Here is a 57671-nt window from a genome sequence, read left to right on the forward strand (position 1 = left end):
GTTTGAATTTTCTGCTTCCTGTACAGGATAATAGTTATGATCGATGATTTTGTTCAGGTTTAAAGTAGCCTGATAAGTTACATCGTATAATTTTTGGTGATCGAAAGCACCGTTGATTACAAAACGAGGCAAAGCCAAAGAAGCTAAGTTACAAACAGCAACTTCATCTTTAGAAGTGTACTCGATAATTTCGGTACATAGGTTAGAACTTTTAATGGTTCCTAAATTCTGCTGATTAGATTTACTGTTTGCAGCATCTTTAAACAACATGTAAGGGGTACCGGTTTCGATCTGCGAATCTAAGATTGCAAACCAAAGTTCCTGAGCTTTAATGGTTTTACGACCACGGTTTTCAGCTTCATATTTAGTATATAAATCTTCGAATTCCTTACCGAAACAATCTGCTAAACCTGGTGCTTCGTGCGGGCAGAATAACGTCCATTCGCCATTATCTTTAACACGTTGCATAAACAAATCGTTAATCCAAAGGGCATAGAACAAATCGCGCGCACGCATTTCTTCTTTACCGTGGTTTTTACGTAAGTCTAAGAATTCGAAAACATCAGCATGCCAAGGCTCTAGATAGATTGCGAAAGCACCTTTACGTTTACCTCCACCCTGATCTACATAACGGGCAGTATCGTTAAATACACGTAACATTGGGATGATACCGTTACTTGTACCGTTTGTACCACCAATGTACGAACCTGTTGCACGGATATTGTGGATGCTTAAACCAATACCACCAGCACTTTGCGAAATTTTAGCGGTTTGTTTTAATGTATCGTAGATACCTTCAATACTGTCATCCTGCATGGTTAACAAGAAACATGAAGACATTTGAGGTTTTGGTGTAGCGGCATTGAACAAAGTTGGTGTAGCATGTGTAAACCAACGCTCGCTCATTAAGTTATAGGTTTTGATAGCACTTTCGATATCTTCTTTGTGGATACCAACGGAAACACGCATAAACAAATGTTGCGGGCGCTCTACAATCTGACCGTTAACTTTTAAAAGGTAAGATTTTTCTAACGTTTTGAAACCGAAATAATCGAAACCGAAATCGCGATCGTAAATGATGGAACTATCTAAAATATCCTTGTTTTTTTCTATAATCTCAAAAACATCATCAGCAATAAGCGGAGCCGCTTTCTGTGCTTTCGGGTCGAAATATTCGTACAACATTTTCATCGTACCCGAGAATGATTTAGTGGTGTTTTTATGCAGGTTCGAAACCGCTATACGCGATGCCAGCAGCGCATAATCAGGGTGCTTTGTAGTTAACGATGCAGCCGTTTCTGCAGCAAGGTTATCAAGCTCTGATGTAGTAACCCCATCATATAAACCTTCGATTACCTTTTTGGCCACATCGATCGGGTCTACAAGGTCTGAATTTAAACTATAGCACAACTTTTGAATGCGGGCTGTGATTTTGTCAAATTGCACCGCTTCTTTGCGGCCATCTCTTTTTAGTACGAACATATTTTATGAGATTTTTTAGTTAATATTTACTAGCGAGTCTTAAGTATCAAGACTTAATGATCACTTTATATTTTGTTATTATTAGTATCAAGTAATGAGTATCAGGTATCAAGATTAAAACCTTCCGCCTTCTACCTTTAACCCTCTACCTTAAAAGTCTTCGTCTAATGAAAACGCTTGTTTATTATTATCAGCAGAGGTTAATACACCACTTTTCTGATAATCGCCTACACGTTTTTCGAAGAAGTTGGTTTTACCCTGTAATGAAATCATTTCCATAAAATCGAATGGATTAGTTGCATGGTAGATTTTTTTGTAACCAAGCTCCTGTAACCATCTGTCGGCTACAAATTCGATATACTGGCTCATTAATTTTGCATTCATACCAATCAAAGCAACCGGTAAGGCATCAGTAATAAATTCTTTTTCAATTTCTACCGCATCGCTGATGATGCCATGCACCTGTTCTTCGCTGAGCTTATTGCTCAACATGCTGTATAATAAACACGCAAATTCGCAGTGTGAACCTTCGTCTCTTGAGATCAGCTCATTACTGAAAGTTAATCCAGGCATTAAGCCACGTTTCTTTAACCAAAAAATAGAGCAGAAACTTCCGCTGAAGAAAATACCTTCAACTGCAGCAAATGCCACTAAACGTTCGGCAAAAGTTCCGTTTTCGATCCAGCGTAAAGCCCATTCTGCTTTTCTTTTTACCGCAGGTACGGTATCAATAGCATGGAACAAACGGTCTTTTTCTTCAGGATCTTTAATATAAGTATCGATTAACAGGGCATAGGTTTCAGCATGGATGTTTTCCATCATAATCTGGAAACCGTAAAAACAACGTGCTTCCGGCAATTGAACCTCACTCATGAAGTTTACAGCAAGATTTTCGTTTACGATACCATCACTAGCAGAAAAGAAAGCAAGGATGTGCGAAATGAAATGTCTTTCGCCATCATTTAAATTGTCCCAGTGTTTCTGGTCGTCAGAAAGATCAATCTCTTCTGCTGTCCAAAAACTAGCTTCGGTCTTTTTATACATTTCCCAGATTGCCGGATACTTAATAGGCAAAAGCACAAATCTGTCTTTGTTTTCTTGTAGTAATAATTCCTGTTCCATACGCTGATATTTTTAATTCTATTTTAACAGAGCCGACGAAGACACGCATTCATCAATTTTATATGATGATTGTAAAGTCTTTTATCAAAACGCTGTTGTGAAAGTGCTAACCCTATTACCTGACAAACAACTGAGATTTTAGTTAGGAAAATTTAAAATTGTAACCAGAGCGATGTACGTCTAAATTACTAAAAACTAAGCTTTTATATTTGTTTTCAAGCGCAAGAAGTTAAAGAACTTTGTTATAACAAATATATATACCGTGGCCCTTTTTTGTGAACCAAAGTTGTTAACACCTCACCCAATTGATGGGGAAAAACGATCAGTCAAATATCATTTTCAAGCGAAAAAAAAGCTAATCGTTTCTTTTCAAGGGTTTAGCAAACCAAAATGAGTGTTAATAACTTAAATTTGAGGAGTATTTTAAGCCTTAAAAAGAGCTAAAAGGAGTATTATTCAACTGTATAACTGAGGCTTACTTTCGCTATACCTTTGCTATAGATACCAATCTGTTTGGCAGCACGTTCAGACAAATCTATGGCCAATCTTTTCGAGAAAGGACCACGGTCATTTACCTTTACTACTACCGATTTTCCATTATCAGGATTGGTTACTGTAATCATGGTACCGAATGGAAGCGTGCGGTGGGCAGCCGTTAGCTTTTTTGCCCGGTATTTGGCGCCACTGGTGGTGCGGCGGCCTTCAAATTTTCTGTGATAATAAGTAGCGAGAACTGTTTTTTTGATACTATCAGGTTCGTTTGATGAACCAGAATCTTGTGCTTTACCTTGTAAAAACAGGAAACAAAAACTTAATAACAGCAGATACTTCATAGGCTAAATTTTCTTTATCGAGCCTGCAAATATAAGCATTTAGTTTATAATCAATAATTTGTGGAAAAACAGCCTGGTTTTGTGCATCAAAAAAGGCGTACAGCTTGTCGCCGTACGCCTCTACCTAACCCTTCTACATCCACCTTATTTTTGATCCGGCACAAAATTCGGGTTAATGGACTATAATCAATTTAATACATTCCAATGCTATTTTCATATTGACTACCTGTTCCACTACTGATATTGACATTGGTAAAACTTGCATAAGTCCCTTCAATAGCACTTCTACTACCTATGTATATTCTACGTGAATTAGGTGCATTTATAACGCTGATATAGACGCTATAAATCCCTCCAGGCAATACCAATGAGGAAGAGCCAGGGTTGCATTGAAAAGATTTTTGGTATCCGTCGCTTCTTGAAAAACTCACCCCGAAACTATCCGAGGTCGAATTGCTGAACGTAACCGTTACGTTGGGGGCACAAAGACCATTAGCATTTGCATACGCCTGTCCGTTAGCGTCAGCATATGCTTGAGCTTGGGCATCAGCATCTTCCTGAGAGATAATTGAACTGACTGTTTTAGCCGGAACTCGGTAATTTACCCCGTATGTAGTTGTATTTGCCGGGCAATTATTCCTTGTAAACCATTTATTAAAATCAGTATTGTAATATACCTTATTACATGTACCATTTGCATTGGCATAAGTTTGCCCATTACCTCCATGCACATCACTCCAAGCTTGTGCATCGGCATCTTCCTGAGAGATTATAGAGCTATACTTACCAGCAGGAATGGTATAAGTTACAGGGGGACCAGGTGTGTAAGGACCTTCCCCAGGAATAACTGGACAAGTATTTATAAAACTACCAGACTGTGAAATGCTTAAAAAAGGAGGTTTAAATTGATAAGCATAATTTTTTACGCCATTTCCATTCTGATCTTTAATATTTATAAGACGGGAAAACTCATCATATTCAAAATAGCTGGCGTTCCCCTTAACATCTACAGTATTTTCTATATTATTCGTCTTGTTATAATTGGCAACTGTCATTTGCACACCTTGCGGGCTAAGGGCTACCTGATCAATTAAATTATTGTTGGTATTAATACTTACTGAACTAATACCGTTTAAATCCCACTTGTATAAACTCCAATTACTATTAATGGGTGTACTTATGTTATTTACGGTTATCGTACCATTTCCTTTTGCCCATAAACTCACAATGTAATTTCCTAATAATAAATTATCCTTACTTATAGATCCGTTATAACTTTTTGACCCCGATTTACTTGATGAGGATGAAACGCCACTTGAGACATAAGTCCAATTACCTAAATCATCGGTCTCAAATCCAGTATAGGCAATTGAGCTAAACAATGCATTATCTGCTTTTGCTAAAACATTCCCTGATTTATCTAAAATAACAGCTGTTTTTATACCTCCCTGGTTTTCAAACTCGACAAGCCTACTCTTATCATCATAAATGTTAAATGTTAAAACCCGTTTAAAATTATAATTGGGAGGTAATAAAACAGAATTTGAAAATGTAGTGCCTGCCGCTCCCAATAAGGGTAGTGCAAGACGAGCTGTATAAGCTTTTAAAGGCCTAACCGTACCAACATTTAGTATTTGATATTCTATTAAATCTGCTTGTGTTAAATAATTACTAGAAGCTTTATTTAACCATGTTTCAGTTAGTATGGGCTTATTAATTATATTATTGTCAATCAGTTTAGTTGTAAATGAGGAAGCACCAAGATTATAGTCAAAAGGATAATAAAAATATTTTTTTACCATATCACCATTGGAGTTTGGCTTCGAGGATGTTCTAAGAAGAAAATAATTTGCATCATATGTATTGTATGTTGACTGTAATTGAGGAACGGTTGAGCCTGCAATAGATGGGTAATTATACTCATGAGTGGTCTTTAATTCCGCTCTTCCTATAATTGGATAATAATTTCTAAATTTATAAATGTACCTAAGTAAATTTGGGTCAGGACTTCCATTTTGTAACCAAACATGTACTTCTCCAACCGAAGATATGGCTAATGATCTATAATTATCATCAATCTTTTGCTGCTGGAATATATCATATTCATTTATAGTTTGCTTCACAATGGCACCTAACGAAGAAAAATAAGTTGTTTTTAAAGGCAATCCAATAGCCCAATAGGGTCTATCAACTGGACGATAAGGATGGTAATCTTGCGGAGACCAAAGCGTTGTATAACTCAAATCAGAATATTCGTAAACAATTTTACCATTACTTTTATTACCATTCTGAAGTAGTTCTTCTACCCTACGGTAGCCTGCAAAACTGCCGTTAATGCTGGATAAGGGATTAACTGGATAGGCATAAGAAGTTGTAGTGGTATAATATACATGTGGATTAGAAGGCCACCCGCCGTCATCGTAATAAGTATTTTGAACAAAAGTAAATTCTGGTTGTTCGCCCAAAAAACCCGAAGATAATCCATCGGTTTCTATATACCGATATTCTTTTATCATATCGTTTTGTGCATTTATTCCATCGTGCAGTATCCGTTTTTTTATGCGTAACCCGGCTACAATAATTTTATTGTTTGTACCTTGTTTATCATTTAGCTCATATTCAAATTCTTCAGATCCCCCAGTTGGGTAGACAATTTTCTTTATTAATCCTAATTTTGCATAATTTAAATCTGGATTTCTATCGGCTGGTGGTCCAAATACGGTTGAGACCAGATAAGGATGGGCATTATTTTTACCATTATAATAACCCCAAAAATCATATCCATTCGGCACAGATTCCTCATTTAAGTTTTGATCTAAAAAATAATCAAACGCATACATGGTTTGGCTATGGTTAGCCCCAATAAGATTAATATGATTTAAATAATTATTTGCATTTGCAGAAAATATATTATCATTTTTTGTTTCGCGCACAGTATTGGTATAATAAGATTTATTGCTTCTCCAAGTCTTATACGTCATATTATATGACCTAACCATTGTTTGCTCAGAATTAATGATTTCAATTGACTTCAAAAGGGGAACATTAGTCGGATAAGGATCGCTATCATCCAAGAAATATTTGAAATTGATCTTGCTCTGATCTGAAAAAACAATACGCTTAATATTCGCCCCCAATACTCCTACTCCACCAACACTTGGATAATCATCTAATGGTATATCAGATCTTCTTACATATACGCTATTTAACGGTGCGCCAGCAACAAGTCCCCCTCGCCTTATATATTCGTATGTTATACTTTCTTCGCCAAAAGGGGCTTCCATTTTAGTGAGTAGCCACGATGTTGGATATTGCTTATTTTGAGCCTCCCACTCCATGTTTGAAGAATTAGGGCTTGTTACTTCAGTCTGGTTAAAAGAATACTTAATACCTGCTTCATCAATGATCAGGAACGAACCCAATTTAAATTCAGGTATTGCACTATTGGTAAAATCAGGAATAATTTTCACTTTACTATCAGTTACTATAATTACCTGCTTGTCTTTGCCAATATAAAATTTGCCCGATTTTCCGGGAATATTAAACTCAAACACATCATGTTCCGAATCTCCATACCCTAAGGCCTGATTAGATACTGGGTCATTTAAGGGTATTCTTGTAACTCCATCAGGCTTATAACTTACACTATTATATAATAGACCATTAAATTTCGTGTTTACTGATCCATTATATGGTGTATTAGATTGGAAATCGTCCGGAACGCCCCTTGTATGCCTAATAATAGTCCCACCTGTATGAAGTAACCATCCTTTACCCATTGTTGAACTTCCTGTACCTGCTTTTAATCCACCACCTCCTGTATAAGTAAGCGCCATATTAAAATTCAAAACAGACATCTTTTTCTCATACAAAGGCAAATTAATACTTGCCATGCCCGTAAAATTATTCATCGGGATATTATCAATTTTGCTAAACGCAAAAGCCGTGGGGGATTGTATACTTAAATTACGGGTGTACTCTTCTTTCTTGTCTTGAGCATTAAGATTCCCCTTTATCAATATGATGAAAAATAATGCTAGTATTAAACGATAGCAGATATTTGTTTTTAAAGTAGGCGAGAGAGTCTTTATCATGGTTAAAATATTGTGGTTATTCTGTTATAATCGTTATTATTTTTTTATTGATATATCCTTAAGCTTAATCGAGCATCTTTAACATTGGATGAAAATTAATACTTTAAATACATCATCCAAATTATTCTGATGATTTTTCTATGCTTACGCTAAAACCGGTATGAGCCATTCCTCACATCTCACAATGAGAATAATGGCTCAGGAAGACTTATATCTTCAATATCAGGAATTATTGAAAACTCTATTCTATCTACCCTACTCTTCAGCATTCCGGCCAATTCTAGACTAGGATCATTATCAAAAGGAAAACATTTCTCAATACCCTCTCCCTTTTCGATCGCGTCAATCCAATCTCTGGATAAATTAACATACACCTCCAAAACCTCTCGGGTGGATTTTGGCCCATAAACATCCATATACATAGATGGTACGTCTCCTACAACAACCCATATAAAGTTATCTTCAGGGCTACTTGCATTTTCAATTTCAAAAAGAAAAATGCATAGAATTTTACCGAAATTGAGGTATAAATTACAGTCTATAATTCGTTCACACCATCGAAATTTATTCAAATAGTTACTAGCATATTCCTTTTGCTGAAGAACTTCATCAATAAACTCTAACTTCTTACCTAACCGATTTATATTGATTGGATATTTCATAATCTATTTCTTTTTTTTACCCATTTTACCCCATTTTGCGAAATCTCCATTTTCTCTGTGGTGATTTCTATGATCTGCTGCAGGCAAAGGGACTATGTTGGGATAACCATCAAGCCCTCCTTCAGATAATGGTATCGGATGGTGTGCATGCTGATTCTTTGTCGAATCTCCAGGCTCTTTAGGCCAAGGTTTACCTTCCCCTTCTTCCCAATCTTTTCTGTGCTGCTTAGCTTTCTTTTTTCGTGGTGTAGCAGCATTATCTACTGTATAATTATCAGCTGTGTTATACTGGTTTGGTATATGAATATCTTCACCATGAAGTGGGTATTCTTTAAAATACTCAAATGCGAACCAGGTTACTAATGCAGCACCTGCTGGTGCTATCAGTTCACCTAATTCTGGATTTGAACTTAATGTCAATACCCCTGCAGCCAGTCCGGCCTTAGCATTCTCCTCTCCCCTCGCTTTTGCGGCAGTTCCACTACTATTGTAAAATACTTGAACCAATAACTTTTCTCCACCACTCATCATACGGAAAGCTTCATTGTCGCTCCCATCACCATCTTGATATCTGACCGTCCCCCCATTTTCCATAGCTCTCTGTAATGCTATAAAATAATCTTTAGCTTCTTGGTCATTATCGGAAGTCCATCCTGTTGTCGTTTGCGTCCACATCCCATTGGGATCAATGTTCACTATCGGATTGTTTAATCCATAATTATATGGAGACAAATTATCATAATGGCTCGCGTATGGATCCACAACGTTCCATCTTCCAATAACTGGATCATAGAACCTTGCTCCATAATCATACTGCTCTAGCTCCTCTTGTAGTTCCTTTCCATTGTAAAGATATTTATTTGTATTCGAATTTGGAGATCCTGTTTTCCTTAATCCAAAGGCATAGTAATCATCTCGCTGAATTACTTCCAGTCCATATGGTGGCAAAGGACTTAGCTTAAAAGTAGCCCTTACATTGCCCAAATGGTCGCCCAGATTATATTCATAACTGTATGTACCGCCACTATTCCTTGCAATGCCTTCTTCGGTATGGATAATATCAATAGTGGTGCCATCTGGCTTGTATTCTATCCCGTTAATATAATTCCTTACCGTACCATTGCTATTTTTAGCCAGTTTGTTACCTGTAGCATCGTAAGTGTATGATAGGTTAACAGCTGTACTTGTGGTACGCACTGCCGTTGCCGGGAGGTTAAGGTAATTATAGGTCAAACTGATTCCGCTCAATCCATCCTTGGTTGCATTACCGTTGGCATCGTACTCATAATTTTGTGTGGTTAAACCACTTACGCTCTGCAACCTGTTGCTGTTCCCTGAATTGTAATAATTATATACTTTGGCACCGGCACCATCACGGTTAAGGCTCACGATATTGCCCATTACATCATAGGTTAATGCTTCACTCATAGATACCCCGGCCACCGTGGCCGCTGTTCCCAATCGGTTCAGTTTGTCGTAACCATAGTTAAAGATGTTCGCCGTTGGGTTGGCCGTATTATTCCAGGCCCAGTATTGTTTGGTAATATTACCGTTATAGCCCTGTGCAGCACCGTCTTCATAATCAAGCTTCATACTGAACTGATCGGATATACTGTTTTTCATCCAGCCACGCTCGTTATAGGCAAAAGTAGTAGCCTGGGTATCGTTATGCAGGTTCTTTTTGGCCAGTTGCCCGATCTCGTTATATTCCAGATGGTTCAATGCCACCTCGCCCTGGTTGTTGATGTTCTCAAAACTGGCAATTTTACGGCCCATGTGGTCGTATTCGAAACGGTTGGCTATCGTTGTAGTTGAACTACCTGCCGTATGCGTACGGGTACTCGCAGTAAGCTCACCGCTAAAGTTGTAGGTATTGTCCACTACATCGGTACCGTTCAGGTGGTGATTGCTCCTGCTCTGTACCACACGCCCTTCAAGGTCGTAATAGTTTACCGTAAGCAGCATCGTTCCGCTACCCAGGTTCTTTACCTTGCTACCTGTTAGCAGATCTTTGGTGCGTTCTTTAAGTGCCTGCCCCCCTGTAGGCGGGCCAAAGCTATTGCCTGGAAAATCGTAATCATCGTAATAATTCAGCACATAATAGTCGCTGATACCTCCCTGTGGGATCGCATCATTACTATAACCGGTCTGTATATTTGCAACATCACGCTTTTCGTAGGCAGCAGTTGCGTCTGCGATCCCCTGAAAAATAGATCTATAATTGGTGACTGACTGTCCATTATGCAGATCGTCAATATATCGCCCATTCATCACAGGCCTTCCAAAGGCATCATATTTGGTAAAATTCCATTCCTGTGGGCTTTTGCCACGCTGGTTGGCATCCTGGCTCATTACCACCTGATCGAGTTTATTGTATACCATAAACTCCCAGCCCTTCCCGGGAATCTTTTTCTCTACCAGTCTTTTGTTGCTATCATAATGGTAGCCATAGATAAACTGATCGAACACCGGCTGTGTTTCATCAAAACTGTTTAATGTTGCCTGTCCGTTCTCGTTCACCGCAGGGGGAAGCACATAACGCAGGTTGCCAAGGTCATCATAAACATAGTAGGTAGACAGGCTTTTGGTATTGGTTTCCCAGATCCGTTTCAGCACTACCCGCCCTTCAAAGTCCTTGAACTCATCTGTAGTACCGGCTTTCAGGTCTCCTGGAATCCAGTTTTCGTCCCTGCTAGTGGTTTTGTACAGTTTCACCGGCTGGTAAACACTTGCTTCCGCACCATTATTGGTACTGTTAATTGCCCACAGCTTCACCTCATTTTCAAGGTTTGAGCTATATTCTTCCTTAACGGTATGTCCACCACTAATCTGCCATGCTTCACCGGGTGCGCCCTGTTGTTGTACACGGTTAAGGGGTGAGGCTTCAAACACGGTTTCTGCAAATGGAAAGGCTGTGGCCTTTATTCCGGCTGTTGGAGCATTATAAAAACTGGCCTGTTCGCTAATTGCTGCATCACGAAAACTCCCTATAGTGCCTGTCTGCGCTGCATAAGGTTGATACCTGAATTTTTCACGTCCAAAAACATCGTAGGTAATGGGTTGTACAATATCCTTAAATCCAGGACTACCCTGTACCTGAATGGTCTGTAATGGCCTGCCCAAACCATCAAAATACTGGATGGTTTGGTTTTCATCGCATACGTTACGGTTGTTGTTAATGGTAGCTTCTGTAACTCCGGGCTGTTTAAAAGTACGGGTAAGAATAAAGTTCAGGTTGGTACTTGGCGTTGAGGCCAGGGGCTGACAGTTGATATAGCTTAGTCCTGTGGTGAAAATACGTACAGGCCCGGTGGTATGGAAACCGTCGGTCAGCGTTACGCTCAACGGTGCGCTGATCTCGCTTTCCCCGTTATAAACCGAGACAACCTTTTGGGCAGAAGAGCGGTTGCAGAGCAATAACAGTGCTGCAGCACAGAAATATATTAGATGTTGTTTCATGGAGGCGTTAATTTTTTATATGGTAATCTGTCTGTTTTTAATATTGCTGTTCTAATCTTTTACTTCTTTCAGCCTTTGGAAACTGTTATATTTATAGTAAGCGGCCTGCCCTATTGCATCGGCCTGACTCATTATCCCAATTAACAGTTTATGCTGTAAGTAGCGGTCTGTACATAATTTAATAATTCAACTTCATAGAATATTACAATTTTTAATATTTTTTTATATTATATTAATTTTCACTATTGAGGCGCTAATTTTTTTCCACATACAGAAAAGCAGTCCCATTTTCACATTTTAATTTCACCAGAAATAAAAATGTGACGGTTAAATATAAACATTTTCGTTCAGCCAATATTCAAACAAATAATATATTTTTCTTTTGAGATGCTAATTCTACCGATTAGCGCCAAAATGGAACCTAAACTACTATTATATAAAATTTTCTGACATAAACACAATTGAAAAAATTAATCAACCTTGAACATTGGATAAAAAAAGGCGTACAGCTTGTCGCCGTACGCCTCTACCTAACCCTTCTACATCCACCTTATTTTTGATCCGGCACAAAATTCATTGAGATGGAATTTACACAATGACGGGTGTCTTTATTGGTAAATCCTTCTCCTAAAAATACGTGACCAAGATGCGCGCCGCAATTGGCACAAACTATTTCTGTACGGGAACCATCTGCATCAGGAATACGCTTTACCGCTCCTTTAATTTCGTCATCAAAAGCAGGCCATCCGCAATGTGCATCAAACTTACTTTCTGAACGGTATAAGGCCGCGTTACAACGTTTACAGGTATAAGTTCCTTTATCTGTTGTGTGTTCGTATTTGCCTGTGCCAGGGTATTCTGTACCTTTATTTACAATTACTCTTTCTTCTTCGGGTGTTAATGGATTCCAGTTCATTTTCTTCTTTGGTATGATTTGTTCTGTTTCCTTCGATTGTTTTACCTCTTTCTTATCTTGCTTTTGGGCGCAAGCTGAAAGACCTGTTATTAAAACAACAGCAGAAAGCAAAAATAGTTTATTTAACATCGTTTTCATATCTCAATATACGCTATAGATTCTGTTTTGGTTTGCTGGTTTGAGAGAATCACATTCTATTTACAGAATAATGATAAATGTGTCTTTCTAGTTTGGAGTTGACAGTTGGGAGTTTTCAGTTTTAGGTGCAGAAACCCAATCATTGACCAAGTTTTGATAGCATGTTCTTTCTCTGCAGAGGAAAAAGAGAGGCTAGTAGTTTTAACTCTATAATTAGGGCTCAGCCAAGGCATTAAGATTCCCGCATGCGCGGGAATGACGGCATAAGTGGGAAATGGTAACACACTAACTTGGTGTGCTTTGCGCCTTAGTGGTCGAACGTATTCTTCGCAAACTTTGCGGTAAAAAGAACAAAAAAAAGCGTTCCGAACTTAATCGAAACGCTTTTCTATAAAGAGATTTTTAAATCTTATTTTGCTAATTCTTCTGCCATTGCAGCGCCGATTTCAGCAGGACTTTCTACTACACGAATACCACACTCACGCATGATTTTCATTTTAGCCGCTGCAGTATCATCGGCACCACCAACAATAGCACCAGCGTGGCCCATTCTACGTCCTGGAGGCGCAGTTTGACCAGCGATGAAACCAACAACTGGTTTAGTACCATGTTCTTTGATCCAACGGGCAGCTTCTGCTTCCATTCCACCACCAATTTCACCAATCATGATGATACCATGAGTTTCAGGATCGTTCATTAATAATTTAACTGCTTCTACAGTTGGTGTTCCGATAATTGGGTCACCACCGATACCGATAGCTGTTGTAATACCTAAACCAGCTTTAACAACCTGATCTACCGCCTCATAAGTTAAAGTTCCCGATTTAGAAACCACACCTACATGACCTTTTTTGAAGATAAAACCTGGCATGATACCAATTTTAGCTTCATCAGCAGTAATTACACCCGGGCAGTTAGGGCCGATAAGCGTAACATCGCGATCAGCAATATATTCTTTAACCTGAATCATATCCTTAGTTGGGATACCTTCAGTAATACAAACAATAACTTTAATACCACCTTCGGCAGCTTCCATAATTGCATCAGCAGCAAAAGCTGGTGGCACAAAAATAATAGATACATTTGCACCCGTTTGATCAACGGCATCTTTAACAGTATTAAAAACAGGCTTATCTAAATGCAATTGCCCACCTTTGCCAGGCGTTACACCACCAACTACGTTTGTACCATAGGCCAGCATCTGCTCAGCGTGGTAAGTTCCTTCGTTTCCGGTAAAACCCTGAACGATAACCTTAGAATCTTTATTTACTAAAACGCTCATGTATCAATATTTTTTTTGTGCAAAGCTAATATTATTGAACTGGAATTCAAATCTAAAACCATATTATTTAGTCCGTTTTTTCAGGAAAATGTAAGGAAACGTTACTTTGGTGAAGAAAGACCAAAGCGGAAAGACTAAAGACTAAAGCGGAGAGACTAAAGTTAAAAGTACGAGGCGAGAATTAACCACTGTCATGCTGAGGTACGAAGCATCTGCAGCCGATGAAACAGATGCTTCGTACCTCAGCATGACAGCAAATTCAGGGTTGCTGCGACTAAAAGCATTCCATCTCCATTAACTGCTTGCTAGCAAGGGTTTAGATTTAAGCAATCAATACCTTTTAGCGCTATACCAAGAGCAAGCCTTTCGGTATAAACCCGACAGGAACGGCAGCCTCCGATTTTTTCTATCGGAGCTACAGTGGATGGCGGGGCAGAACCTGACCTAAGCACTATAAAACGTTCGTTTTCAAATTAAAATATCGACATTTAGGATTAGGAAATGAGCAGTTCTGCGCTTTTGGAGAGCTGCACTCCCGCTCTTCGTTCTTTCCGATGAAGAATCGGAACCACTTCGATCAGGTTTAAGAACAAAGTGCTGGTTCCTGTGGCAACATCCATGCAAAACGCCTAAATTTACTTTTGAAGCGGAAAGACTAAAGACCGAAGCAAAAAGCTAAATAATATAAAGATGAGAAAATCCATATTAATTTTAATCGTTATTACTGCAACCTTCATTTCAATTAAGGCCAGCGCTCAAAGCACCGATACCAGTAAATACATCCTTCAAAACGATATTGAAGTAGCCAAAGAAGAACCAGGAACACATAATGGTGGAGGTAAAACCATCGGCTTTAACTTTTTCGGGGAGGCGAAAAGCCTCAAAACAGCATTCCGCAAAAGGATTCTGAAGCCAGGCTCTTCCATTGGTTACCATTTGCAGAAGGAAGATGAGATTTATTATGTGATCAGTGGAAACGGAACCATGCAGATGAACGGAAAAACCTTTGCGGTTAAACCTGGTGATGCCATTTTAACCCGTCCGGGCAGTTCGCATGGTATTGCCCCAAATGCAGGTAATGATTTGACTATTCTGATTGTTTATGAAAAGAAATGATGATATTCGGTAAAAGCAGGATTAAGAGAAGATTGGTTTACAATTCTCAGTTGGCAGAGTTCTATACCAGGTCGTTTTATAGTTCCAGTAGGTAGTTGCTTATTGTGTGTATGTTTACTAAATCTGTCCTCAAAACACAGCAATTGCTGGCTCATTTTATCTAAAGGATTGCAAATCCTTAGCTCTTGAATCGGGATTACAAATCCCGACTAACGAAGTAGCCAAAAAAAAGATACAAACTAAAAGCCGGACCAACTTTAATCATTAATCCGGCTTGCTTTACTATTTATCAAACTAAAGACTTTTGCCTTCAGCTTTGGGCTTATCTGTTTTTGGTTTAGTTTCAGTTTTCCATCCTTTTACCCACTCCGCCTGTGCAGCTTCATCATGGAAAGTCCAGGCTACAAAGCGGCTGATTTTTTGTCCCTGGCTCATTTGAACAGTGGTTACTTCAAAAGCATTTGCTTTAACCAATGTGCTATAGATACTTTTCAAATTGGCACTTTTTGATACCAATGATGTAAACCATAACACCTGATTTTTGATCTGCTCGCTCTGAATAATCATCTGCTCTACAAAAGCGCGCTCGCCACCAGGGCACCAAAGTTCGGCCTTATTCCCACCAAAGTTTAACACATGTTTTACTTCTTTTTCGTTACCACCCAGGTTACGCCATTTCTGACGGGTGCCCTGCTCGGCTTCTTTTAGTGAAGAATGAAATGGTGGATTGCAAACCACGGCATCGAAACGCTCTGTTCTACCCACAATCCCTCGGAAAATACCCAGTTTTGATGATTGCTGACGAATTTCTACAGCTCCCTGCAGGGGTTTATTGGCTTCGATAATACGTCTTGCCGAATCAACTGAAAGTGGATCTATTTCTGAACCTACAAAGCTCCAGCCATATTCCTGGTGACCGATAATCGGGTAAATACAGTTGGCACCGACGCCGATATCGAGTACATTAATTTTAGCGCCTTTTGGATTTTTTCCTTTATTACTCGATCCCAAAAGATCGGCTACATAATGGATATAATCTGCCCTGCCCGGAATAGGCGGACAAAGGAAATCCTGAGGAATATCCCATTGCTGGATATCATAAAAATATTTCAACAAAGCCTTATTTAGTGCTTTAACGGCATTTTGATCTGCAAAATCGATAGAATCGTCGTTATGTTCGTTTTTAAAAACGAAACGTCTTAATTCTTTTGAAGTTGCAATAAGTTGTTTGAAATTGTAACGCGAACGGTGTTTGTTGCGTGGGTGTAACTCGCTTTTTTCTTTGCGGTTATTTTGTTCTTCTTGAGCCAATGTGCTATGGATTAATTAAACAAGCTGTGTGCATGTTTCTACTGCAAAGATACATAAAAAAGGTTGAAGGCGTGAAGGTTGAGGGTAGAAGGGTTTCTAATGCACCTAAAAACATGGCTTTAATTACAACAGATCAAGAGAATCGTCATGCTGAATTTAGTTCAGCATCTTTCCTGCTATTAAGACCCTGAAATGAATCCGATAACTATCGGATCAGGAGAGACTTCGAGAGGATTACTCCAAACTAACCATTTGCTTTCGACTCCCTGAACGCCTTACGCCAAACGCTCGCCCCCAAACTAAACTTCCTCTTCTTTTTCTATCGTCACAGGTTGAATAGCCTTTAAATACTTCTGCTCATCAAACTGCTTTTCACTTTTAGCAATTACGATGGTAGCTACTCCGTTTCCGATTACGTTGGTAATGGCTCTGGCCTCGCTCATAAAACGATCTACACCGATTAATATGGAAATATGTTCAATCGGCATAATTTTCAAAGCAGTTAAAGTTGATACCAAAACGATAAAACCACTTCCGGTTACGCCCGCGGCACCTTTCGAAGTAACCATGAGCACGCCTAAAACCGTAATCTGCTGACCTAAGGATAAATCGACATGAAAGACCTGACAAAGAAATATAACGGCCATAGCGAGGTAAATTGCCGTTCCATCAAGATTAAAGGAATAACCTGTGGGAATAACCAAACCAACAACCGATTTATCGCAACCGATGGCTTCCATTTTCTGCATCATGCTTGGCAGGGCCGACTCAGAAGAAGAGGTACCGAGCACAATTAAAATTTCCTGTCGGATATACTTCAGGTATTGCCAAAGGCTAAATTTATAGTACCTGCAAATTCCATTTAAGACAATAAAAATGAACAGGATACAGGTTAAATAAACTGAGCCCATTAGTTTAGCCATACCCAATATGCTTTCTAAACCATGCGTACCAATGCTGAAGGCCATCCCTCCGAAAGCGCCAATCGGCGCTAAACGCATAATTACCTTCATGATTTTGAAGAGTACTTTCGATATTTTATCGAAGGCATTTAAAACGCTTGTTCCCTCTCCGCCCAATTTATTTAAACCATAACCGAAAAGGATTGCAAACAGCAAAATCTGTAAAATGTTTCCTTCAGCAAAAGCAGCAATCACATTATGCGGAATAATATGCAGAAAGAACTCTGTCCAGTTCATATCTTTAGCCTGCTCGGCATAGCCGGTAATTTTTGTGGCATCACCAGCTTTGGCTACCATTCCGGCACCGGGCTTTAAAACATTGGCGACCAATAAACCAATTGCAATAGCTACTGTGCTTACAACTTCGAAATATAACAGTGCTTTGCCACCTACCCGGCCTACCTTTTTCATATCGCCCATGTGTGCGATTCCTAAAACGATGGTAAAGAATATAATCGGGGCAATTAACATGCTGATCAGATTAATGAATCCCTGACTGATTAACTTAGCGGTTGGTGCAAAACCAGGAAAATAAGTACCAACACTAATCCCAATGATGATGGCAATTAAAACCTGAAAGGTTAAATTGGAGAATATTTTCTTTACAAATTCTATAAATGTCATCTTTATTTTTTTAGGTGTTTTGGCTTGCTATTGAATATTGAACAGCGTAATTTTAAAATAATTTTATTTATAAATACTGACTTCAATTTTCCCGTCGGCAGTAATTGCGCCTCTGTACATTCCCTCGGTATTAAAGGGCATAGTCATATTTCCTTTTTTATCTAATGCAATTAAACCACCGTCGCCACCCATTTTACCTACTTTATCTAAAGCAATTTTCGATGCCTCTGCAACAGATAATCCCTTATATTCCATTAAATCGGAAATCGTCTTGGCCACCACATTGCGGATATAAAACTCGCCCCAACCTGTACAGGAAATACCTGCTGTTTCATTATTGCAGTAAGTACCTGCCCCAATGATCGGTGCATCGCCCACCCGTCCGTATTTTTTGTTTGTCATACCTCCAGTTGAAGTTCCGGCAGCTAAGTTGCCTGCTTTATCTAACGCTACACAACCCACTGTACCAAATTTATAATCGTGATTTTTGATACCAAACAATTCTGATTTTTTACTTCCATGGTCTAACACCGCTTTGGTAGAGTCTTCTTTAATGGCATCTTGTAAACCATCCCAGCGTTCCTTAGTCCAGAAATATTTAGGATCAACGATTTCCAATCCGGCTTCTTTTGCAAATTGATCGGCACCTGCGCCAACCATCATTACGTGTTCTGATTTTTCCATCACGGCTCTGGCAGCAGAAATTGGATTTTTTATGGTAGTTACTCCTGCAACCGAGCCTGCCATTAAGGTTTTTCCATCCATTATGGCAGCATCAAGTTCATTTCTGCCATCATGCGTAAAAACAGCACCTTTACCGGCATTAAAACGAGGATCGTTTTCTAAAACATGAATGGTTGCTTCAACAGCATCAAGGCTTGATTTGCCTGCTTTAATTTCTGCATAACCCACATTTAATGCTTTTGTTAAGGCAGCAATATAAGCAGCCTCTTTTTCGGGACTCATATTTCTTTTGAGAATAGTGCCAGCACCACCATGAACCACCATTACGTATTTTTTCTGCTGTGCAGAAACCTGCAAAGCTAAAGCCGAAAACAAGAATAAGGCAAGTAATTTTAACCGTTTCATCTTCCTATTGGGTTTAAGAAGTTGTTAAATTAAGAAAATCCTTGAAAATAAATACGTTTAAACTTTAGCTATCCCTTTGGATGAGAACTGCAGATCGTAAAGCTTTTTATAGTAACCATTTAATTTTAACAGCTGCTGATGCGTGCCTTTTTCTTTAATCTCACCTTTATCGAGCACAATAATCTGATCGGCTTTTTGAATGGTGGATAAACGGTGGGCGATTACGATAGAAGTTCTACCTTCCATTAAATTATCAATGGCTTTCTGGATCAATAATTCGGTTTCGGTATCAACTGAAGAGGTAGCCTCATCTAAAACCAAAATAGCAGGATTGTGCACCAATGCACGGATAAAAGAAATCAACTGCGCCTGACCAGCCGAGAGCGTTGCCCCTCTTTCCATTACATTATACTGATAACCACCGGGTAAACGTTCGATAAAATCATGTGCACCAACTTTTTTGGCAGCATTTACTACTTCAGCGAGCGTAATTCCGGGATTATTGAGTGTGATGTTGTTTAAGATCGTATCAGAGAACAGGAAAACATCCTGAAGTACGGTTGCGATGTTACTTCTAAGGTAATCAAGGTCAAAATCTTCAATATGAATGCCATCAACAGTAATATCTCCCTTTTTCACCTCGTAAAAACGGTTCAGGATATTAATGGTAGAAGATTTACCTGCCCCGGTTGCACCAACTAAAGCAACGGTTTCGCCGGCCTTCACTTCGAATGTAAGGTCTTTCAATACATAGTTCTCGTCGTTATAGGCAAACCAAACTTTTTCGAACTTGATATTTCCATCTAATTTAGCTGGCTTTTGCGTTCCGGTATTTGGCGTGGTTTCATCAGTGTCTAAAACTTTAAAAACACGTTCGGCGCCCACCATTCCCATCTGCAGCGTATTAAACTTATCTGCCAATTGGCGGATTGGTGTAAATACCATACCCAGGTAAATAATAAACTGTGTAATGGTTCCAGGCGTTACATCCAGTGGTTTGGAAAGAATGCTTTTAGCGCCATACCATACCAACAAACCTAAAGACATAGCCGAAATTAACTCAACAACCGGAAAAAAGATAGAGTAATACCAGTTAGAACGGATATTGGCATCGCGGTAACGCTTATTAATGGCGTAAAATTTTCTGTACTCCTGTTTCTCTCTAGCAAAATATTGCACAATAGAAACACCTGTAATGTGTTCCTGCAAAAAGGTATTCAGGTTCGATACCTCATTCCTGATTTCCTGAAAGGCTACTTTAATCGCTTTCTGGAATTTCCGGGTAGCCATGATTAGCAACGGGATGGGCAATAGCACCACTAAACTCAACTCCCAGTCTGTGTATAACATTACGCATACAATTACCACCACCTGCAAACTGTCGCCGATCATGGAAATTAAACCTTCAGAAAAGATATCTGCAATGGTTTCCAGGTCTGAAACTGTTCTGGTGATTAATTGTCCGATAGGTGTTTTATCGAAGAATTTTAGGCGGAGTTTGGTAATGTGATTAAAAACATTGATCCGAAGATCGCGGATAACCGACTGGCCTAGTGTATTGGTTAAAAGCGTATGGTTATACTGGATCAAAGTCTGTAAAAGCAACATAAAGATCATCAGCATGGTCATATTTACCAAACCAGAATAATTGCCAGCTAAAATATAATGATCGAGGGTATACTTAATTAAAAACGGACGTACCGGAGAAATGGCCGCAAGCAGAATGGTTAAAATAACCGACCATACAAAAACGGCACGATAAGGCTTTACGTATTGAAAAATACGTTTCAGTAATCCGGTGTTATATACGTCGCCTGTAACTGCCATTTTGTTTAATTTTGAATGAGAGAATTTCGAATGATTGATTGCTAGAGATACTTTTTTTCATTCTCTCACTGAATCCTTCTCTCATTCAATCATTTTATATAATCGTATTCTATCTTCACTAAGTACAAACCGCATGCAGGTACCGATTGACCGGCCTTACTGCGGTTTTTACTTTCTATAATTGCTTTAAACTCCGTTAAATTTATTTCTTTTTTACCGATCTGCACTAAAGTACCCATAATTGCCCTTACCATATTGCGTAAGAAACGATCGGCCTGAATGGTAAAAACCAGTCCATCATCCTGTTGTTCGAAAACAGCTTTGGTTATTTTACAGTTATTGGTGAAAGTTTGCGTGTTAGACTTACTAAAACACGAAAAATCGGTATAATTTAATAAAAGTACCGCCGCCTCATTCATCGCGTCAACATCCAGTTTATCTTTAACCAACCATGACCGGTTAAGTTTGAAAGGATTTTTTTCAAAGTGAATGTAATACTTGTAAGCACGGGCGGTTGCATCAAAACGGGCATGGGCATCATCATGCACCGGAATAATTTGTTTTGCTGCAATTTGATAAGGCAGCATGGCATTGATTCCTGTAATGGCATTCAAGACCTTAAGCTCTTCTACATTTTCAACATCAAAATGGGCATAAAAATCAGTCGCATGTACCCCAGCGTCGGTTCTACCGCAACCCAAAGTTTCGATAGGCTGCCTAAAGAAAACAGACATCGCCTTATCTAACAATTCCTGAACGGTGATTGCATTAGGTTGTGTTTGCCAGCCATGGTACAAGCTGCCATCGTAAGCGATTTGGATGAAATACCTTTTTTTACTCAAAGCGATGCAAAAGTACAGTTTAACAGGCAAAGGGCAAAGTGCTATGACGGGAGTTTTGAGTTTGGAGTTCGGAGCAAACTTCGATCATAAACAGCAATTAATGCTTCTTATAAATCCCCGCTATTATTCTGAACTTTAATCTTTCTTTCTTTTCTCAAAAAAGGCTAGATTTGTTGCTATACATTTTACATTCATGATACAAAGAATACAATCGATCTGGTTTTTTTTAGCGGCTTTAACCTTAATTTTAATGTTATTTTTACCCATTGCAAGCAAAGAAATAGCGGGAACAGAATCAGCAGTATATTCGAGCGGTTTATTTCAGATTATTGCAGGAAAAGCAGGATCACCTTTTAAAATACTCTCCTTTTTACCCCTGTTAATTACCAATATTGCCATTGCTATTATCTGTTTTGTAAATATTTTCAACTTCAGAAAACGTAGCTTTCAGAAGCGTTTCGCAATTGTTTCGATTATATTAATTATCGGTTTTGCTTTCTGGTGCAGTGTTTATGCCCAAAAATTACCTGGTGGTATTGAAGGTGCAAGTTTTGGTGTTGGCGCCTATTTGCCTGCTCTAGCTATCTTATTTGTAGTATTGGGCATTTTCGGCATCAATAAAGATGAAAGATTAATCCGCTCGGCAGAAAGGCTGCGATAATTCTTTAATTTCAGCAAAAAAATCAGCTACCGAAGATGCAAATTAAGTTAAATCATGCCGTTTATGTTTTTTCGTTGGTTTTGATTTGCGGAATCTTATCTTGCAGCAAGCGTATTAACACTTTCGGAAAAACCAAAATCGATAAAAGTGCCGATTCACTTTACCTCAAACAGAGAATAGCAAAGATCAAAGGTTTAAATACCGATATTTTTACCAAAGCATCATTCAAAGGCACAGCCGATACAGCAATTGTATACCGGTTATTAAAACCCAATCACACTAAGAGCAAACTTCCATTGGTGATTGTATTTCATGGATCAAACGCAGTTGGAAATGATAATACCAGTCAGTTGGGTATTTTGGCAAAACTATTTGCAAGCGACGAAATACAGGCGAAATATCCTGCTTTTATTTTAGCACCACAATTCCCTTCACGTTCGTCGAATTATGTTTTAGACCGAAGCAGAAATGTATTGACTTCGGTACCACAACCCTGTTTAACAACTGCCTTACAGCTAATCGACAGCTTAAAAAACACTTTAAACATTGATGAGAACAGAATTTACCTCATCGGTTTTTCGATGGGTGCATCTTCGGTGATTAATGCTTTAGCATTAAAACCAGATGTATTTGCCGCAGGGATCAGTATTTCGGGCATACCTCAATTTAACCAGATAAATGTACTCGCAAACATTCCAATCTGGCTGATCCACGGCAACATAGACACCGAAAACCCTTTCAATAGCGACAAGCAATTCTTTAAAGAAGTAAACCAAAACAACAAAACCAGGTTTTGGGAATTCGACAATCTGGCCCATAACGATATTTTCTCTCCCGCAATTTTAACGGACGAACTACCCAAGTGGTTATTCAAAAACAAACGCAAATAGCTGCTATTGCCCCGCCACCTAAACCCGGTTGGAGTGAAAATCCTTTTGATAAACCTGAAAGGTTTGAAAAAGATTGAAACAGAAAACGGGACTGCCGTAACCGAAACCCTATTACTGCTGCTTTCCAAACAAAAAACAAATTCCCCCATTGCAATCAAGACCTCCATTTAAACCTCCTCCATCCCTCATTTTCCATCATCCATTCCACATCCCCCCTTACTTCCTTATTTTCAAATATTTAGCTTAAAAAACTATTTACTTGATTATCTGTAAAATACAAAATATTAACCGTACCTTTGCGGCTCAATTAAAAATAAAAAGACGAATGACAAACCCATTTCAATTATTGGGGATAAGTGATGACGTCGTTAATGCCGTAAAGGATCTTGGATTTGAAACTCCAACACCTATTCAGGAGCAAAGTATCCCTGTACTGTTAGAAGGCACTAATGATTTTGTTGGTTTGGCCCAAACAGGAACAGGAAAAACAGCCGCATTTGGTTTGCCGCTGTTAGAACTAATCGATTTTAAAGTTAACAAACCACAGGCATTGATTTTATGCCCTACCCGTGAGTTATGCTTGCAAATCGCTAACGACCTTAAAAACTTTTCTAAAAACATTGCTAATGCCCACGTTGTTGCCGTTTACGGTGGCGCGAACATTATGCAACAACTACGCGAAATCCGTCAGGGAATTCAGATCGTAGTGGCCACGCCCGGCCGTATGTTGGATATCATTGGCCGTAAGGCGATTGATTTTTCAAACGTTAAATATGTTGTGCTTGATGAAGCTGACGAGATGTTGAACATGGGTTTCCAGGACGACATTAACGACATTTTATCAACTACTCCTGATGACAAAAAAACCTGGTTATTCTCGGCTACTATGCCTGCAGAAGTTCGCCGTATAGCTAAAAACTATATGGATAACCCTGTTGAATTAACCATGGGCACAAAAAATACAGGTAACGTAAACATCGAACACGAATATTACATTGTTCGTGCACGCGATAAATACGCAGCCTTAAAACGTATTGTAGATTTCAACCCTGAAATTTTTGCCGTAGTATTTTGTAAAACCAAATTGGATACACAAGATGTTGCTGAGCACTTAATTAAAGATGGTTACAATGCTGATGCTTTACACGGCGATTTATCGCAACAACAACGTGATAAGGTAATGCAACGTTTCCGCGAACGTAACATGCAGTTGTTAATTGCTACTGATGTTGCTGCACGTGGTATCGACGTTAATAACGTAACACACGTAATTAACTACTCTTTACCTGATGAAATTGAAAGTTATACCCACCGTTCTGGTCGTACTGGCCGTGCTGGTAAAACAGGTATTTCAATCTGTATCATCAACTCTAAAGAAGTTGGAAAAATCCGTCAGTTGGAGCGCATCATTGGTAAACAATTTACCAAAGCTGAGTTACCTACAGGATTTGACGTTTGTGAAAAACAATTATTCTCTTTGGTACATAAAGTACACAATGTAGAGGTTAATGTGGAGCAAATTGATCAATACATTCCTCGTATAATGGATGAATTTAAAGATTTATCTAAAGAGGATGTAATCAAACGTTTTGCTTCATTAGAATTTAACCGTTTCTTAGATTACTATTCTAAAGCACCTGATTTAAATGCAGCGGTTGGTGACGATCGTGGTGAAAGAGGTGAACGTGGCGAAAGACGCGGACGTGGTAGCGAAGGTTACACCCGTTTATTTATCAACTTAGGTTCAGTAGATGAATTTACCCGCGGCGATATGTTATCTTTTATCTGTAACAATGGTAAAATTGGTGGCAAAAGCGTTGGTAAAATTGATTTAAAAGGTGTTTTCTCTTTCTTTGAAGTGGAAGATGCTGTTGCTGATACCGTATTTGAAGGTTTTAAATCTGTTGAGTTTAACGGTCGTCAGGTACGTATCGAGAAAAGCGGAGATGGTGGTCGTGGTGAAGGTGCTGGTGAAAGACGCGGTGGCGGTGAAAGACGTAGCGGCGGCGGCGGTTTCGGAGGAGAACGCAGAAGCGGCGGTGGCGGTGGTTACCGTGGCGGAGGCGATAGAAAATCTGGCGGTAGCGGAAGACGTGAAGGCGGAAACAGCGGTGGCGGTTTCAGAGATTTCTCTGGTCGTAGTCGTGACGAAAAAGGTGGAAACACTGGTGGTAGCGGACGTAGAGAAGGTGGAAGTCGTGAAGGCGGAAGCGGCGGCGAACGCAGAAAAAAATGGTAAATCACTAAACCAAATATTTTACAAACCGGTCTTGTTTATTCGAGGCCGGTTTTTTTTTGTTTAGAATCCTTAAGGATCGAATTGTTAGTTTTAAACCAGACCCAAAATAATTTTTATTTAAAGGATTTTAACTTTTATATTTTATAAATGTTAAAAAATTCTATTCCCCGACTACAGCCAAGCGACAACCGTTGGCAGTCATGTATCGCATACACACAACAAAGCGTATGCTGTTAGCAAAAGACAATAGCATTTGATTAAAACCTTAATTTTTCGTAAATTAGTGTATTGAAAGAGCAGCAGACTACCGAATTTGATTTTGTAATTGACAAGCTTACAAATTCTATTGAAAACGCAATTTCAGGTGAAGTGTTTGATACATCAATTATAAAATTGGCGGCATCCGATACCAAAATTCTTAAGAAGAGCGAGTGGGTATTTGACTGGCAAAATGAGTTAAAGGATGAAACTAAGCAAGTTTCCAAATTGACAACAGTTAACAATTTAACTATAATCCAGGGACTTATAAGCTTTACCGACAAAGGCGACCACATTTTTATGAACATAATTGAGAGTGCAAAATTCAACAAGGGAAAAAACAAGCTTTATAAAGGGGTTGCTGGAAATCTAATTGCCTTTTGCTGTAAAACTGCATTCGAACTAAATTACGACGGAGTTGTTTCCTTTGTAGCCAAAACCCAACTTGTTTCCCATTACCAGGAGACATTGGGTGCCAAGATTTATGGTGGGAACAGAATGTTTATCGATACTAAAGAAGCATTTACTTTGGCTAAGAGATATTTTAAAGATTTTAAGTTATGATAAATTTCAAAAAGATGGACGACAAAGACTTTGTCTTCGTAAACAAAACTTTGACAGAAAAAGAAGAAAAAGAATTTAGCGATTTTCTAAAAGCACGTAAAAAAAAATCTGTAACCACTAATGTAAGGACAAATTCTAAGCCTTATATAGGTAATAGCACGAACCGCTAAAAAGAGGTTTGGCAAAAATCTTTTATGACTTGCCAAATTGCAAAGGTTTATCTCAAGAAGCTATCATCGCTAAACTCCGGAGCATTGGCCTTTACTTTATTTGCCTTATATTAGACAATTTTAAAATCAAGAACAAGTATTAAATCTTAAATGCAATATGAATATTGGAAAGGAATTTGAGGAATACATCAGGTATATTTTTTTTCATATTTTAAACATAAAAGATGAAGGCATTGAAATCAAGGAAAGGCATAAACTACAAGGACTCAGTGGATAAATGCATGAATTTGACTTATTTTACGAATTTGATAAATCAGGCATTATACATCAGGTAGGGATAGAGTGTAAAAATACTAACCGCCCCATTGAAAGATCAGAAATACAAGTTTTTGTCGATACGCTTAATAATTTTAGAAATATTGTAGGCATTTTTATTTCTAAAAATGGGTTTCAGTCGGGGGCAAAAGAGTATGGTAAAAAACACGGACTTATTTTAATGGATAATGAAGACCTGCCAACATTTGCTCAAATGTTTGCTGATAGAATAAAAACGGTTGCTTTACCCGAAGAATCCTATATAGGAGAACCATTTTGGGCAATTATGGAAATAAATGATAAAAACAGAGTTACAGGCTCTTATTATGGTACAGGCAGACCATTCCCACATATTCCTATTTACTTCTCAAAACGTCATGCAGAATCAATGCTTGAAGTTTTAAATAAAAATGGTATAGCAAAATATGCGGTTAGAGGCCTGACTCAATTTGCATTAAGAGCATTTATTATTACCACCAAACTTATGAATATCCGCATTATGATCTGCCTAAAAGACAGAAATACGATTAAGGCAACAGACTTTTTTGCTTTTGAAATTTCAAATGATGAACTTCAGAAACAATATTACTATGGAAAGCAAATAGACTTTTCTCTTTAATATCACCCAAAGAAAAGCGAAAATCCAATATCTGTTTTGTGCAAGTTGGAGCTACCTTGAAGAAATAAATTGAGCATCTGTAATTCTATTCTGCTTTTTGTACGAAATTTCAACTGATGCGATTCTAATCCCGACAAGTATAAGACCGTTTTTCATTATCGGCAATTTTCACAGATACTCTACTAAGACAGTCACAATTTTTCGGACAATACTTACTTTCCAACTGGGAACCTATACCTTTAATCAATATTATTAATAAAGCCAAACTTCGACATCCAATTTTGTCCTAAAACCGGAACCTTAGAAAGTGCCTATTAATTATTTAACAATTGTAAAATAGTTATGTAGCTTTATATTTATCCTTAAATTGCACTACTTTCGCACATCATGCAGGCAAAATACATTTCCTATCAGGAAACCGGTTCATTTTCAAAACTGGTTCTAGATTACATTAACGACGAAGAGCAGCTTAAAGCTTTTTACAGTTACCGCCCTGACATGGCAGGTCTAGCCAGTGCAATTGAGCATAGAAATTTCCTTGGAAACCGGACTACCTTAGTGCAGGTTTTGCAAGATCAATACCGGCATTTACAACCGAATAAATCGGTTACGAAAAATATCGAACTTTTAGGTTTAGATAATACTTTTACTGTAACTACTGGTCACCAGTTAAACCTTTTTACCGGTCCGCTTTATTTTATTTATAAAATTGTAACCACCATAAATTTAGCCATTGAGTTAAAAATGGCCCATCCGGATAAAAACTTTGTTCCGGTTTACTGGATGGCAACGGAGGATCACGACTTTGATGAAATTAACCATGTAAGTGTTGATGAAAAGAACATCAGCTGGATACAACAGACCAACGGTGCCACCGGAAGATTAAGCACCAAAACCGTTGCTGCTGCGGTAACGGCATACAAAGGTTACTTAGGCATTTCCAAAAACGGAAAACGGATTGCCAAATTGGTAGAACAGGCTTATTTGCAGCACGATAATTTAGCCGATGCCACCAGATTTTTGGTCAACAATTTATTCGAGAAATATGGCCTGGTGATCGTGAATGCAGATGATGCACTATTAAAAAAACAATTTGTTAATATCATTACCGAAGATATTATCCAACACAACAGTGCTAAAAACATCGACGAAAGCTCGAAAAGCCTGGAAGAATTTGGCTATAAAACACAGGTTAACGGTCGCGACATTAATTTCTTTTACCTTATAGATAATTTACGCGAGCGTTTGATCTTTGAAAAAGGAAAATATATCGTAAACCATACCGATATCAGTTTTACAGAAGAAACACTAAAAGCTGAAATCGAATCGCATCCTGAGCGTTTTAGTCCGAATGTAGTGATGCGTCCAATGTACCAGGAGGTTATTTTACCTAATATCGCTTATATAGGTGGTGGTGCTGAGGTAGCTTACTGGATGCAATTAAAATCAAATTTCGATTTCTACAAGGTCGATTTCCCGGTTTTACTATTGCGTAACTCGGCTTTACTGATAGATAAACGCAGTGCCCAGAATTTATACCATTTAGGTTTTTCTTTAGAAGACATTTTCCTTCCTGTTGAAGAACTAAAAAACATTTGGGTAAAGCGGAATACCACTGCCCAATTGAGTTTGGCCGATGAAACCAGGGCCATTAACAGCATTTTCGATCAGATTAAGCTAAATGCCTATAAAATAGACAAAACGCTTTCTGTATCAACTGATACGGCAAAACAGCGGGCCAATCACTTATTGGCCAACCTTGAAAAAAAACTTTTCAGGGCAGAAAAACGGAAACATGAGATGGCGTTATTACAAATTGATAATGTCAAAAAAAGGCTTTTCCCTAATGGAAGTTTACAGGAGCGTACTTTGAATATAGCGCCCATGTATGTTAATTACGGAGAAGATTTTCTTTCATCCTGCATAGAAAACTTCGAACCATTGGGTGGCGATTTCACTGTTTTATTACCGTAATACTAGTCCGAAGTCGGGAGTCCGGAGTCGGAAGCCGATACCCCAAAGCGCCCAATCTCGATACTTACTACTTGATACTAACAAAATGACCTTCATCACCTTTACCGAAACCAACCTTAGAACCTTCACCTACAACGTTTTTAAAAAAATGGGCTGTTCTGATGAGCATGCCGATTTAGCAACCGATGTGTTAATCCGATCAGATTTACGGGGAATTGATTCGCACGGCGTTGCGCGATTAAGTGGCTACGTTCGTCTTTGGGAAAAGAAAAGGATCAACGCCACGCCTGATATCAAAATCGTACATGAAACACCAACCACTGCCACCATTGATGGTGATGCAGGTTTAGGTTTGGTTGTTGCACCATTCGCTATGAAAGTTGCTATGGAAAAAGCCGAAAAATATGGTAGCGGATGGGTTTCAGTTAAAAACTCCAATCATTTTGGAATTGCTGGTTACCATGCTTTGATGGCGGTTGAAAAGGATATGATCGGCATCAGTATGACCAATGCCAGCCCCTTGGTTGCACCTACTTATGCCAACGAACGTTTACTGGGTACAAACCCGATGTGTTATGCATTCCCGGCAGGAAAATATCCACCAGTAATTGTAGATATGGCTACGGCAGCTGCTGCTAACGGAAAGTTAGAAATTGCTCAAAGAGCAAATAAAAGTATTCCTGATGGCTGGGTTCAGGATAAAAATGGCGAAAACTCTACCGATCCGAACGAATTAAAAAACGGCGGTTCGCTTTTGCCTTTGGGCAGCGATAAAGATCATGGCAGCCATAAAGGTTATGGGTTAAGTGCTACTGTCGACATTTTATCAGCAGTGTTATCTGGCGCAAATTACGGCCCTTGGGTGCCGCCTTTTGTGGCTTTTTTAGAGCCATCGGCAAATCCGGTTGGCGAAGGACTTGGCCACTTTTTAGGCGCTATGCGCGTAGATGGTTTCAGGCCAGCCGCAGACTTTAAAGACCATTTAGATAATTGGATAGAACGCTTTAAAAGTGCAAAAACAATAGATCCTGACAAAAAAGTAATCATCCCTGGCGAACCGGAGCATGAATTTGAGCAGGAAAGAAAAATTAGTGGTATTCCGATCATTGATGTGGTGGTAAAGGATCTGAATGAACTTGCTGTGAAATTGGGGATAGCAAAGTTAGGTTAAAGATCCTTCGACTACGCTCAGGATGACAAACGCCAATAGACTGATCGTCATTGACGAAAAACAAAAAAGCCGCAGACTTAACCAGAGTCTGCGGCAATTATTAATGATATGTTTTGTACCTAACCATAGGGGATGTTTTTAAGGCTTAACAGTTAAGTTATCTTTTAAGTAAAGTGATTTACTTGATGATCCGATCATAATTCTGTATTCCCCCGGAGCTACTTCCCATACATTATTGATATCAAGTGTTTGCAATACCTCCTTATCTAGCTTAAATGAAACTATCTTTGTTTCACCAACCTTTAAATGTATCCGTTGGAAAGCCCTCAGTGCAAGAACTGGCTGAGCTAATTTGCTTAACAAAGGTCTCATGTACAGCTGTACCACTTCTTCACCATCGTAATTGCCTGTATTTTTAAGTTCGAAGCTTACAGTAGCGGTTTCATTTTTAGCGATGCTTTTGCGGTTAAACTTCAAATTGTTGTAAGAAAAGTTGGTATAACTTAATCCATATCCAAATGGAAAAAGTGGTTCGCCGCTTAAGTTGTTATAATCATCGCCTCTTCCGGTAGGTTTATGGTTGTAAACCAAAGGCAACTGCGATTCGTCAATCGGGTAAGTAATGGGAAGTTTACCTGATGGATTTACTTTTCCGAGCAAGATATCGGCAACGGCAGCTCCCCCTGCTTCGCCTGGGTACCACACGTTTAAAACTGCATCTACTTTATTTAACCAGGACTGCATATTAATGGCACTTCCGCCGGTTAATACCACAACAATAGGCTTCCCGGTTTTTACGAGTTCTTCCAGTAACAACTCCTGGTTGCCGGGCAGGTTTAACATTGCCCGATCCAAAAATTCTCCTTCTTTTATACCTGCAACGAATACAATGGCATCATTATTCTTTGCCGCAGCCACTGCATCAGCTATTTCGTTTGATTTCCTGATATTATAATCCCAGATCAGTTTGATTTTACCATTGCCTTTAGGTTCAAAAAATTCAACCTTAATGGCATACTCCTTATTTTTCTCGAAATGAAAAGGAACAGTCTTGGTACTGAAAGACTTTTTGTCCCAGTTATCGATCATCAATTGGTCATCCAAATATAATCGGTAACCATCGTTTCCCTCTAATCCGATATTAACATCAGCATTCTGCGGCACCTTAATTTTACCAGTCCACCTCACAGCATAATCATCCACCTGGAGCTGGTCATCTGGTGGGTATAATGTCCAACTGAAATTAACTGCTTTATCATTTACTTCTTTAACGGGTTTCCCCGAGAAGTGAAGCCCTTTGTAATAGCTTCCCAATAACCCTGCTTTCTGATTAACAGAAAGCAACTGGCTGTCTATAGGAATATAAAACTGCAGTTCCCGGCTACTGCCTTTTACATAATTAACCTTAACGTTATTGGCTACTGCATTTTTTAAGCCATCCAATATATTTATCTTATTGTTTCCAGTGCCGCTATAGCCACCTAATCTGGCTTCAATGGCGTCTTCTCCTACCAGTAGGATCTGTTTTGCACTTTTTAACGGAAGTGTATTGTTATCATTTTTTAGCAAGACAAAAGATTTTAAAGCCGCTTCTTTGGCCAGATTGCGATTACTTTGATCGCTTAACATCTTTTCGGCAATACTTTCATCCACATAAGGATGCTCAAACAGACCCAGCTCGAATTTAGCTTTCAGAACCCTTGACAATGCATCATCTATTCTCGATTTTGGAATGCTGCCATCTAAAAATGCAGGTAGAAAAAGTTTGTAATGATTATAATCTACCTGGAAGATTACATCAAGGCCTGCGTTAATTGATTGTGCTGTGGCATCTTTATAATCTTTGGCCGTAAAATGTAAAACATTGGCACCTCCGACTGCACCTGCATCAGAAATCACGAAGCCCTTAAAGCCCCATTCCGTTTTCAGTTTAGTGGTAAGCAACCATTTATTAGAGGTTGCCGGCGTACCAAAAACACTGTTGTAGGAAGTCATTAATGAACGGATGCCCACATTTTTAACTCCGTCTTTAAATGCTGGAAAGTGGATTTCTTCTAAAAAGTGTTTATCCATTTCAATAGGATAACTATCGCGCCCACCATCGCCTACATTGGCAATAAGATGCTTTGGTGTAACAATGATATTCTGCCTTTCTATGGCGTTCATGAAAGCATGTCCCAGCACAGTTGTTAAATATGGATCTTCTCCGTAAGTTTCTTCTACCCTGCCCCATCTTACATCTGTTGCCATATTGATTACAGGCGCCAGAAGATCTCTTAAACCACGCGCTCTTGCCTCATTTGCAATAGCGGTACCTATTCTGGCCACTAAAGCAGTATCGAAACTTGCAGCCAAACCAATTGATTGCGGGAAGGCCGTAGCTCCCTGCCTAACCAAACCGTGTAAAGCCTCATCAAATGGAATGATTGGAATGCCCAGACGGGTTTCTTCAATGAAGTATTTTTGAATCTTATTAACCTTTTTAGCCAGAGAAAGTCCGTCTTCAGAGGTATTGTAAGTTAACATTTGCTGTGCATTACCACTTCCCTGTGCAGCAGCACTTACCTGCAAACCAAAAATACCCTGCTTAAACTGATCTTTATTCTTTTCGGTTACATCTCCGGGAATCATAAACAACTGCCAGAATTTCTCTTCAGGTGTCATTCTCGAAATCAGGTCTCTTACCCTTAAATCGATACCTAATTTTGGATTTTTATAAGGTAAAATTTGCCCTTTTTTAACCTGGGCAAAAAGGCCGCAAGAGAAAAAAAGTGTGGACAATAAGTATAAGTATTTTATTGATTTCGGCATTGCTAATTAGTTTCGGGTGTAAAAGAAAAAGTCAAAGCTATTTTCTCCTCTGTTTTAGGGAAATTGAAGTGTACCTTACCGTCTTTCAATGTCCATTTTACCTTTTGGTTGGTACCCAAAATGGTAATGAGACTTCCTTTTTTAGGTATGCTTCCTTGCCATGAAATTTCTTTGTTTGTCGCATTGTTAATTAAACTGATGCCGTAAATAGTTTTACCGTCTTTACTTTGCGTAAACCAATTTTGCCCATCATGGTAGTTTTTGGTAATCCTTGTTCCGTATATGGCTACGCCGTTTTTGCTGGTCCACTTCCCAATTTCCTCTAATCTGGTAATCACATTATCAGGCAGCGTTCCATCAGCTTTTGGCCCAATACCTAAAAGTAAACTTCCGCCTTTGGCTACAATTTCTACCAATTTATGAACCACTTCTCCTGCTGATTTATATTGATCGTTAGGTACAAAACCCCAGGCGCCACCCAAGGTCATGCAACTTTCCCATGGGTAATCCAATTGCTTTTCAGGGATTTTCTGTTCAGGGGTTTGGTAGTTTTCATACTGACCATGTACCGTTCTGTCTACCACAATTAAACCAGGCTGTACTTTTCTGGCATTAGCTGCAATTTTAGGCATATCAATATCCTGACTCCATTCCGGAATTGGCGCTCCCCAAGAAAGCACTTCCTGGTTTACGCTTGCCCTCGGACGAACCCAGCCACCATCTAACCATAAAATATCAATGCTTCCATAATTGTTCATCAATTCGCCAATCTGGTTTTGAGTATAACTTTTGAACATATTCCACCGCCACGGATTTTTTCTGATATCGTAATTGTTATTTCTATCTGCAGTGGCGTATTTGTCCCACCAATAGTATTGCGAATGCCAGTCGGGTTTAGAAAAATAAGCACCGATCATAAAATTTTCCTTACGGAAAGCATCGAACACATATTTAGCTACGTCTTTTTTAGGGTTGTTGGCAAATGGCCCCTTTGCAATGCTGAAATCGCTTTCTTTGGTATCGAACATAGCGAAGCCATCGTGATGTTTAGTGGTAAAAACCAAGTATTTCATTCCAGCATCCTTACCTGCCTTTGCCCATTGTTCGGGGTTGAATTTTGTAGGGTTAAATTTTTCGCTATGGCCCCAATACCATTTTTTATAATCTTCGTATTTAATGGTGCTATCCCTTTCGATCCAGTCTTCAGAACAGATAGACCAGGATTCGATAATCCCTGGAACAGCGTAAAGCCCCCAGTGGATAATCATTCCAAACTTTTGGTCTTGCCAGGTATCGAGTTTCTTTTTTACTGCCTCGTCTTGTGGCCATTCATATTTTGTTGATTCTTTGAGGATATCATTTCTTTGGGCGATTGAAAATTTAGCCAAAGCAATTAAAACAAGTAAAAGGAGATATTTTATTTTCATCATTATTCTATTTTTAACTTAATCTTTTTTCATTATAACTTTTCCGGTCTGATATACTCCAATATTCCTACCTTGAATCTGACCATTTTCAATAGCCAGCCTGTAATGTATACCACCATAAAGTCTACTAATAGCAGCTTCGTTAGCAACCTGATTAAAAGAAGTAAACTTCTTATTGGCAAAATCGAAAGTTTGGAATTTTAAACTTCCTTGCTTGAGCGATTCTTTTTGGGCATTCGCAACGGTATATTTTAGAAAATCCATATCAGTAAAGTCTCTTAAATATCCGTTAGAAATAAATAAGTCCTTCAAACCATCGTTGTCAAAATCAGCAAATAAAGGTGCTTAATCCAATCTGTATTTGAAATACCTACTAATTGTCCTATTTCGCTAAAACGCAAATTACCATCTTCTGCTAATCCTTGGTTTAACTGCAGCATATTTCTAATTTGCTGATTGTAATATCTACTATCCCATCTCCATTTACATCAGCGATACATACCCGCTGTTCCCCATGTATCATTTCCTCTTACGTCAGCTTTATTTGTAATATCTTCAAATTTTAAATTTCCTTTGTTAAGGTATAATTTATGCATTTGATTTTAAAAAAAAATGTCTGACAAGCCATCACCATTAAAATCTGCTACTCCTGATCCGCTATACAGATATTCGTAATTCATCACGTGTAATGAGTCAGTTTCAATAACTCTATTTACAAAACTAATATTTGTTTCCTTTGCTGGCAATAAGGTAAATAAAGGCTGTTGTGCATTAGCGTTGTTAACAACAGCAGCTTGCATTGAGAAAAAAAGTGCAGATAGCCATATTCATATTTTCATGGGACTTTTTATTAATTCAAGCTAAAATAAATTACGCAGTTAGTGGTAAGCTTTTATTTCAATTGTATTTGTTCGTCATTTTCTTTATAGGGCAAAAACACAAGTAACATCGTCAACATCTCATCAGTAGACTTCATGTCGTTAGCCGAATAAACATTCCGCGGTGGACTACTAGGATTGTTAGGATTACTTGAGGTATTATCATAAGTACCCTCTATTGTTAGTATAGAACCCTTAGGGATTTTCACCAAATTTTTAAATTGATAAATTTCTTGCCATCTAAAATCCCAAGAAGGAATAGAAACGAGCTGTATGGTATCTTTTTGAGGCGTAACGGCATATGATTTGAAAACTTTGCCCAAGTAATGCATATGAGGCCAAATGTATAGTAAGGATTGATCTTGTGGTGTGGTAATTTTTAGTTCGAACTTTCTTACTGACTCGGCAGGGATAAAAAAGTAAGGTTCGATAGACTTTTCGCCTACACCAGCAGAACCTAAGCTAATTACCTCGACTTTCCGTCCAATTGGTGTTTTTTTGAAAAAGAAATTTACACCTGAAATATTCTCTTCCTCCTTTGAAACTGGAGCAAAGTGTATAGTTAATAATATAACGCCACGTTTAGGCATTACCCAACCAAAATTATTTGGATAAGATTCATAGGATGTCCCTGGAATCCATCCTCCGTAATAGGTCATTGTTTTCTTGAAAGGAAAATACTGTGAGTACTTTGTCCTGTCATCTTCTGTCAAATTTAAAAATTCAGCTCCTTGGTTAATATCAATGTCATTAGACACAGGGTGAATTGCAAAGTTTGCATGGTGAATAACCTTCTTATTGGACGAAAAAAACTCCATTGCTTCTACATTTTTTTCTGTACCAATATCAAAAGGAATTTTAAACACTATAAACCGCTCTTTGTTATCACCTAAAACTTTAAATGCTGAGGTTGCCTTTAAAACAAGGTCAGGTTTTCTAAAATACTGGGTACCTTCTATATATGTTTTAACAGCTACTTTTGACGTTTCAGCTATCTCTCCCATTGGCATTTTAGCATCAACCCATTTTACTATAGTTTGCTTTTCTTCATTTGTTAAAGACCTATCATTTTTAAATAACCGATAGTGATTGTCTGGTTTCCATGGCGGCATGTAACCAGATTGCGTTACTTTTTTAATAAAGGAGGCTCTTTTTGCGACATCTTCATAAGTTAATAATGAAAATGGCGCAGCTTCTCCAGGCCTATGGCATGACTGACACTTATTTTGAATAATGGGTGCAACATCTTTGTAATATGTTACTTTTTGGGCATTTACATGCGGTATGCATATGAATATCCCAAGTATAATGATAATAACTTTTGATAATACTAAAGATTTGGAACTCATTATATGTCGTTAATTAGGCAGCCTACAGGAATTGTCTTCTTAAAAATTTGTTTACCATTTGATAGGTCTTTTATAGCCTCTTCGAGATATTTCTCGGTAATTACCAACCGTTTTTGTCCAAGCGAAGAAGACCAGTTATCAATTAGTCCACTATAGGTTATTGCCCCCATTTTATTGATTAAAAAAACCTCAGGTGTAGTGGTTGCGCCAAAATATTTTGATAAACGTTTATCTCTATCTGTCAATAAATCGAAGTTAATACCATATTCATTTTTAAGTTTATTTATTTCTTTTAATGAATAACTAGTACCAGGTATTACACCATAAAAATTGATGCTTTTATTAGAATTTTGAAGCTTTACCAAGCCAGGTAGATAATTTTTACATAGCGGACATTCTGGACTCAGAAATACAATTACTACTGTTTTACCCAAATTAATACAGCTTTCCCTGCCATTTAAATTTATTAATTTGATGGTCTTTAATTTCTTTGCGGATACTAAATTTTCCTGGGCTCTAATCCATAACGGAGCAAGGGCAGTAAAGAAAAAACTCAGTCGGAAAAAAACATTAAATAATTTCATTGCTTTTAATTAAAAAGAACCCTTAATAAGCTACTAAGGGTTCTTTTAATTTAGTGATTATTTTTTATCCCACCAAACACGACCAAAAGGATCATTTGGTCCGGCACCAAAATCAGGATTTTTAGCCATTTCAGCAATCGCAGCTTGCTGATTTGGATAGTTTAAGTCGATATTACTTAACAAAGTTAAACCAGCTCTACGCGCTAACTGTAATATACTTCCATTGCCTTTTAATTCCGACCATGCTAAAACCGATGTAGTATTGGGAAAGCCAGTTCTTTTCCACCAGGCCCAGGCTTCTAATGGTTGTCTGTAAAAATCAAGATAAGCCTGACAAGCGATTTGATCAGTAGCCTTAGTTGCATCGTATTTAATACCAACTGTGTTATAGTAGGTATCAATAGCCGAAACTGTTACCGCATTAAAGTTGGATACTTTGGCATCAACAGCCCTATCGCTATAGAATTGAACTGATGCATAAACACCATTTTTATACCATTTTTCAGCCACATCTGTGGTAACACCACGGGCGGCAAGATCAGCACGTAAGAAGCAATACTCAGCATAAGTTAAAACAGGATAAAATCCTTTACCTGTGCCGGCACCGAAACCATCGTTTTCATTATAATTAGGCGTGAACAACCTATGCTGTAATTGTGACAACAAAGTACTTGATGGCGCGTATAATGGTGCATTTGCAGGTAATTTAGCGTCATCAGGGCTGGTAAAACTGCCCACATAATTTCCTGCTGAATTGGGACGATAAAATGCTGATAGTCGAGGGTCTCCTTTAGCAACAAGAAAATCCAATACTGGCTTACCTGCTGCAAAATTCCCAGGGTTAAAGTTTCCAGTACCATCTGCATAAGATGGACCAACCTTAAGCATCCACGAATCGTTAACGTTAGCCATCTGAACTGGATCTGATAATACTTCGGTCGCAATTGCTTTCATTTTAGTTGGATCAACTTTCATTAAGCGGATAGCTATTTTCAAACGTAAAGCATTAGCTGCTTTAGCCCAAAGTGTAGCATCACCACCGAAATATGGATCATTTGCTCCCAGGCTGATCTGTGCGGATGCATTACTTTTCAAAGTTGCCACTGCCGCTTTCAATTCTGCATCAACCTTTGCAAATACTGCCTGTTGCGTATCATAAGCTGGTGTTGTGGTGCCACCATACCTAGCCTGGAAAGCTTGGCTGTACGGAATGCTTCCATTGATATCGCTCACATAAAAGGCATAATACGATAAAAGTATTTGTGAAATCGCTTTCATGTTTACCCTGGCATTTTTATCGGCATCAGGCATGGCTTCAATAATTTTTATCGCATCGACTAAAGCAGGGCCTAATCTGCCATAAAATATTTTACCATAACGGGTATTAAATTGTGAACCAACATTATTAAAGTTCAATCCATTTCCCGTAAGCGGAGTGGTGTATTGCATCCAAACATTGGCCGCACGATACACATCGGCATAGTATTCGAAATCGTCTTGCGAACCTACAGCCGCACGAAGGAACTGATCTTCAGGTTTAACTTCGTATAATGTTGTAGGGTTCAAATTTGCTTCTACGAAGCTTTCCTTTTTACAGCCGCTTGCTACAAGCAGAGCTGAAACCATCAGGAAATATATTTTTGTTTTATTTATAGTCTTCATATCTGTATTTTTTAAATAATTAGAACGATGCCCTAATATTAAATCCTAAACTTCTAACCAAAGGCCAGCCTCCATACTCAGCAAAAGCACCTGCTCTATTGCTAAAAATACTCTCAGGATTAATACCATCCTTAGCTGTTTTATACAAATAGGCAATATTTCTACCCGTTAAATTTAAGCTTAAAGTATTGATCTTTATTTTAGTTAAATACTTGCTCGGTACGTTGTATCCTACAGTTATCTCGCGAAGTGCTACCCATGAATTTTCAAATACTGAATACTCTCTGATACCACTTGACCATTGACTTAAGTTTTCGTAATATGCATAAGCTGGTATTGGTTTTAACAAGCCCTGTTTAACCGCGTCTGCATAGGTCATCCCTCCTAAATCTACCCCATTGGATTGTAATCCATCGTTTAATACGCCATCAGGAATAATACCATCATGTTGTACTATGCCGTTTCCATCGGTATAAGTTACACCACCCGATGCTTCATCCCTGCCAAAAAGCGAATTTGCTAATGAACCATTCGCTGATCCATATTGATGGGTTCCTGAAGCCATTAAACCACCAATTTTAGCATCTATTTGAAAACCTAAAGTGAAGTTTTTGTAAGATAGTTCTTGTCTGGTACTGGCAAGATAATCCTCCATCATGGTACCTAAATTTTTGGTGGTACCATCATAATCCTGAGATCTTACAAAAGTGTAATAACCGCCGGTAGTTCCATAACCGGTATTACCCAATACTTTTTTGCCGTTATTTGGACTGGCAATTGGATTACCGTTTGTATCTTTCTTTTGATAATATGAAAAAGCAGAACCTGTAATTAACGAACCATATATTTCACCTACTTTGGCGACAGAAGTTATATCGTTACCAAAAGCTAAGTCTAGAGGATAACTTGGAACTCCTGCAGTCAATTCTATTATTTTGTTTCGGTTACGTGTAAAAGTAAACGAGGCATTCCAGTTAAAATCTTTAGATACAATTGGTTTACCAGTTAACAAAATTTCAATACCTTGATTCTGGATATTACCTGCGTTTAAAGCTTGAGAACTCACGCCAGATTCTTGTGGTAAAGCAAAACTTAAAATTTGGTTGTAAGAATTTTTCTTATAGTAAGCAAAGTCAATGTTGATCCGGTTTTTTAAAAAACCTAAATTGGTTCCAATTTCAAGTTCCTTGGTTAACTCGTTCTTTAAATTGTTGTTTTTAAGAATATTGTCACTAAATCCATAAACCGATTGGTTACCACCATTCGCATTGTTAAAAGTACCATCCTGTAGTCTATAGTAACCATCAGTATTGGTAGATTGGACTGTAGCAGGCAATCCGGTATACGAGTACGATGCCCTTAACTTACCAAAAGAGAGTATTGAACTATTTTTGAATGCAGGTAATTCAGTAAATATCCATGATAAACCTACACTTGGATAGAAGTACGAATAATTACCATGACCATCTCTATAAGTAAGTGATGAAGACCAGTCATTTCTTCCACTAAAATTTAAAGTTAACATATTTTTCCAGGTAATATCTCCATACAAATATACCGCATCGGTACGTTCACCAAAATTTGGATTTGCAACTGTTCCTGCCGGGTTAAGAGAATTTCCAATAGAGTATAAATCAGGAATTTTAAGCCCCCCATTGGTATATGACCTGTTGTAAAACGCAGAGTTACCTAGGTTTTTCTGATAAGTTTCTGCTCCTATAGAGGCATTCATTTCAAAATCATTAAATTCTTTAGTTGCATTTAACAATCCCTGAACACGATAAGATTTATTGGTATTTTGTGTGATTTCATAATCACCACCAGAAAAAGCAACACCGTTACCTCTATTTTTTCTTTCGTAAGCAATGTTATAAAAGTTAGTGTTGGTTCTTACCAAAGCCGAAAGCCATGGAAGGATTTTGATATTTACATCAATATTGGCTAACAAATTATTTTCCTTTTGAACTCTGTTATCATTTTGGAATGCATAAGCAAACGCCCCAATACCGTAAGGATCAAAATGATCGCGATTACTGGAACCAAGTGCACCTCCAGTTACAGGGTTGATATTGTTATCGACATAAGCCATTAAATCGACGTTTCTGGGTTTATAATAGGTAAATGCAAACATAGGATTATTTGCACTACCCTGTCTTGCCGGATTAAATGAGTTAGACATGGTATAATTTATACTTGCATCAACAGAAATTGATTTAGAAATTTCCCTGGTCACCCTAAGTGTAAGCGCATCTCTTGTTAATTTATTGTTAGGCAAAACACTCGAATTATTTAAGTTGGTATAAGCTAACCGATAGGTTGTGTTTTCGTTAGCACCTTCAATTGATACGTTTGTGTTGATAAACTTTCCAGTGGTAAAAAAATCTAATGGATTATTGGCTACCCAAGGTCTCATTACCCCATCCAAATCTTTTACCATTCTTCCGTCCAATTTAGGCCCAAAAGAATAACCGCCTACATAGTAACCTGCAGATGGATCAACAATATCTACCCCGTTAGCATCTTTAGCAAATACAGGCGAAATTCCACCTCCATATTCATTCTGAAGATCTACAAATTTATAAGCATCGTCAAAAGAACTGGTTTGCGATACAGTTACACCCAAACCCTTAGAAGTTTTACCTTTTTTTGAAGTAATGAGTAATACTCCAGCAGCTGCCTTAGAACCATAAAGTGCCGATGCAGCAGCTCCTTTTAATACACTAATACTTTCTATATCATCAGAGTTGATGTTTTTCATGATATTACCAAAATCTGCAGCATCGCCCCATGAGTCTGCTCCAGAAGTACCTTGTTCGAGTAATATACCATCATAAACCACTAAAGGTTGTGTATTTGATTTTAATGAGGTATTACCCCTGATTCTGATTCTGGAAGAAGAAGAAGGACCACTGGCACCTTGGTTAATCATAACCCCTGCTACCTTACCTTGCAAAGCATTTACCACATTGGGATTATTGGCTTGTGCTAATTCTGCACCTCCCACAGCTGTTGCAGAATAAGTTAATTTTCTCACTTCTTTTTTAACACCAAAACCAGTAACAATAACTTCATTTAGCGCCTTAGAATCATCTTGCATTACGATCGCTTGATTTGATAAAGCAGCAACTTCCTGGGTGACTAAACCGATGGATTTAAAAATCAATCTAGCGCCATCTTTTACCGTAATGGTAAACCTACCGTCGGCACTGGTAGAGGTTCCATTTTGAGTTCCCTTTTCGAGAACACTTACCCCGGGAATGGGATTACCTGATACGTCTTTTACCGTACCGGTAATATTCTTTTGTGCGAAAGCTGATATTGTTAAAAAACATAACAACAGCATACTTAAACACCTTAAGTACATTTTTTTCATAATTTTTAGTTTAGTAGTTTAAAATAAGTTTAAGGTAGTGCGAGACTTGGTAAGTTGATTTTTATTTTTGCATATGCATTGGTTTTATATTTAAGATTTCTTTAGTCAAATTGATTATACTCTACTGTCAAACTCCCGGCAGCTAATAACTCAGCTTCATCCGTTAGGGTAGAAAGTTTTATTTCGGTTTGTTCGGCTATTCGGGGAATACAGAACTCATGAATAGCCTGCTGGATTGGCGGTAAAAGCATTTTACCTGCCTTAGCCCCTCTTCCACTCAAAACAATACATTCTGGGTTTAAAAGATGAATTAATGTGGCTACGCCTTTGCCCAATTGAAAAATAGCTTTAGCCAATACTGATATGGCCACAGGGTCTTGTTCACTTACAGCCTGTAAGAAATGATCTGCAGGGTGTTTGCTTTTGTCTTTAAACATTTCTTTCATGCTCGATTCGGCACCTCCGGCTATTGCTTCTTCTGCCCGCTTAGCCATTACCAATAAGGAAGTATCAACCTCTAAACAGCCTCTTCTGCCGCAGGAACACAAATTGTCGCTGTTTGATAGTGGAATATGACTAAACTCACCGGCACTGCCGCTACTGCCCCGATATAATTTACCATTGACAATAATTCCCAAACCCGTTCCCCAGCCAATATTAACCACCATTACATCTTTTAAATTAACTGCTTCTCCGAAATTTAATTCGGCCATCGCAATTAAACTAGAATCGTTATCTATGTGTACCGGTAAATTGATTTTAGACGAAAGATACTTTTGTAAGGTTGTTCCTTCTTCCACTTTAAGAAAAGAGTGGTTTATGCCTTCATCGGCATTAACAAAGCCCGGCATACCAATACCAACCCCTAAAATAGCTGTTCTGTTGATTTCAGATTGATCGATACTGTTGTTGATGAAATTTATAAGGTCGCCAATATTGCTTTCTTTTGAGGAGAGTTCAAACTCTAAAGTCCGAATTGGTGTAACCATTGTTCTCGAAAGGTCGTAAATGGTTAATCTGGATGTGAGCTGATCCATTGCAAGGGCTACAATGTATTTTTTTAGATTTGGATTGATCAAGAACATTGCAGCTCTTCTGCCACCTGTTGATGGTGCAAAACCCTCTTCTATAATATATCCTTCAGCGATTAAACCATTAACTACGGCGGTAACCAAAGGCAAACTCTTTTGCGTCAGCTTACTCAAGTCTGTAAGTGATAGCGATTTTTTATAATATAAATGCTTTATAACACCAGCCCTAAGGCGCTGGTTTTTCTCAACAATTACAGACATGATATTTGATTACAGTTCAAACTTAAAAAATATTTTCAAAACATTACAATACTTTTTAATTTTTTTTAAAAGTTAATTATAAACTTGCCATAAACAAAATGGGCGAATAATCTTTCGATTATTCGCCCATTCTAAAGAATTATATTTTATTAATGAATTCCCATAAATAACCTGCTCCATCTTATTTTATGCAAGAAAGATGCTGTACTATCCCAGCTCATCCAAACAAATAAAGCTTTACCCACAATATGGTCTTCGGGTACAAAACCCCAATAACGCGAATCGGCCGAATTGTGGCGGTTATCCCCCATCATCCAATAGTAGTCCATTTTAAAAGTATAGGTAGTGGCAACCTTATCGTTAATATACCAAACACCTGATTTTTGCTCTACTTTATTTCCTTCGTAAGTCCTGATTGCCCTGTAATACAGCGGCATGGTATTGCTGTCGATTTTCACAGTCCATCCTTTTGAAGGGATTTTAACAGGACCAAAGTTATCCCTGTTCCAAACCCTGTTTGGATCGTTCGGAAAAACACCACCTGGAACGTCTCCGGCAGGATCAGGACTTAAGGTAACTGACTTTACAAAATCGAAAGTTTTCAGTTTTTCCACAATTTCCGGAGATGCATCCACAACGTATGTCTTATCTGCAATAGCAGGTGTTCCTCCTAAATTCAGCTTAAATTCATCAAGTACAGCATAATTAAAATCCATGGTTTTAAACTCGATGCGATAAGGCATCATACCTGTGTTTTTTAAAGGTTCATTTTTGCCATTTACATTGGCGACACCATTGCTCATCGAAATTACGTCGCCCGGAATACCAATACACCTCTTAATAAAATTCTCGCGTTTATCTACCGGACGATCTACTATTGTATAAGTACTCCTCACCTGTTGGCGGCCCATACTACGCACCAAAGTATAATAACTTTCCGCCTGATTTTCTACAGCAACCGTATCGCCCTCAGGAAAGTTAAATACCACTACATCGTTTCTTTTAATTTTAGATAAACCTGGCAAACGGTGATATTTCCACTGTACACCATCCCAATACGCTTTGGTTGAAGTGGTTAAAGGCATCGTATGATGCGCGAAAGGAAAAGCAACCGGGGTCATCGGAATACGTGCACCGTAATTAACTTTACTCACAAAAAGGAAATCGCCTATAAGCAGAGATCTCTCCATCGAACCAGACGGAATGGTATAAGCCTCTATAAAAAATACGCGGATGATGGTTGCAGCCACTACTGCAAAAACAATTGCATCAACCCACTCGCGGGTTTTAGTTTTTTTCTTCTTTGGGGCATCTTTTTTTCGTTGCCAGAATTTATAATTCATATATCTTATTTTTGGTTTCGCGATTTATTTAATCGGCTACCTGTTATCTGTAATCCTTCGTTGTGATTTCACAGATTGAGTGATTTCACAGGTTATATTGTGCTTTGGACTTTATTCAAAAATATCAGTAATGCTGAAAAATCCTTTTTTATCTTTCAACCATTCTGCTGCTACAACTGCACCTAAAGCAAAACCAGCTCTATTATGGGCAGTGTGTTTAATTTCTATTTCATCCACTTCGCTACTGTAAATTACAGTGTGTGTACCTGGAATATTTTCTATCCTGTGCGATTCTATCAACAATTGTTCTGCTTTCGGAAACAATTCTACGTCAGTTCCTACCACTTCGTTTAACCACTCTTGTTTTCTTTCCAGGTTATCTACAATCCCTTCTGCTAGCGTAATGGCTGTACCACTTGGTGCATCCAGTTTTTGCGTATGGTGTATTTCTTCAACCTGAACTTCGTAAGCCGGATAGTTATTCATCAGCTTTGCCAAAGTTTGATTAAGCTTAAAGAATAAATTTACACCAATACTGAAGTTAGACCCATAAAGCAATGTATTGTTACTGTTGCTGCAATCGTTTTTCACTTCCTGGAGTTTGCCATACCAACCGGTTGTACCCACAACTATTGGCACATTGGCATCAAAACAGGCGTCAATATTTTTTAAAACCGAATCAGGCGTACTAAAATCGATAGCCACATCAGCTGATTTTAAATTTTGTCTGGTTAAATCTTCCTGGTTATCGATCGTTATTTTCAAAACAATTTCGTGGCCACGTTCCACCGCAAATTTTTCGATAATCTGCCCCATTTTACCATATCCTAAAAGCGCAATTTTCATCTTTATATTATTTTCAGTTTCTGTTCTTATTTTTTATCCTTATCCCTAACAGCTAATTGCCACATCATCACAATTTCAAATGTAATATCCTTTTATTGATTTTCACGATGGTTTCGGCATTAAAATGTTAATGATAATTTTAGTGCAGGCGTTGCATTGAAACCGTATACCGAATTGGTATTAATCATAGATGGCATTACCTTAAAAGAAAGGTTATCGTCTATATTGAAGAAATGCAAACGGGCTGCAACGTAGGCATCTACTATATTGGCAAAATAAACCAAACCGTAAGAGAACAATACAATTTGTTTATTCCTTCTATAGGTATCTTTACCTGTTGTTATTCCTTGTGTAGAATACCTTGTAGTTACCTTGTCTGCGTTTACAAATGGGCCATCTGGATTTGGTTTATCATTGTGATCGTTGCGATACTGTAGCTCTGTCAAGTAAAGATCATATTGTTTGCTACTTTCGATGTACGACATGGTAAGCACAGTTATCCCACCATAAATAGCCGCAATTTTGCCGCCGGTATACAGTTTTTGAAAAAACTGGCTTTTTCCTGCTCTTGTACCATAACCATCGTTTAGCAGTTGCATATTATATAACTGCCCCCAACCTGGTATAATCATCGATCTGAAAACAGCTTTTCTGCCAGCAACCTTACCAGGATTAACATACTTTGCTTTCATCGAATCCTTTCTCGTCATCGGTTTTTTAGCCGCAGTATCTAAAGATTTAGATAATTTAATTTTCGAGGTGTCAGCAGGTTTCAATAACGTATCCTTAACCTGCGCCGAGGCTAAGTTTACAAGGAAAAGTGTAAATGCAGCAACCAGTAAGAAAAGCTTAGTTTTTTGCATTACCAGTCTAATAACTCCAGAATTCGGTTCAAATCATCATCGCTCATAAAAGGAATTTCTATCGCCCCTTTACCATTCTGGGTTACTTTTAACTTTACACGGGTAGCAAATTTAGAGGCCAGATCATCCTGTAATTTTTGATACTGAAAAGAAACAGCTTTTTCTTTCGGTTTTTCACCGGCTTTTAAAGGTATGTGCTGCAGATTACGCACAAGTTCTTCGACTTTACGTACAGATAAGCCCTTTTCTAAAATTTCCTGGTGAATAAACAACTGTTTGTCCACGCCATCAACATTAATTAAGGCCCTTGCGTGCCCCATAGTAATTTTCTGATCGCGGATGGAAGCCTGAATAGCAGGAGGAAGTTTTAACAAACGCAGGTAATTGGTCACCGTGGTACGGTTTTTACCTACACGTTCGCCTAATTGTTCTTGTTTTAATCCCACCTCATCTATCATCCGCTGAAAACTCAATGCCACTTCAATGGCATTTAAATTTTCGCGCTGAATATTTTCGATTAGGGCCATTTCCAACATCTGTTGGTCGTTGGCACTGCGGATGTAAGCAGGAATCTGTGTTAAACCAGCTAGTTTTGACGCCCTGAACCTACGCTCACCTGAAATGAGCTGGTATTTGTTTGCGCCTAATTTTCTAACCGTAATGGGTTGTATTAAACCTTGTACTTTAATCGAATCGGCAAGTTCATTTAATGCTACCTGGTCAAATTCGGTACGGGGCTGGTATGGATTGGTTTCAACTTCAGTTAAACTGACATGACTGATATTGCCAATCTGCTCGGTTTCGCTCACAGCATTTACCTGCTGTTTCGGCGGATGAGCAGATTCGCTATCATCTAAAAGCGCACTTAACCCTCTTCCTAAACCTGTTTTTCGCTGAAAAGATGTCATCTATAATTTATAAAGTTGCTGTTCCTATGTTTTCTTCTTCCTTTAAAAGGCCATTTTTCTTCACAATTTCGCGGGCAAGGTTAAGGTAGTTAATGGCACCTTTGCAATTTGCATCGTGCATAATAACCGAAACGCCATAACTAGGTGCCTCACTTAAACGTGTATTGCGCTGAATAATGGTATCGAAAACCAGTTCATGGAAATGCGTTCTCACCTCTTCTACCACCTGGTTCGATAAACGCAAACGCACATCGTACATGGTTAATAAAATACCTTCAATCTCCAGATCAGGGTTTAAACGGTTCTGAACAATTTTGATGGTATTTAATAACTTGCCTAAGCCTTCAAGCGCGAAATACTCGCACTGAACAGGAATAATAACCGAATCGGCTGCCGTTAAAGCATTGATGGTAATTAAACCTAAGGAAGGAGAACAATCGATGATAATGAAATCATACTGATCTTTGATTTTCTCCAAAACCGCTTTCATTTTATACTCGCGGTTGTTGAGGTTAATCATCTCGATTTCCGCACCAACCAGGTCGATGTGGGCAGGCAGTAAATCTAAATTTGGTGTATCTGTTTTTTGGATGGCCTGTAAAGGGTCAATATCATTAATGATACACTCATAAATACTGTCTTTAATATTCCGGGGATCGAAACCGATACCTGAAGTTGAATTTGCCTGAGGATCAGCATCTACCAGTAAAGTTTTATATTCTAGTACGGCTAAACTCGCAGCCAGGTTTATAGATGAAGTTGTTTTACCAACGCCACCTTTTTGATTTGCTAATGCAATAATTTTGCTCATCTATGTATCCGAAATTTACTTAACGTTTATTTGGGCTGTGTTATTTATGCTTTTTAATTGGCAAAAAGTTCTATTTTTGCGTTGTTTACGGCCTTTTTCACAATCAGCTAAGATACAAACTATATGGCAATTTTAGCAAGAAGCATGTTTGGGTTTTACACATCTTATTAACAATTATCCATGATCACAATTATAGCCGCAACCAACAGGCCCAATAGCAATACGCTAAAAGTTGCCAAATATTACCAGAAGCAACTAAAAGAAAAAGGTGCCGATGCCAATCTGTTCAGCCTGGAGCACTTGCCTATAGATGTTTTGAACACGGATATGTACGGTAAAAGATCAGCAGCTTTTCAGGAAATCCAGGATATGATCAATAACACCGAAAAATTCTTATTTATCATGCCAGAGTACAATGGAAGTTACCCGGGCGTATTAAAAGTGTTAATAGATGCCTCTAATTTTCCAGATAGTTTTTACGATAAAAAAGCGGCCCTGGTTGGAATTTCTTCTGGTAAATATGGCAATATCCGTGGCGTAGATCATTTTACAGGCGTTTGCCACTATATTAACCTGCATGTTTTACCCTTACGTTTACACATTCCAAATATAAAAACAGAGTTAGATACAGAAGGCAATTTAAGCCAACCAGATACGATTAAGTTTACCAACGAGCAGATAGAGAAGTTTATTAAATTCTAACCGTTATCATAAATGCTTCAACATCTGCTTTCCTAAAAAACAAAATTCAGATCTAATGTTTTTTTACTTTTGGAAAGCCAAACCTGTGTTTCATAGGAACATTTCTCCCTGCTCTTCGCTTTACTCCGTTGCACTCCGTGTTCGCTACGATCAGGTTTATAAACAAATAACAGTACTGTAAGACCCAAAGAATAATTTAATGCCGCCTTATTTCAGCACCCTGCAACCTCAAATATTATTACTCGCCTTGCCACTTAAACCCGATGGAAGCGGCACGCAGTAAAGCGGATAGCGGGAACTACACCGACCTAAATGCTTCCAAACCTGCTTTCCAAAAATAATATATAATCTTCTTTTGGAAAGCCCAGCCTGCATTTCATAAGAGTGTCAGTCCTACTCCGTTTGTAGTGCCGGCGTGAAGCCGGCAGCTACCACTTCATCCAATAGCTATTGGATCAGGTTTAGGAACAAAAAACAGTACTTTGAACTATAAAAAGTAAAATTTCATTTTGATAAAAACCCTTCCAAAATGAAAAGGTTTTTTTTGCTTCAAACAACGACAAAAACACCCTATAAACCTAAAAGACAACAACTTAAATAACAACCCAATATACTGGCATAGCTATTGACTACAGGCTAAACAGATACTATTTATTTAACCTTTGTTATATAATTTAGTTAATCAGGAAACACATTTAATTATAACCTATTTTTACACAAAAAGAGAGAAATTGCTTTGCGTTTCTTCGCGAAAAACTTTCCGCTCTTTGCGGTTAAACTAAAACAACATGAAACCATCAATGATTTACAAAACTTCACAATAAATAAGTAAATCATGATAGCTTCATCACCATTAAAAACAAATAAGAACAGATGAAAATAAAAACCAAGCTTCGCCTCGGATTCGGGTTTCTCTTTATAATCGTTTTATCATTCGGATTAATTGCGCTCTTTTTTTTAAACGAGCTTTCCAGTAAATCGAAGGTAATTCTTAAAGACAACTACAAATCATTGAAATATGTTGCAGCGATGCGCAATGTAATCGATCAGAACCGACTTCCACTAAGCAGCACTCAACTGGCTGTATTTAAGGAAAACTTGCAAAACGAAGGATTAAACATTACCGAATCCGGCGAAAAAGTGGCTTTCCATAAATTAAAAGCGGCTTTTAACATATTAAATAGCCCGGAATCGTTAACCATCAAAGAAAATAGCATTAAAAATTTACGCGTTGCGCTACAAAATATTGAACAGGTAAATATGAAGGCCATTTATGACAAAAATGAGTTGGCTAACGAAACCTCATCGAGGGCAAACCTCTATATTATGATCGCCGCGACGCTGAGTTTTATCATCCTTTTTACATTTATTGTCAATTTTCCGGGTTTTGTGGCCAATCCACTTGCCGAGTTTAGTGCAGCAATTAAGCAAATCAGTCGTAAAAATTACAAACAGCGTTTGCATTTCGAAAACGAAGATGAATTTACAGAACTGGCAAACTCCTTTAACGGAATGGTGGTTAAATTAAATGAATGGGAAAACAGTAACTTATCTAAAATCAAATCCGAAAAGTCGCGCATTGAAGCCATTATTGCACAAATGCAGGATGCCATTATCGGCTTAAATGAGAAAGGTGAAGTACTCTTTCTAAACCATCTGGCTGCAAAACTGATGAGTCTGGATGAAGACAAGGTTATTGGTCAAAATGTAGCCGAACTGATGCAAAAAAATGAATTGCTCAAACGGATTATTAAACCTGACACCAATGATAATACCTTAAAAATTTATACTGATGAAAAAGAATCTTATTTCCTGCTGGAAAATCGCGAAATCATCATCCCAAATTATGAAGAGCAGGATGACAGCACATTAATTTCCTCATCTAAATCTGCAGGAAGCGTTTACACCTTAAAAAATATTACGCAGTTTAAAGAACTTGATGAAGCCAAGACAAATTTTATCGCAACCGTTTCGCATGAGCTAAAAACACCGCTTTCATCGATTAAAATGAGTTTGAAATTGCTCAATGATGAGCGTGTGGGCATGATGAACGAAGAGCAGCACGAGTTACTTAACCACATTAAAGAGGATAGCGACAGACTGTTAAAGATTACGAGCGAACTGCTTGACCTCTCGCAGGTAGAAACCGGTAATTTAAAACTCACATTTGCCGTAACCAAACCTGAAGAAATTGTGAGTTATGCGATTGATGCAGTTAAATTCCAGGCTGAACAGAAATTGATCCAACTGGTGCTTAACTGCGACCAAAACTTACCAAATGTAAATGCCGATATTCAGAAAACGGCCTGGGTAATGGTTAACTTTTTATCTAATGCATTGCGATACAGTTCAGAAAAATCGAAGGTAATCATTGATGTTTTCCAGAAAGACAATTTTATTGAATTCTCTGTTCGTGATTTTGGAAAAGGCATTGACGAAAAATACCAGAAAAGACTATTTGACAGGTATTTCCAGGTGCCAACCGATGGTCAGAATAAATCCGGTTCCGGATTGGGGCTTGCCATTTCTAAAGATTTTATCGAAGCCGAAAACGGAAAAATATGGGTTGTAAGCGCCATTGGTGAGGGCAGCAAGTTTTGTTTCAGTTTACCGGTTGTAGAGTAGATTCATGCTCTTTTTAATCGCAAAAGACGCAAAGGGCGCAGAGGCAAAATGGGAGATGGAAAACGGCACCGCCGAACGCTTTACTTTAAACTTGCAGATTAAAATCCTTTGTTTTTCTCACCATAAAGAACGCTAAGGGCGCGGAGATTGTAAGTTGTAACATAAATTCAACCTCTGTGCTCTCGGTGTCTTATCTCTGTTTACTCTGTGGTTAATCTTCTTACCACCGAGGACGCGAAGTTTTACACAGAGGATCACAGAGAAAAGATAGAAAATGGACGGCAGAAAATCGCATTGCCGAACGCAAACCGCCTAGCGCTTACACAATATATGGCTCCATTTCCTTATCAATGCTTTTACGCAGTTCCATTAATTTAATGGCATAACCATGCATGGCAATTTCTTTTTCGGTTTTGGGTTTAAAAGCCGGAATTGCCTTTGGCTGCCCATTGTCATCAACTGCAACAAAAACAATAATACAGTGGGTATTCTTCACAAAATCGGTTTGACCTACTGGTTTAGAAAAAGCATCAACGGCAATATGCATACTGGTTTTACCCGTATAAATAATGCGTGCTTCCATTTTAACCAGATGCCCGATATGAACCGGGTGAAAAAACCTGATGCCACCCACATAAACCGTTACACAATAAGTTTGGCTCCACTGCAAGGCACAGGCAAAAGCAGCCTGATCAATCCACTTCATCATCATCCCACCATGCACCTTACCTCCATAATTAACATCAGAGGGTTCGCTTAAAAATTGAAGTTCGATGTGGTTTTTGGTTCTGGCCATGCTGTTAATTGCTTTTTAATGTATCTGCTAAGATATTATAAAATAAGATATTTTTCTGCGGTCAGCTGTTATGATCTGTTGAGGTGACCCGGCACAATAAAAAAATAGTCCCGCAGATTAAGATGATTACCGCAAATTGATTGTTTTTTCTGCGGTAATCTGTGAATTCGTGGGAAGTAAACTTACCTGAAGTCGTCATCCTGAGTTCATCTCAGGATCTAACTGGTGTAATTGATACTGAAATAAATCCGATAGCTATCGCATCAGTAAACGAAACTAATTTATCTGTATCAATCTGTGTTTATCTGTGGCAAAAAACTATACAAAAAGTTGTAGCGAGACGCTACAACTAGAAAGACCACCACCTTAAAGGTCGAAATCCTTATTGTCAGTTGGTAACAACTGACACCACTAAAATAGTATTCATCTCAGGATCTAATTTGCATAATAGATCCTGAAACAAGTTCAGAATGACGATACGATATAAAAATCGGGACGGGATGAGGTACTGTGAGTTACTCTAAAAGCAAAGTATCATCATCCTCATCAGTTAAACTCAATTGCACACTATCGCTACCGGCAATTCCTTTAAACGTAATTGATGTTGACTATCTTTAATGCTGTTCTACCATTTCATTACGCTGTTCTTGCATTTTACGCTGAAAAGCAAGTTCCATTTCTCCTTCCTTTATGAATGTGTAATGGAGTTTTGCACCATCATACCCTAAAGCACTTTCGACCTGATTTCATGACCAGCGGCAAGGATTTTACTGACCGGGCATTTTGTCGCAATTTCTTCCAGTCTGATTTTCTGTTCTTCGGTAAGCACACCAGTACAGGTAATTTCTTCCAGAAATATCGTTTCACCGTTTTCGGTATCAATGTTTACTTCCACTTCGATTTTATCAATAGGCCATTCTTTTCTATCGGCATACATCCTTAAGGTGATGGCTACACACGATGCCAAAGAAGCCATTAATAATCCCTTGGGGGCAAAACCTTTATGCGTTCCTCCTAACTCTAAAGGTTCGTCTACTATAATATCATGAGAACCATTGGTTACCGAACAGGCATAATGTTCTTTATTTATTGTTGCTTTTACCATGTAAATTGATTTTAGTATTTCAAATATTGTGCTTTAACTTTAAACTTAGGTAAAAGTCTGGTTTTTTTTAAGCAAATGTTGGAATTACAGCAGGTGCAATCCCGTCATTTTGCAATAGTTTCGAATTCCATTCAGAACTACCCCGCTGTTTTCGGGTTTAAAGAATGATGTCCTACTCTCTGTCTAATAGTTTGTTACCCAAAACACCAGGCCTATTGTATAATGATACGCTCAATGAAGAATACTTTGGTTAGTAATGCCATCCAAGCCCATAATCTGTCTCTGGCAAAACCGGAACTTTTTCCAAAAAAACTACTGCACTAGCTTTCCAAATTAAAAAATATCAAACATTATATCAGGCGAATTGTTCATTTATAAAACCACATGATCATGAAATACAGAAAGTTAATCGGAAAATATTTAAAGCACGAATCGGATAACAGTGCAAAAATAGCACTTGCCTTAGTGGCTGGTTTAGCAGCCGGGGCAGTAATTAGTATTTTATTTGCTCCAGATAGCGGTGCAGGCACCCGTGGAAAAATTGCTGGCGGAGCAAAAAACCTGCGTTATGGCTTTCAAGACAAATATAACCTGTTAAAAGAGAAAGTTTTTGGCGTAGAAGCCATTGAAGAAGATATTGTTGAACATGAAGTGCCTCATTTTAAACATACTGTTGCTAAAAAACGTAAATCAGATGTGAAAGAGATCCTGGAAAACGCCCATGAAAATGGTCAGGTACAGGAAGGCCAAGGATAAAAAACACAAAAAGATAATGGGGGCATTTGCGTGGATTAATTAATCCATGCAACCTTTTTACCCTTTAAAATTTCTTAGTTTATACAGGATCATTGCTGTAAATATTTTTTATTCCCGCGAAAATTTTCGCCTTTCCTTATTAAATCGATATCCAGCCAATTTTATCGAAAATATGGGATTTCAATTAAATGTTTGATCGCCTGGCTTGGTAATGGTTCATTAGTCAAGAGAAGAAACTAATGAACAACTGACCATTGGAATAATGAACTGCCTTATCCTTCAATCGCTTTCCAAAGCATATCTTTCAACTCTAAAATATTTTTTTCAGCTACTGAAGAGATAAATATAGATGGGATATTTGGCAGATCCTGTTTCATTTCTTCCATTAGTTCTTCATCTAACATATCTGATTTGGTAATGGCCAAAACGTGTGGCTTTTGCATTAATTCAGGATTGTAGGACTCCAATTCACTTTTAAGGATTTCGTATTCTTCTTTAATTGAACGGCTTGTATCAGCCGGAACCATAAATAACAGTACCGAATTACGCTCTATATGACGCAGGAAACGGTATCCTAAACCTTTACCCTTTGACGCACCTTCGATAATTCCAGGTATATCGGCCATTACAAAAGATTTTCCGCCTCTGTAACTTACAATACCCAGATTAGGAACTATGGTAGTAAAAGGATAGTCGGCAATTTCTGGTTTAGCCGCCGAAACTACAGAAAGTAAAGTTGATTTTCCTGCATTTGGGAAACCAACGAGGCCAACATCGGCTAAAACTTTTAATTCTAAAATGTTCCAAACCTCCTGTCCCTGCTCACCTGGTTGTGCAAAGCGTGGTGTTTGTTGAACAGAATTTTTAAAATGCGCATTACCCAAACCTCCACGGCCACCAGCCGTTAAAATCTTAGTTTCGCCATCTTTGGTTATCTCAAAAAGGATTTCTCCGGTTTCAGCATCTTTGGCGATGGTACCAAGCGGAACCTCTAAGATTTCATCCTTGCCTTGTTTACCGAATTTATGGGAACTACCACCAGCACCACCATCTTCTGCGATGATATGCTTACGGTATTTAAGGTGTAACAATGTCCAGATATGAATACTGCCTTTAACGATAATGTGGCCACCACGACCGCCATCACCACCATCAGGACCACCCATTGACGTTAAAATATCACGGTGTAAATGTGCCGAACCTGCCCCGCCCTTACCAGAACGGCAACAAATTTTTACATAATCTACGAAATTCGAACCCTGTGACATATTTTAATATTGAAATGTTTACTATTGGAACGTTGAAATGACAACGCCTTTAAAATTAAAGAGTTATAACGTTTTAACATTATAACTCCTTTTATGTTTTGAATAACGGATCGGGAATTAATTAACGCCTTTCCTTTATACTGCTAACTGAACTTTATACTTTATACTTTATACTGATCAATTACAGCGCAAAGATCATTATAAACTGTTTCTATTTCACCAATTCCATTTACTTTATTCAACTTTCCTTGCTCTTCGTAATAAGGCAATACATGGATCGTTTTGTCAAAGTATTCTGAAATCCGTTTTTTCAGTTTTTCAGCATCATCATCTGGACGACCACTGGTTTTATGACGCTCAGCAATACGTTTTGTTAACTCGTCCTGATCAACATCTAAAGCAATAACACCAGCAATTTTACTGCCTTTACGCTCTAAAAATAAATCAAGTTCAATTGCTTGCGGAACGGTACGCGGAAATCCATCAAACACAAATCCCTTAGCATCAGGATTTTTATCTACCTCCTCTTCAAGCATGGCAATTGTAATGGCATCAGGAACCAATTCTCCGTCAGCTAGCAATTGACTTACTTTTTTTCCTAATTCGGTTTCTCCTTTAACGTGTGCTCTAAAAAGATCGCCTGTTGAAACGTGTACCAACTGATATTTTGCAATCAGTTTTTCAGATTGGGTGCCTTTACCCGCCCCTGGAGGGCCAAAGAGAACTAAATTAAGCATTCAAGTTGTTTAGGTTATCTTCAAAAATTAAAAAAGCCTTATTCCTATGGCTCAGTTATAAGTAATATTCAAATCACTGATTAATAGGATTAGACATTGCTTACTTTCAAGGCTGCAAATATATAATTATTAATTTAGATGCCATTTAAAATTGATAATTTATTTAGAAAAGCGCTATTTTAGTGACATTTACCTTATTCTAAGAAGAATCTTGTGCCATTTTTATATTTGACAGAATTTTCCTCAAATACTAAGTCAAATAAGCAAAAGATTCTTTTTAAATTTTCATCAATTCTTGTTAAGAATTTAAATATTTGAAACAATTTATTGTATTTACATGGCCCCATCCATTCGGCACAAGCAAAAATAATTCAACCCAGACAGGAAGATGCACTCAGATATGAAAAAATCGGTGTTGATCTGTGTGCGTCTGTGGTTAAAACGCTTAACTTAATGAAATTGCCTAACGGCATCGTCATGCTGAACTTGTTCCAACTTCCTTCTTGCCAGATAGCCCCCTGAAATAACACCGGAGTTTTTAGCGACCATAAAGTTCGGTTTCTGCTTTTAGCCACTTTATCGTTTTCTCCTCTATAAATTGCCCATCTGCCCTCCACGACCAATTGCCTGTTGCCTTACCAGGTATATTCATCCGGGCAGTTTCATCTAATTGCAGGATATCCTGCATGGGGATAATGGCAATTTTGGCAATTGAAGCGTAACAGAGCCTGATCAGGATGGCATTGATATTACTTTCATTCACCTCCGCACCTATGTACTTCGAAAGCCGTTGTCTAAGGTTTGCATCTGTTTCATTTTTAAACCAGCCCAGGGTGGTATTATTATCATGCGTTCCGGTGTAAACAATAAAATTTGCCGAATCGTATAGATGCGGAATATGCACCGATCCGGCTA

The 57671-nt window shown here is 38.3% G+C and carries 43 protein-coding genes (2 of these 43 only partly in view); 11 read left to right on the forward strand and 32 right to left on the reverse strand.

Annotated elements, in window-relative coordinates; translation table 11 throughout:
• The 9 genes from ACUN24_RS25055 to ACUN24_RS25095 form a co-directional block, all read right to left on the reverse strand.
• A protein-coding gene (locus tag ACUN24_RS25055; RefSeq protein ID WP_445564961.1) for a ribonucleoside-diphosphate reductase subunit alpha crosses the window boundary here: on the reverse strand, positions 1–1482 show its 5' portion. 903 nt of this gene lie to the left of the window's left edge; only the first 1482 of its 2385 coding nucleotides appear in the window; it begins with the start codon at positions 1480–1482; the stop codon falls past the left edge of the window.
• Positions 1483–1632: 150 nt separating this feature from the next.
• Positions 1633–2604 carry a ribonucleoside-diphosphate reductase small subunit gene (locus tag ACUN24_RS25060; RefSeq protein WP_121283622.1) on the reverse strand — a complete coding sequence of 324 codons (972 nt, stop codon included), beginning with the start codon at positions 2602–2604 and terminating at the stop codon, positions 1633–1635.
• Between the two features lie 452 nt (positions 2605–3056).
• Positions 3057–3437, reverse strand: coding sequence for a septal ring lytic transglycosylase RlpA family protein (locus ACUN24_RS25065; RefSeq protein WP_445564962.1), 381 nt, complete (start codon positions 3435–3437; stop codon positions 3057–3059).
• Positions 3438–3628: 191 nt separating this feature from the next.
• A complete protein-coding gene (locus ACUN24_RS25070) occupies positions 3629–7531 on the reverse strand; it encodes a DUF5977 domain-containing protein (RefSeq protein WP_445564963.1) in 3903 nt (1300 codons plus the stop codon).
• Between the two features lie 179 nt (positions 7532–7710).
• Positions 7711–8193: a hypothetical protein gene (locus ACUN24_RS25075; protein WP_445564964.1), complete on the reverse strand. Its 483-nt coding sequence runs from the start codon at positions 8191–8193 to the stop codon at positions 7711–7713.
• Between the two features lie 3 nt (positions 8194–8196).
• Positions 8197–11652: a DUF6443 domain-containing protein gene (locus ACUN24_RS25080; RefSeq protein WP_445564965.1), complete on the reverse strand. Its 3456-nt coding sequence runs from the start codon at positions 11650–11652 to the stop codon at positions 8197–8199.
• A gap of 550 nt (positions 11653–12202) precedes the next feature.
• Positions 12203–12706, reverse strand: a complete 504-nt coding sequence (locus tag ACUN24_RS25085) for a methionine-R-sulfoxide reductase (RefSeq protein WP_445564966.1) — start codon at positions 12704–12706, stop codon at positions 12203–12205.
• 409 nt (positions 12707–13115) lie between these two features.
• Entirely contained in the window at positions 13116–13988 is an 873-nt protein-coding gene (gene sucD, locus ACUN24_RS25090; protein WP_132400548.1) for a succinate--CoA ligase subunit alpha, read from the reverse strand.
• Positions 13989–14482: 494 nt separating this feature from the next.
• Complete coding sequence (locus tag ACUN24_RS25095) at positions 14483–14608, reverse strand: hypothetical protein (protein WP_315419327.1); 126 nt, start codon at positions 14606–14608, stop codon at positions 14483–14485.
• Between the two features lie 70 nt (positions 14609–14678).
• On the opposite strand from ACUN24_RS25095, the gene ACUN24_RS25100 reads away from it, so the two are divergent.
• The gene (locus ACUN24_RS25100; protein WP_445564967.1) at positions 14679–15104 is read left to right on the forward strand and encodes a cupin domain-containing protein; all 426 of its coding nucleotides are present in this window, start codon (positions 14679–14681) and stop codon (positions 15102–15104) included.
• A gap of 294 nt (positions 15105–15398) precedes the next feature.
• Here ACUN24_RS25100 and rlmF read toward each other — a convergent pair whose 3' ends face one another.
• From rlmF to truA, 5 genes are all read right to left on the reverse strand, one after another.
• Positions 15399–16415, reverse strand: a complete 1017-nt coding sequence (rlmF, locus tag ACUN24_RS25105; protein WP_445564968.1) for a 23S rRNA (adenine(1618)-N(6))-methyltransferase RlmF — start codon at positions 16413–16415, stop codon at positions 15399–15401.
• 299 nt (positions 16416–16714) lie between these two features.
• Positions 16715–18001: a C4-dicarboxylate transporter DctA gene (dctA, locus tag ACUN24_RS25110; protein WP_445564969.1), complete on the reverse strand. Its 1287-nt coding sequence runs from the start codon at positions 17999–18001 to the stop codon at positions 16715–16717.
• A 63-nt stretch (positions 18002–18064) separates the two neighbouring features.
• Positions 18065–19090, reverse strand: coding sequence for an isoaspartyl peptidase/L-asparaginase family protein (locus ACUN24_RS25115; RefSeq protein WP_445564970.1), 1026 nt, complete (start codon positions 19088–19090; stop codon positions 18065–18067).
• Between the two features lie 57 nt (positions 19091–19147).
• Positions 19148–20917, reverse strand: coding sequence for an ABC transporter ATP-binding protein (locus tag ACUN24_RS25120; protein ID WP_445564971.1), 1770 nt, complete (start codon positions 20915–20917; stop codon positions 19148–19150).
• An 89-nt stretch (positions 20918–21006) separates the two neighbouring features.
• Positions 21007–21759, reverse strand: a complete 753-nt coding sequence (gene truA / locus ACUN24_RS25125) for a tRNA pseudouridine(38-40) synthase TruA (RefSeq protein WP_445564972.1) — start codon at positions 21757–21759, stop codon at positions 21007–21009.
• 193 nt (positions 21760–21952) lie between these two features.
• On the opposite strand from truA, the gene ACUN24_RS25130 reads away from it, so the two are divergent.
• The 7 genes from ACUN24_RS25130 to ACUN24_RS25160 all read left to right on the forward strand — a co-directional run bounded on the left by ACUN24_RS25130 (position 21953) and on the right by ACUN24_RS25160 (position 30620).
• Complete coding sequence (locus ACUN24_RS25130) at positions 21953–22420, forward strand: DUF4293 domain-containing protein (protein WP_121283633.1); 468 nt, start codon at positions 21953–21955, stop codon at positions 22418–22420.
• Between the two features lie 35 nt (positions 22421–22455).
• Positions 22456–23310: a carboxylesterase family protein gene (locus ACUN24_RS25135; RefSeq protein WP_445564973.1), complete on the forward strand. Its 855-nt coding sequence runs from the start codon at positions 22456–22458 to the stop codon at positions 23308–23310.
• Positions 23311–23635: 325 nt separating this feature from the next.
• Positions 23636–25549 (forward strand): DEAD/DEAH box helicase, encoded by a 1914-nt coding sequence (locus tag ACUN24_RS25140; protein ID WP_445564974.1) that lies wholly within the window; start codon positions 23636–23638, stop codon positions 25547–25549.
• Between the two features lie 288 nt (positions 25550–25837).
• Positions 25838–26371, forward strand: a complete 534-nt coding sequence (locus ACUN24_RS25145; protein ID WP_445564975.1) for a hypothetical protein — start codon at positions 25838–25840, stop codon at positions 26369–26371.
• Positions 26372–26818: 447 nt separating this feature from the next.
• Positions 26819–27475, forward strand: a complete 657-nt coding sequence (locus ACUN24_RS25150) for a restriction endonuclease (RefSeq protein ID WP_445564976.1) — start codon at positions 26819–26821, stop codon at positions 27473–27475.
• A gap of 387 nt (positions 27476–27862) precedes the next feature.
• Positions 27863–29449: a bacillithiol biosynthesis cysteine-adding enzyme BshC gene (bshC, locus tag ACUN24_RS25155; protein ID WP_445564977.1), complete on the forward strand. Its 1587-nt coding sequence runs from the start codon at positions 27863–27865 to the stop codon at positions 29447–29449.
• A gap of 85 nt (positions 29450–29534) precedes the next feature.
• A complete protein-coding gene (locus ACUN24_RS25160; protein ID WP_445564978.1) occupies positions 29535–30620 on the forward strand; it encodes an Ldh family oxidoreductase in 1086 nt (361 codons plus the stop codon).
• Positions 30621–30758: 138 nt separating this feature from the next.
• On the opposite strand, the gene ACUN24_RS25165 is transcribed toward ACUN24_RS25160, so the two are convergent.
• From ACUN24_RS25165 to ACUN24_RS25225, 13 genes are all read right to left on the reverse strand, one after another.
• Positions 30759–33431, reverse strand: a complete 2673-nt coding sequence (locus tag ACUN24_RS25165; protein ID WP_445564979.1) for a glycoside hydrolase family 3 C-terminal domain-containing protein — start codon at positions 33429–33431, stop codon at positions 30759–30761.
• Between the two features lie 2 nt (positions 33432–33433).
• Positions 33434–34861 carry an alpha-L-fucosidase gene (locus ACUN24_RS25170; protein WP_445564980.1) on the reverse strand — a complete coding sequence of 476 codons (1428 nt, stop codon included), beginning with the start codon at positions 34859–34861 and terminating at the stop codon, positions 33434–33436.
• Positions 34862–34876: 15 nt separating this feature from the next.
• Positions 34877–35122: a hypothetical protein gene (locus ACUN24_RS25175; RefSeq protein WP_445564981.1), complete on the reverse strand. Its 246-nt coding sequence runs from the start codon at positions 35120–35122 to the stop codon at positions 34877–34879.
• Between the two features lie 628 nt (positions 35123–35750).
• Complete coding sequence (locus ACUN24_RS25180) at positions 35751–37085, reverse strand: monooxygenase (protein WP_445564982.1); 1335 nt, start codon at positions 37083–37085, stop codon at positions 35751–35753.
• Positions 37085–37669 carry a redoxin domain-containing protein gene (locus tag ACUN24_RS25185; RefSeq protein WP_445564983.1) on the reverse strand — a complete coding sequence of 195 codons (585 nt, stop codon included), beginning with the start codon at positions 37667–37669 and terminating at the stop codon, positions 37085–37087. The genes ACUN24_RS25180 and ACUN24_RS25185 overlap by 1 nt, the downstream gene beginning before the upstream one ends.
• A 57-nt stretch (positions 37670–37726) precedes the next feature.
• Complete coding sequence (locus tag ACUN24_RS25190; RefSeq protein ID WP_445564984.1) at positions 37727–39331, reverse strand: SusD/RagB family nutrient-binding outer membrane lipoprotein; 1605 nt, start codon at positions 39329–39331, stop codon at positions 37727–37729.
• Positions 39332–39350: 19 nt separating this feature from the next.
• Positions 39351–42704, reverse strand: coding sequence for a SusC/RagA family TonB-linked outer membrane protein (locus ACUN24_RS25195; protein WP_445564985.1), 3354 nt, complete (start codon positions 42702–42704; stop codon positions 39351–39353).
• Positions 42705–42805: 101 nt separating this feature from the next.
• Positions 42806–43996: an ROK family protein gene (locus tag ACUN24_RS25200; RefSeq protein ID WP_445564986.1), complete on the reverse strand. Its 1191-nt coding sequence runs from the start codon at positions 43994–43996 to the stop codon at positions 42806–42808.
• Positions 43997–44145: 149 nt separating this feature from the next.
• Positions 44146–45339: a signal peptidase I gene (lepB, locus tag ACUN24_RS25205; protein ID WP_445564987.1), complete on the reverse strand. Its 1194-nt coding sequence runs from the start codon at positions 45337–45339 to the stop codon at positions 44146–44148.
• 111 nt (positions 45340–45450) lie between these two features.
• A complete protein-coding gene (gene dapB / locus ACUN24_RS25210; protein ID WP_445564988.1) occupies positions 45451–46185 on the reverse strand; it encodes a 4-hydroxy-tetrahydrodipicolinate reductase in 735 nt (244 codons plus the stop codon).
• 119 nt (positions 46186–46304) lie between these two features.
• Positions 46305–47048: a DUF5683 domain-containing protein gene (locus ACUN24_RS25215; protein WP_445564989.1), complete on the reverse strand. Its 744-nt coding sequence runs from the start codon at positions 47046–47048 to the stop codon at positions 46305–46307.
• Positions 47048–47956 (reverse strand): ParB/RepB/Spo0J family partition protein, encoded by a 909-nt coding sequence (locus tag ACUN24_RS25220; RefSeq protein ID WP_445564990.1) that lies wholly within the window; start codon positions 47954–47956, stop codon positions 47048–47050. The genes ACUN24_RS25215 and ACUN24_RS25220 overlap by 1 nt, the downstream gene beginning before the upstream one ends.
• A 7-nt stretch (positions 47957–47963) precedes the next feature.
• Positions 47964–48767 (reverse strand): ParA family protein, encoded by an 804-nt coding sequence (locus ACUN24_RS25225; RefSeq protein WP_055912555.1) that lies wholly within the window; start codon positions 48765–48767, stop codon positions 47964–47966.
• A gap of 180 nt (positions 48768–48947) precedes the next feature.
• Between ACUN24_RS25225 and ACUN24_RS25230 the strand changes: the two genes are divergently transcribed.
• Positions 48948–49469 (forward strand): NADPH-dependent FMN reductase, encoded by a 522-nt coding sequence (locus ACUN24_RS25230; protein WP_445564991.1) that lies wholly within the window; start codon positions 48948–48950, stop codon positions 49467–49469.
• A gap of 873 nt (positions 49470–50342) precedes the next feature.
• Entirely contained in the window at positions 50343–52094 is a 1752-nt protein-coding gene (locus tag ACUN24_RS25235; protein ID WP_445564992.1) for an ATP-binding protein, read from the forward strand.
• A gap of 319 nt (positions 52095–52413) precedes the next feature.
• Here ACUN24_RS25235 and ACUN24_RS25240 read toward each other — a convergent pair whose 3' ends face one another.
• Together ACUN24_RS25240 and ACUN24_RS25245 are read right to left on the reverse strand one after the other, a co-directional pair.
• Positions 52414–52890: an acyl-CoA thioesterase gene (locus tag ACUN24_RS25240; RefSeq protein ID WP_121283650.1), complete on the reverse strand. Its 477-nt coding sequence runs from the start codon at positions 52888–52890 to the stop codon at positions 52414–52416.
• Positions 52891–53614: 724 nt separating this feature from the next.
• Complete coding sequence (locus ACUN24_RS25245; protein ID WP_138818194.1) at positions 53615–53995, reverse strand: OsmC family protein; 381 nt, start codon at positions 53993–53995, stop codon at positions 53615–53617.
• 390 nt (positions 53996–54385) lie between these two features.
• Between ACUN24_RS25245 and ACUN24_RS25250 the strand changes: the two genes are divergently transcribed.
• On the forward strand, positions 54386–54751 hold the full coding sequence (locus tag ACUN24_RS25250) for a YtxH domain-containing protein (protein ID WP_132400671.1): 366 nt from the start codon (positions 54386–54388) through the stop codon (positions 54749–54751).
• 272 nt (positions 54752–55023) lie between these two features.
• On the opposite strand, the gene obgE is transcribed toward ACUN24_RS25250, so the two are convergent.
• The 3 genes from obgE to treY all read right to left on the reverse strand — a co-directional run.
• Positions 55024–56019, reverse strand: coding sequence for a GTPase ObgE (obgE, locus tag ACUN24_RS25255; RefSeq protein ID WP_029277724.1), 996 nt, complete (start codon positions 56017–56019; stop codon positions 55024–55026).
• A gap of 161 nt (positions 56020–56180) precedes the next feature.
• Positions 56181–56756 (reverse strand): adenylate kinase, encoded by a 576-nt coding sequence (locus ACUN24_RS25260; RefSeq protein ID WP_121283653.1) that lies wholly within the window; start codon positions 56754–56756, stop codon positions 56181–56183.
• A gap of 538 nt (positions 56757–57294) precedes the next feature.
• Positions 57295–57671 carry the end of a malto-oligosyltrehalose synthase gene (gene treY / locus ACUN24_RS25265; RefSeq protein WP_445564993.1) on the reverse strand. 3676 nt of this gene lie beyond the right edge of the window, so 377 of the gene's 4053 nt are visible here — the last part of the coding sequence; the start codon falls outside the window, past its right edge; the stop codon is at positions 57295–57297.

The organism is Pedobacter sp. WC2501 (assembly GCF_052682415.1).

Bases quoted from the DNA above. Each gene is read 5' to 3' on its own strand.
- ACUN24_RS25180 (WP_445564982.1), bottom strand. From the start codon at position 37,085: ATGAGTTCCAAATCTTTAGTATTATCAAAAGTTATTATCATTATACTT.
- ACUN24_RS25085 (WP_445564966.1), bottom strand. From the start codon at position 12,706: ATGAAAACGATGTTAAATAAACTATTTTTGCTTTCTGCTGTTGTTTTA.
- ACUN24_RS25260 (WP_121283653.1), bottom strand. From the start codon at position 56,756: ATGCTTAATTTAGTTCTCTTTGGCCCTCCAGGGGCGGGTAAAGGCACC.
- ACUN24_RS25065 (WP_445564962.1), bottom strand. From the start codon at position 3,437: ATGAAGTATCTGCTGTTATTAAGTTTTTGTTTCCTGTTTTTACAAGGT.
- ACUN24_RS25160 (WP_445564978.1), top strand. From the start codon at position 29,535: ATGACCTTCATCACCTTTACCGAAACCAACCTTAGAACCTTCACCTAC.
- ACUN24_RS25175 (WP_445564981.1), bottom strand. From the start codon at position 35,122: ATGGATTTTCTAAAATATACCGTTGCGAATGCCCAAAAAGAATCGCTC.
- ACUN24_RS25240 (WP_121283650.1), bottom strand. From the start codon at position 52,890: ATGGCCAGAACCAAAAACCACATCGAACTTCAATTTTTAAGCGAACCC.
- obgE (WP_029277724.1), bottom strand. From the start codon at position 56,019: ATGTCACAGGGTTCGAATTTCGTAGATTATGTAAAAATTTGTTGCCGT.
- ACUN24_RS25195 (WP_445564985.1), bottom strand. From the start codon at position 42,704: ATGAAAAAAATGTACTTAAGGTGTTTAAGTATGCTGTTGTTATGTTTT.
- ACUN24_RS25120 (WP_445564971.1), bottom strand. From the start codon at position 20,917: ATGGCAGTTACAGGCGACGTATATAACACCGGATTACTGAAACGTATT.
- ACUN24_RS25095 (WP_315419327.1), bottom strand. From the start codon at position 14,608: ATGGATGTTGCCACAGGAACCAGCACTTTGTTCTTAAACCTGATCGAA.
- ACUN24_RS25200 (WP_445564986.1), bottom strand. From the start codon at position 43,996: ATGTCTGTAATTGTTGAGAAAAACCAGCGCCTTAGGGCTGGTGTTATA.
- ACUN24_RS25250 (WP_132400671.1), top strand. From the start codon at position 54,386: ATGAAATACAGAAAGTTAATCGGAAAATATTTAAAGCACGAATCGGAT.
- lepB (WP_445564987.1), bottom strand. From the start codon at position 45,339: ATGAATTATAAATTCTGGCAACGAAAAAAAGATGCCCCAAAGAAGAAA.
- ACUN24_RS25220 (WP_445564990.1), bottom strand. From the start codon at position 47,956: ATGACATCTTTTCAGCGAAAAACAGGTTTAGGAAGAGGGTTAAGTGCG.
- ACUN24_RS25235 (WP_445564992.1), top strand. From the start codon at position 50,343: ATGAAAATAAAAACCAAGCTTCGCCTCGGATTCGGGTTTCTCTTTATA.
- dctA (WP_445564969.1), bottom strand. From the start codon at position 18,001: ATGACATTTATAGAATTTGTAAAGAAAATATTCTCCAATTTAACCTTT.
- ACUN24_RS25185 (WP_445564983.1), bottom strand. From the start codon at position 37,669: ATGAAATTATTTAATGTTTTTTTCCGACTGAGTTTTTTCTTTACTGCC.
- ACUN24_RS25100 (WP_445564967.1), top strand. From the start codon at position 14,679: ATGAGAAAATCCATATTAATTTTAATCGTTATTACTGCAACCTTCATT.
- dapB (WP_445564988.1), bottom strand. From the start codon at position 46,185: ATGAAAATTGCGCTTTTAGGATATGGTAAAATGGGGCAGATTATCGAA.
- ACUN24_RS25245 (WP_138818194.1), bottom strand. From the start codon at position 53,995: ATGGTAAAAGCAACAATAAATAAAGAACATTATGCCTGTTCGGTAACC.
- ACUN24_RS25190 (WP_445564984.1), bottom strand. From the start codon at position 39,331: ATGAAGACTATAAATAAAACAAAAATATATTTCCTGATGGTTTCAGCT.
- ACUN24_RS25070 (WP_445564963.1), bottom strand. From the start codon at position 7,531: ATGATAAAGACTCTCTCGCCTACTTTAAAAACAAATATCTGCTATCGT.
- ACUN24_RS25140 (WP_445564974.1), top strand. From the start codon at position 23,636: ATGACAAACCCATTTCAATTATTGGGGATAAGTGATGACGTCGTTAAT.
- sucD (WP_132400548.1), bottom strand. From the start codon at position 13,988: ATGAGCGTTTTAGTAAATAAAGATTCTAAGGTTATCGTTCAGGGTTTT.
- ACUN24_RS25135 (WP_445564973.1), top strand. From the start codon at position 22,456: ATGCAAATTAAGTTAAATCATGCCGTTTATGTTTTTTCGTTGGTTTTG.
- ACUN24_RS25230 (WP_445564991.1), top strand. From the start codon at position 48,948: ATGATCACAATTATAGCCGCAACCAACAGGCCCAATAGCAATACGCTA.
- ACUN24_RS25115 (WP_445564970.1), bottom strand. From the start codon at position 19,090: ATGAAACGGTTAAAATTACTTGCCTTATTCTTGTTTTCGGCTTTAGCT.
- ACUN24_RS25130 (WP_121283633.1), top strand. From the start codon at position 21,953: ATGATACAAAGAATACAATCGATCTGGTTTTTTTTAGCGGCTTTAACC.
- ACUN24_RS25150 (WP_445564976.1), top strand. From the start codon at position 26,819: ATGCATGAATTTGACTTATTTTACGAATTTGATAAATCAGGCATTATA.
- ACUN24_RS25225 (WP_055912555.1), bottom strand. From the start codon at position 48,767: ATGAGCAAAATTATTGCATTAGCAAATCAAAAAGGTGGCGTTGGTAAA.
- ACUN24_RS25060 (WP_121283622.1), bottom strand. From the start codon at position 2,604: ATGGAACAGGAATTATTACTACAAGAAAACAAAGACAGATTTGTGCTT.
- ACUN24_RS25215 (WP_445564989.1), bottom strand. From the start codon at position 47,048: ATGCAAAAAACTAAGCTTTTCTTACTGGTTGCTGCATTTACACTTTTC.
- ACUN24_RS25170 (WP_445564980.1), bottom strand. From the start codon at position 34,861: ATGATGAAAATAAAATATCTCCTTTTACTTGTTTTAATTGCTTTGGCT.
- bshC (WP_445564977.1), top strand. From the start codon at position 27,863: ATGCAGGCAAAATACATTTCCTATCAGGAAACCGGTTCATTTTCAAAA.
- ACUN24_RS25075 (WP_445564964.1), bottom strand. From the start codon at position 8,193: ATGAAATATCCAATCAATATAAATCGGTTAGGTAAGAAGTTAGAGTTT.
- ACUN24_RS25080 (WP_445564965.1), bottom strand. From the start codon at position 11,652: ATGAAACAACATCTAATATATTTCTGTGCTGCAGCACTGTTATTGCTC.
- ACUN24_RS25165 (WP_445564979.1), bottom strand. From the start codon at position 33,431: ATGCCGAAATCAATAAAATACTTATACTTATTGTCCACACTTTTTTTC.